The 56,015-nt window shown below is 71.3% G+C and carries 57 protein-coding genes (1 of these 57 cut by a window edge); 36 read left to right on the forward strand and 21 right to left on the reverse strand.

Annotation, left to right across the window (positions count from 1 at the left end):
* The first annotated feature begins 141 nt into the window (after positions 1-141).
* The 5 genes from ACFWPA_RS04330 (at position 142) to ACFWPA_RS04350 (ending at position 4,954) form a co-directional block, all read left to right on the forward strand.
* Entirely contained in the window at positions 142-1,956 is a 1,815-nt protein-coding gene (locus ACFWPA_RS04330) for an ABC transporter family substrate-binding protein (RefSeq protein WP_378569687.1), read from the forward strand.
* Between the two features lie 4 nt (positions 1,957-1,960).
* Complete coding sequence (gene mshB, locus ACFWPA_RS04335) at positions 1,961-2,845, forward strand: N-acetyl-1-D-myo-inositol-2-amino-2-deoxy-alpha-D-glucopyranoside deacetylase (RefSeq protein ID WP_378569688.1); 885 nt, start codon at positions 1,961-1,963, stop codon at positions 2,843-2,845.
* 72 nt (positions 2,846-2,917) lie between these two features.
* Positions 2,918-4,282, forward strand: a complete 1,365-nt coding sequence (locus ACFWPA_RS04340) for a glutamate decarboxylase (RefSeq protein WP_378505815.1) — start codon at positions 2,918-2,920, stop codon at positions 4,280-4,282.
* Positions 4,283-4,343: 61 nt separating this feature from the next.
* Positions 4,344-4,499 carry a hypothetical protein gene (locus tag ACFWPA_RS04345; protein WP_378505816.1) on the forward strand — a complete coding sequence of 52 codons (156 nt, stop codon included), beginning with the start codon at positions 4,344-4,346 and terminating at the stop codon, positions 4,497-4,499.
* Positions 4,500-4,531: 32 nt separating this feature from the next.
* The gene (locus ACFWPA_RS04350; protein ID WP_378569689.1) at positions 4,532-4,954 is read left to right on the forward strand and encodes a hypothetical protein; all 423 of its coding nucleotides are present in this window, start codon (positions 4,532-4,534) and stop codon (positions 4,952-4,954) included.
* A 16-nt stretch (positions 4,955-4,970) separates the two neighbouring features.
* Here the strand turns inward: ACFWPA_RS04350 and ACFWPA_RS04355 are convergent, their stop codons facing one another.
* The 3 genes from ACFWPA_RS04355 to ACFWPA_RS04365 form a co-directional block, all read right to left on the reverse strand.
* Positions 4,971-5,651, reverse strand: a complete 681-nt coding sequence (locus tag ACFWPA_RS04355) for a uracil-DNA glycosylase (RefSeq protein ID WP_378569774.1) — start codon at positions 5,649-5,651, stop codon at positions 4,971-4,973.
* Positions 5,652-5,671: 20 nt separating this feature from the next.
* Entirely contained in the window at positions 5,672-7,111 is a 1,440-nt protein-coding gene (locus ACFWPA_RS04360) for a PH domain-containing protein (protein ID WP_378569775.1), read from the reverse strand.
* A gap of 101 nt (positions 7,112-7,212) precedes the next feature.
* Positions 7,213-7,722, reverse strand: a complete 510-nt coding sequence (locus ACFWPA_RS04365) for a PH domain-containing protein (RefSeq protein WP_378505818.1) — start codon at positions 7,720-7,722, stop codon at positions 7,213-7,215.
* Between the two features lie 83 nt (positions 7,723-7,805).
* Between ACFWPA_RS04365 and ACFWPA_RS04370 the strand changes: the two genes are divergently transcribed.
* From ACFWPA_RS04370 to ACFWPA_RS04420, 11 genes are all read left to right on the forward strand, one after another.
* Entirely contained in the window at positions 7,806-7,988 is a 183-nt protein-coding gene (locus ACFWPA_RS04370; protein WP_378505819.1) for a hypothetical protein, read from the forward strand.
* An 81-nt stretch (positions 7,989-8,069) separates the two neighbouring features.
* Positions 8,070-10,619 (forward strand): bifunctional FO biosynthesis protein CofGH, encoded by a 2,550-nt coding sequence (locus tag ACFWPA_RS04375; protein WP_378506043.1) that lies wholly within the window; start codon positions 8,070-8,072, stop codon positions 10,617-10,619.
* Positions 10,616-11,398 carry a hypothetical protein gene (locus ACFWPA_RS04380; RefSeq protein ID WP_378505820.1) on the forward strand — a complete coding sequence of 261 codons (783 nt, stop codon included), beginning with the start codon at positions 10,616-10,618 and terminating at the stop codon, positions 11,396-11,398. Before ACFWPA_RS04375 ends, ACFWPA_RS04380 begins: the two co-directional genes overlap by 4 nt.
* Before the next feature lie 101 nt (positions 11,399-11,499).
* Positions 11,500-11,823 (forward strand): ferredoxin, encoded by a 324-nt coding sequence (gene fdxA / locus ACFWPA_RS04385; RefSeq protein WP_027502985.1) that lies wholly within the window; start codon positions 11,500-11,502, stop codon positions 11,821-11,823.
* 25 nt (positions 11,824-11,848) lie between these two features.
* The gene (dapC, locus tag ACFWPA_RS04390; RefSeq protein ID WP_378506044.1) at positions 11,849-12,937 is read left to right on the forward strand and encodes a succinyldiaminopimelate transaminase; all 1,089 of its coding nucleotides are present in this window, start codon (positions 11,849-11,851) and stop codon (positions 12,935-12,937) included.
* On the forward strand, positions 12,934-13,887 hold the full coding sequence (locus tag ACFWPA_RS04395) for an alpha/beta hydrolase (protein WP_378569690.1): 954 nt from the start codon (positions 12,934-12,936) through the stop codon (positions 13,885-13,887). The genes dapC and ACFWPA_RS04395 overlap by 4 nt, the downstream gene beginning before the upstream one ends.
* Positions 13,888-14,109: 222 nt before the next feature.
* Positions 14,110-15,753 (forward strand): L-glutamate gamma-semialdehyde dehydrogenase, encoded by a 1,644-nt coding sequence (gene pruA / locus ACFWPA_RS04400; RefSeq protein WP_378505822.1) that lies wholly within the window; start codon positions 14,110-14,112, stop codon positions 15,751-15,753.
* A gap of 1 nt (position 15,754) precedes the next feature.
* The gene (locus ACFWPA_RS04405; protein ID WP_378505823.1) at positions 15,755-16,708 is read left to right on the forward strand and encodes a proline dehydrogenase family protein; all 954 of its coding nucleotides are present in this window, start codon (positions 15,755-15,757) and stop codon (positions 16,706-16,708) included.
* Positions 16,709-16,729: 21 nt separating this feature from the next.
* Positions 16,730-18,127, forward strand: coding sequence for an acyl-CoA synthetase (locus ACFWPA_RS04410; protein ID WP_378505824.1), 1,398 nt, complete (start codon positions 16,730-16,732; stop codon positions 18,125-18,127).
* Between the two features lie 45 nt (positions 18,128-18,172).
* Positions 18,173-19,198 carry an NADP-dependent oxidoreductase gene (locus ACFWPA_RS04415; protein WP_378505825.1) on the forward strand — a complete coding sequence of 342 codons (1,026 nt, stop codon included), beginning with the start codon at positions 18,173-18,175 and terminating at the stop codon, positions 19,196-19,198.
* Entirely contained in the window at positions 19,195-19,566 is a 372-nt protein-coding gene (locus ACFWPA_RS04420) for a YrdB family protein (protein ID WP_378505826.1), read from the forward strand. The genes ACFWPA_RS04415 and ACFWPA_RS04420 overlap by 4 nt, the downstream gene beginning before the upstream one ends.
* A 4-nt stretch (positions 19,567-19,570) precedes the next feature.
* Here the strand turns inward: ACFWPA_RS04420 and kynU are convergent, their stop codons facing one another.
* The 5 genes from kynU to ACFWPA_RS04445 form a co-directional block, all read right to left on the reverse strand.
* Positions 19,571-20,755 (reverse strand): kynureninase, encoded by a 1,185-nt coding sequence (kynU, locus tag ACFWPA_RS04425; protein ID WP_378569776.1) that lies wholly within the window; start codon positions 20,753-20,755, stop codon positions 19,571-19,573.
* A 32-nt stretch (positions 20,756-20,787) separates the two neighbouring features.
* Positions 20,788-21,807 (reverse strand): hypothetical protein, encoded by a 1,020-nt coding sequence (locus ACFWPA_RS04430; RefSeq protein ID WP_378569691.1) that lies wholly within the window; start codon positions 21,805-21,807, stop codon positions 20,788-20,790.
* A 21-nt stretch (positions 21,808-21,828) separates the two neighbouring features.
* The gene (locus ACFWPA_RS04435; RefSeq protein WP_378505828.1) at positions 21,829-22,695 is read right to left on the reverse strand and encodes a tryptophan 2,3-dioxygenase; all 867 of its coding nucleotides are present in this window, start codon (positions 22,693-22,695) and stop codon (positions 21,829-21,831) included.
* A gap of 43 nt (positions 22,696-22,738) precedes the next feature.
* Positions 22,739-23,548 (reverse strand): enoyl-CoA hydratase, encoded by an 810-nt coding sequence (locus ACFWPA_RS04440; RefSeq protein ID WP_378569692.1) that lies wholly within the window; start codon positions 23,546-23,548, stop codon positions 22,739-22,741.
* Positions 23,549-23,756: 208 nt separating this feature from the next.
* On the reverse strand, positions 23,757-24,377 hold the full coding sequence (locus ACFWPA_RS04445) for a sugar O-acetyltransferase (protein ID WP_378569693.1): 621 nt from the start codon (positions 24,375-24,377) through the stop codon (positions 23,757-23,759).
* Positions 24,378-24,507: 130 nt separating this feature from the next.
* Between ACFWPA_RS04445 and ACFWPA_RS04450 the strand changes: the two genes are divergently transcribed.
* The 3 genes from ACFWPA_RS04450 (at position 24,508) to ACFWPA_RS04460 (ending at position 27,642) form a co-directional block, all read left to right on the forward strand.
* Entirely contained in the window at positions 24,508-25,002 is a 495-nt protein-coding gene (locus ACFWPA_RS04450) for an OsmC family protein (RefSeq protein ID WP_378569694.1), read from the forward strand.
* 223 nt (positions 25,003-25,225) lie between these two features.
* Entirely contained in the window at positions 25,226-25,942 is a 717-nt protein-coding gene (locus ACFWPA_RS04455) for a methyltransferase domain-containing protein (protein ID WP_378569695.1), read from the forward strand.
* Positions 25,943-26,088: 146 nt separating this feature from the next.
* On the forward strand, positions 26,089-27,642 hold the full coding sequence (locus ACFWPA_RS04460; RefSeq protein ID WP_378569696.1) for a DUF222 domain-containing protein: 1,554 nt from the start codon (positions 26,089-26,091) through the stop codon (positions 27,640-27,642).
* Between the two features lie 29 nt (positions 27,643-27,671).
* On the opposite strand, the gene ACFWPA_RS04465 is transcribed toward ACFWPA_RS04460, so the two are convergent.
* Genes ACFWPA_RS04465 through dapD form a run of 3 tightly spaced genes read right to left on the reverse strand, consistent with a single transcriptional unit; the run spans position 27,672 to position 31,003 of the window.
* Positions 27,672-28,610, reverse strand: coding sequence for a barstar family protein (locus tag ACFWPA_RS04465; RefSeq protein WP_378569697.1), 939 nt, complete (start codon positions 28,608-28,610; stop codon positions 27,672-27,674).
* A 19-nt stretch (positions 28,611-28,629) separates the two neighbouring features.
* Positions 28,630-30,039: an amino acid permease gene (locus ACFWPA_RS04470; RefSeq protein WP_378569698.1), complete on the reverse strand. Its 1,410-nt coding sequence runs from the start codon at positions 30,037-30,039 to the stop codon at positions 28,630-28,632.
* Between the two features lie 10 nt (positions 30,040-30,049).
* Entirely contained in the window at positions 30,050-31,003 is a 954-nt protein-coding gene (dapD, locus tag ACFWPA_RS04475; protein WP_378505835.1) for a 2,3,4,5-tetrahydropyridine-2,6-dicarboxylate N-succinyltransferase, read from the reverse strand.
* An 88-nt stretch (positions 31,004-31,091) separates the two neighbouring features.
* Between dapD and ACFWPA_RS04480 the strand changes: the two genes are divergently transcribed.
* A complete protein-coding gene (locus ACFWPA_RS04480; protein WP_378569699.1) occupies positions 31,092-32,009 on the forward strand; it encodes an SMP-30/gluconolactonase/LRE family protein in 918 nt (305 codons plus the stop codon).
* A 7-nt stretch (positions 32,010-32,016) separates the two neighbouring features.
* Here ACFWPA_RS04480 and ACFWPA_RS04485 read toward each other — a convergent pair whose 3' ends face one another.
* On the reverse strand, positions 32,017-32,598 hold the full coding sequence (locus ACFWPA_RS04485; protein WP_378569700.1) for a carboxymuconolactone decarboxylase family protein: 582 nt from the start codon (positions 32,596-32,598) through the stop codon (positions 32,017-32,019).
* The gene (locus tag ACFWPA_RS04490) at positions 32,598-32,921 is read right to left on the reverse strand and encodes a hypothetical protein (RefSeq protein WP_378569701.1); all 324 of its coding nucleotides are present in this window, start codon (positions 32,919-32,921) and stop codon (positions 32,598-32,600) included. The genes ACFWPA_RS04485 and ACFWPA_RS04490 overlap by 1 nt, the downstream gene beginning before the upstream one ends.
* 115 nt (positions 32,922-33,036) lie before the next feature.
* On the opposite strand from ACFWPA_RS04490, the gene dapE reads away from it, so the two are divergent.
* From dapE to ACFWPA_RS04535, 9 genes are all read left to right on the forward strand, one after another.
* Positions 33,037-34,122 carry a succinyl-diaminopimelate desuccinylase gene (dapE, locus tag ACFWPA_RS04495; protein ID WP_378569777.1) on the forward strand — a complete coding sequence of 362 codons (1,086 nt, stop codon included), beginning with the start codon at positions 33,037-33,039 and terminating at the stop codon, positions 34,120-34,122.
* Positions 34,123-34,196: 74 nt separating this feature from the next.
* Positions 34,197-35,021 carry a TIGR00730 family Rossman fold protein gene (locus ACFWPA_RS04500; RefSeq protein WP_378505839.1) on the forward strand — a complete coding sequence of 275 codons (825 nt, stop codon included), beginning with the start codon at positions 34,197-34,199 and terminating at the stop codon, positions 35,019-35,021.
* Entirely contained in the window at positions 35,015-35,566 is a 552-nt protein-coding gene (locus ACFWPA_RS04505; RefSeq protein WP_378505840.1) for a TIGR00730 family Rossman fold protein, read from the forward strand. The genes ACFWPA_RS04500 and ACFWPA_RS04505 overlap by 7 nt, the downstream gene beginning before the upstream one ends.
* Positions 35,567-35,570: 4 nt before the next feature.
* The gene (folP, locus tag ACFWPA_RS04510) at positions 35,571-36,485 is read left to right on the forward strand and encodes a dihydropteroate synthase (RefSeq protein WP_378505841.1); all 915 of its coding nucleotides are present in this window, start codon (positions 35,571-35,573) and stop codon (positions 36,483-36,485) included.
* Positions 36,482-37,432 carry a glucosyl-3-phosphoglycerate synthase gene (locus tag ACFWPA_RS04515; RefSeq protein WP_378505842.1) on the forward strand — a complete coding sequence of 317 codons (951 nt, stop codon included), beginning with the start codon at positions 36,482-36,484 and terminating at the stop codon, positions 37,430-37,432. The genes folP and ACFWPA_RS04515 overlap by 4 nt, the downstream gene beginning before the upstream one ends.
* A 51-nt stretch (positions 37,433-37,483) precedes the next feature.
* Positions 37,484-37,825: a DivIVA domain-containing protein gene (locus ACFWPA_RS04520; RefSeq protein ID WP_378505843.1), complete on the forward strand. Its 342-nt coding sequence runs from the start codon at positions 37,484-37,486 to the stop codon at positions 37,823-37,825.
* Positions 37,822-38,391 carry a DNA-3-methyladenine glycosylase I gene (locus ACFWPA_RS04525; protein ID WP_378505844.1) on the forward strand — a complete coding sequence of 190 codons (570 nt, stop codon included), beginning with the start codon at positions 37,822-37,824 and terminating at the stop codon, positions 38,389-38,391. Before ACFWPA_RS04520 ends, ACFWPA_RS04525 begins: the two co-directional genes overlap by 4 nt.
* Positions 38,392-38,528: 137 nt before the next feature.
* The gene (locus ACFWPA_RS04530) at positions 38,529-38,696 is read left to right on the forward strand and encodes a DUF3117 domain-containing protein (RefSeq protein WP_003931055.1); all 168 of its coding nucleotides are present in this window, start codon (positions 38,529-38,531) and stop codon (positions 38,694-38,696) included.
* Between the two features lie 106 nt (positions 38,697-38,802).
* Positions 38,803-39,639, forward strand: coding sequence for a putative RNA methyltransferase (locus ACFWPA_RS04535; protein WP_378569702.1), 837 nt, complete (start codon positions 38,803-38,805; stop codon positions 39,637-39,639).
* A gap of 10 nt (positions 39,640-39,649) precedes the next feature.
* Here ACFWPA_RS04535 and glgA read toward each other — a convergent pair whose 3' ends face one another.
* Complete coding sequence (glgA, locus tag ACFWPA_RS04540) at positions 39,650-40,828, reverse strand: glycogen synthase (protein ID WP_378569703.1); 1,179 nt, start codon at positions 40,826-40,828, stop codon at positions 39,650-39,652.
* A 120-nt stretch (positions 40,829-40,948) separates the two neighbouring features.
* On the opposite strand from glgA, the gene glgC reads away from it, so the two are divergent.
* The 3 genes from glgC (at position 40,949) to ACFWPA_RS04555 (ending at position 46,585) form a co-directional block, all read left to right on the forward strand.
* Entirely contained in the window at positions 40,949-42,163 is a 1,215-nt protein-coding gene (glgC, locus tag ACFWPA_RS04545; RefSeq protein WP_378505847.1) for a glucose-1-phosphate adenylyltransferase, read from the forward strand.
* 218 nt (positions 42,164-42,381) lie between these two features.
* Positions 42,382-43,767, forward strand: a complete 1,386-nt coding sequence (locus ACFWPA_RS04550; RefSeq protein ID WP_378569704.1) for a hypothetical protein — start codon at positions 42,382-42,384, stop codon at positions 43,765-43,767.
* Positions 43,754-46,585, forward strand: coding sequence for an FtsW/RodA/SpoVE family cell cycle protein (locus ACFWPA_RS04555; protein WP_378569705.1), 2,832 nt, complete (start codon positions 43,754-43,756; stop codon positions 46,583-46,585). Before ACFWPA_RS04550 ends, ACFWPA_RS04555 begins: the two co-directional genes overlap by 14 nt.
* Before the next feature lie 21 nt (positions 46,586-46,606).
* On the opposite strand, the gene ACFWPA_RS04560 is transcribed toward ACFWPA_RS04555, so the two are convergent.
* The 5 genes from ACFWPA_RS04560 to ACFWPA_RS04580 form a co-directional block, all read right to left on the reverse strand.
* The gene (locus ACFWPA_RS04560) at positions 46,607-47,590 is read right to left on the reverse strand and encodes a rod shape-determining protein (RefSeq protein WP_378569706.1); all 984 of its coding nucleotides are present in this window, start codon (positions 47,588-47,590) and stop codon (positions 46,607-46,609) included.
* 98 nt (positions 47,591-47,688) lie between these two features.
* On the reverse strand, positions 47,689-49,329 hold the full coding sequence (locus tag ACFWPA_RS04565) for an ABC transporter permease (protein ID WP_378505851.1): 1,641 nt from the start codon (positions 49,327-49,329) through the stop codon (positions 47,689-47,691).
* Positions 49,326-50,237, reverse strand: a complete 912-nt coding sequence (locus ACFWPA_RS04570) for an ATP-binding cassette domain-containing protein (protein ID WP_378505852.1) — start codon at positions 50,235-50,237, stop codon at positions 49,326-49,328. The genes ACFWPA_RS04565 and ACFWPA_RS04570 overlap by 4 nt, the downstream gene beginning before the upstream one ends.
* A complete protein-coding gene (locus ACFWPA_RS04575) occupies positions 50,234-50,959 on the reverse strand; it encodes a TetR family transcriptional regulator (protein ID WP_378505853.1) in 726 nt (241 codons plus the stop codon). Before ACFWPA_RS04575 ends, ACFWPA_RS04570 begins: the two co-directional genes overlap by 4 nt.
* A 90-nt stretch (positions 50,960-51,049) precedes the next feature.
* Entirely contained in the window at positions 51,050-51,661 is a 612-nt protein-coding gene (locus tag ACFWPA_RS04580) for an O-methyltransferase (RefSeq protein WP_378506047.1), read from the reverse strand.
* Positions 51,662-51,979: 318 nt separating this feature from the next.
* On the opposite strand from ACFWPA_RS04580, the gene sigE reads away from it, so the two are divergent.
* The 4 genes from sigE (at position 51,980) to tatB (ending at position 54,976) form a co-directional block, all read left to right on the forward strand.
* A complete protein-coding gene (sigE, locus tag ACFWPA_RS04585; protein WP_378505854.1) occupies positions 51,980-52,612 on the forward strand; it encodes an RNA polymerase sigma factor SigE in 633 nt (210 codons plus the stop codon).
* Between the two features lie 17 nt (positions 52,613-52,629).
* On the forward strand, positions 52,630-53,004 hold the full coding sequence (locus ACFWPA_RS04590; protein WP_378506048.1) for an RNA polymerase subunit sigma-70: 375 nt from the start codon (positions 52,630-52,632) through the stop codon (positions 53,002-53,004).
* 34 nt (positions 53,005-53,038) lie between these two features.
* Entirely contained in the window at positions 53,039-54,496 is a 1,458-nt protein-coding gene (locus ACFWPA_RS04595; RefSeq protein WP_378505855.1) for a S1C family serine protease, read from the forward strand.
* A gap of 90 nt (positions 54,497-54,586) precedes the next feature.
* On the forward strand, positions 54,587-54,976 hold the full coding sequence (gene tatB / locus ACFWPA_RS04600) for a Sec-independent protein translocase protein TatB (protein ID WP_378505856.1): 390 nt from the start codon (positions 54,587-54,589) through the stop codon (positions 54,974-54,976).
* Positions 54,977-55,057: 81 nt separating this feature from the next.
* Here tatB and ACFWPA_RS04605 read toward each other — a convergent pair whose 3' ends face one another.
* Both ACFWPA_RS04605 and ACFWPA_RS04610 read right to left on the reverse strand, forming a co-directional pair.
* On the reverse strand, positions 55,058-55,501 hold the full coding sequence (locus tag ACFWPA_RS04605; RefSeq protein WP_378505857.1) for a hypothetical protein: 444 nt from the start codon (positions 55,499-55,501) through the stop codon (positions 55,058-55,060).
* A gap of 119 nt (positions 55,502-55,620) precedes the next feature.
* A protein-coding gene (locus ACFWPA_RS04610; protein ID WP_378505858.1) for an Mrp/NBP35 family ATP-binding protein crosses the window boundary here: on the reverse strand, positions 55,621-56,015 show its final stretch. It continues 742 nt past the right edge of the window; the window shows 395 of its 1,137 coding nt (coding positions 743-1,137); its start codon lies off the right edge, out of view; the stop codon is at positions 55,621-55,623.

Genomic DNA, 56,015 nt, shown 5'->3' on the forward strand with positions numbered 1-56,015 from the left:
TGGTTCTGTTGTTATATCGTCACTGGGGGCGTTACTTGGCCGCGGTGTTCGGGGGGGTGCCGCGCCGGTGGGTTTTGTCCACCCCGAACGGGGTGCACATCACGCACGGTCGGCGTAGCCGCAGACCGAAGGGACGGGTGAGTGCGAGGGATTCTGCCGATCGCGACCGTGCTGGCCGCGGGGCTCGTGCTCGCCGGCTGCACCGCGAATCCGCCGCCGCCGGTGGAGAGCACGGACAGCCCGAAACCCACCACGACGGTCCCGACGAAGAACACCGTCGTTGTCGCGATCGACGAGATCGGTCAGGGCTTCAACCCGCACCTGCTCTCCGACCAGTCCCCGGTGAACGCCGCGGTCACGTCGATGGTGCTGCCGAGCCCGTTCCGGCCGGTCCCGAGCGCCACCGTGCCGGGGGGCACCGACTGGGTGCCGGACGAGTCGCTGCTGGTGTCGGCGGACGTCACCGCGCAGGCCCCGTTCACGGTCACCTACCAGCTCCGCAACGAGGCGCAGTGGTCGGACAGCGCGCCGATCGCGGCCGAGGACTTCCGCTACCTGTGGCAGCAGATGATCAGCGAGCCGGGCGTCGTTGACCCCGCGGGCTACGCGCTGATCGACGACGTCGCGTCGTCGGCGGGCGGCAAGACGGTCACGGTCACGATGCGCGCCCCCTATCCGGCGTGGCGTGAGCTGTTCACCGACCTGCTGCCGTCGCATCTGGTCAAGGACACCCCCGGCGGCTTCGCGCGCGGGCTGGCCGAGAACATCCCGGTGTCCGGCGCACAGTTCCACATCAAGAGCGTTGACCGGGGTCGCGACGAGATTCTCCTCGAACGCAACGACCGGTTCTGGGGTCGCCCGGCCGTCGCCGACCAGGTCCTGCTGCGGCGGGGTGGGTCCAACGCGCAGCTCACCGACTCGATCCGCTCCGGTGACGCGCAGGTCGTCCAGGTTCGGGGCGCGGGCACGCTGCAGGCGCAGCTCGGTGCGGTCCCCGGCGTCCGGTCCGGCACGACGCCGCAGCCGCGGGTGCTGGACGTGACCCTCAACGGCCGCACCCCGACGGTGTCCGACCAGCGGGTGCGGCGCGGGCTCTTCGGCCTGGTCGACCCCGACCTGCTCGCCGCCGTCGGCACCCCGACGGGCGCGAACGCGAGCGTGGCGCGGGCCCAGGTGCTTGCGCCGTCCGCGCCCGGCTACGCCCCGACGGCGCCGCCGCCGCTGGGACGCGAGCAGGCGCTCGGTTTGCTCGCGGAATCCGGGTGGCTGCACGAGCCGGTGGATCCGACGGACCCGGACGGGGCGTGGCAGCTCGTGCGCGACGGCGCCCCGATGACCCTGACGATCGGGGCCACGGCGGGTGACGACACCGCGATCGCGGTCGCGAACACGGCGGCCGATCAGTGGCGCGGTGCCGGAGCCACGGTGACCGTGACGACGATGCGTGCGGAGGAGCTGTACGGTCGGGCGCTGATCGACGGCCGGGTGGACGCGGTGGTCGGCTGGACCAGGGCCGGGTCGGACCCGGCGACGGCGCTGGCCTCCCGGTACGGCTGCCCGCTGCCCGCCGGTCCGGTGCCGGAGCCGCTGGCGGAAACCGACGACGTACCCGCACCGACAGCGACGGGTCACCCCGACCCCGACGGATCGGCGACCGACGAGGACGCCGAGCCGACGGACGAGAACACCGAGCCGAATCCCGCTGCACCGAGCAACGTCTCGGGACTGTGTGACCCGACCCTGCAGCAGGGGATCGACGACGCGCTGCGCGGGATCGGCGATGTCGGGCAGCTGATCGCGCAGGCCGAACCCCGACTGTGGGAGTTGGCGACGGTGCTTCCGGTCCTGCAGGACACCACCGTCGTCGCCGCGGGTCCGGACGTGGATGGTGTGTCGCTGAGCGGGGCGACGGGAGTTGGCATCTTCAGTGATGTCGCGGAGTGGTCGAGGAACTGAACTGATGACGACGAACGCTGGGGACGCGCGACTGCTCGTCGTGCACGCCCATCCCGACGACGAAACCCTCACCATGGGCGGAACCATCGCCCGCTACGCCGCAGCGGGTGCCGAGGTCACGGTCGTGACCTGCACGCTCGGGGAGGAGGGCGAGGTGATCGGCGACACCTGGGCCGGGCTGGTCGCGGACCGCGCCGATCAGCTGGGGGGTTACCGCATCCTCGAACTGTCCTCGGCGCTGGGCAGGCTCGGGGTCGCGGCGCCCCGGTTCCTCGGCGGGGCCGGGCGGTGGCGGGATTCCGGCATGGCCGGGACCCCGGCGGCGGCGAATCCGCGCGCCTTTGTGAACGCGGACCGGGACGAGGTCGTCGGCGCGCTGGTCGAGGTGATCCGGGAGCGGCGCCCCCAGGTCGTGGTCTGCTACGACCCGAACGGCGGCTACGGTCACCCCGACCACATTCGGGTGCACGAGGTGGTCACGGCGGCGGTCGAAGCCGCCGCCGCGCCGGAGCATTCCGCGGGCGGGCAGCCGTGGGACGTCGCCAAGCTGTACTGGACGGTAACCGAGGAGTCGTCGTTGGCCGCGGGACTCGGCTGCATCACCGAGGTCCCGGCGACGTGGCGGCTGCCGGAGCCCGGCGAACTGCCGTGCGTGCCGGACGAGTCGGTGACCACCACCATCGACGTCCGCGCGCACCTGCCCGCGAAGGTCGCCGCGTTCGAGGCGCACGCCACCCAGGTCACGGTGGCGCCGAGTCGCACCGAATACGCGTTGTCCAACAGCATCGTCCAGCCGATCCTGGTGGACGAGCACTACGTGTTGGTCCGTGGCGAGCGCGGCGAGACCGGCCCGGACGGGCGCGAGCGGGATCTGTTCTCCGGCGTGTGAGGCCGTCCCTCCCGGGTTAGGCTGTGGTCGGTTTCCACAGTGTGTGTTTCACCCACGGAGGGACACGGACCGATGGCGCTGCACCGGGTCGGGGATCACGTCGACATCTATGCGACACCGCTCAGCGAGGCGGTCCTCCCCAAATATCAAATGCCGCAAGGTGCGTCGGATCCGCGGATCGCCTTTGCGCTGATCCGCGGCGAGCTGGCGCTGGACGGGAACTCCTCGCAGAACCTCGCGACCTTCTGCTCGACCTGGTCCGAGGACGAGGTGCACCGGCTGATGAACGACTGCCTCGACAAGAACATGATCGACAAGGACGAGTACCCGCAGACCGCGGAGATCGAGTCCCGCTGCGTCCACATGCTCGCGGATCTGTGGAACTCGCCGGACGGCCGGACCACGGTCGGCTGCTCGACGACCGGGTCGAGCGAGGCCGCGATGCTCGGCGGGCTGGCGCTGAAGTGGCGCTGGCGGGAACGGCGCCGCGACGAGGGCAGGCCGACGGATCGGCCGAACCTGGTCTGCGGCCCGGTCCAGGTGTGCTGGGAGAAGTTCGCCCGCTACTTCGACGTGGAGCTGCGCCAGGTCCCGCTCGAGGAGGGGGCGACCGGCCTGCTGCCGCACCAACTGCGTGAGTACGTGGACGAGAACACGATCGGGGTCATCGCGATTCTCGGGGTCACCTACACGTGCAACTACGAGCCGGTCGCGGAGATCGCGGCGGAACTCGATGCGATCGAGCAGGAACACGGCTGGGACGTCCCGATTCACGTCGACGCGGCAAGCGGTGGATTCATCGCCCCGTTCGTACAGCCGGAACTGGTGTGGGACTTCAGGATTGCCCGGGTGGCATCGATCAACGCGTCCGGGCACAAGTACGGTCTCGCGCCGCTCGGTGTCGGCTGGGCGGTCTGGCGCAGCGCCGACCGGTTGCCCGAGGACCTGGTGTTCCGGGTCAGCTATCTCGGCGGTGACATGCCGACCTTCGCGTTGAATTTCTCCCGGCCCGGCGGCGAGATCGTCGCCCAGTACTACCTGCTGTTGCGCCTCGGCCGTGAGGGGTACCGGCAGATCCAGCAGAACTGCGCGGACACCGCCCAGTACTTCGCCGAGCGGATCCGGGAGATGGGTCCGTTCACGATCCTCTACGACGGGACCGGGGGCCTGCCCGCGGTGTCGTACACCCTCACCGATCCCGCGACGGCCGGCTTCTCGCTATACGACCTCAGCGACGCGCTGCGGGCCCGGGGATGGCAGGTGCCGTCCTACCCGTTGCCGCCGCACCGGGAGGCCACCGTCGTGCAACGGGTGCTGGTGCGGCACGGCATCTCCCGGGACGCGATCGCGCTGCTCGCTGCCGACATCGAGACGGCGCTGCAGCGGCTGCGGCACGGCACCCCGGACGACAGCGAACGGACGGCGTTCCACCACTGAGCACCCCGAGCGCCTATGCTGTGATGCACGTCATACCGCTAGGGGTGGGGGAGGTGCCCGGGTGAACTGGAGCGTCCAGAACCAGATCGTCGCGTTCGTGGACTCGCTGCGGCCGAACGCGCAGGTGCATCACGAGATGTACATGAACGCGCTGTACGGGTTCGTTGACATGCAGTCGCATCTGCTGACGATGCTCGGGTATCCGCCGGTGCCCTGACGGGACCGGCGAGCCGCCTACGATTGTCGGTCATGACCGTCGGATCCGCCCCAACCCAGCGCGCCGCAGGCACCGGCGTCCTTGATCGAGTCGTTCTCGTCCTGCTGGTCTTCGACGGGTTCCTCACCGCGATCCTCGCGGTGCTCTTCCTGCCAGCCCGGTTGGGGTCGGTCCCGTTCCCGATCAGCGCGCTGGCCGCCGCGGTCGTCAACATCGCGCTGCTGGTCGGGGCCCGCACGGTGACCGACCGCCCCGCGCGGTACGCGCTCCCGCTCGCGGGCTGGTTCCTCGGGTTCCTGATCTGCATGGTTGGCGGCCCCGGCGGTGATTCGCTGCTGATCGCCGACTGGCGCACGATGCTCCTGCTCGTCGCCGGCGTGGTCCCCGCGGTCGCGTTGCTGCTCACCTGGGGCGCCGCCGCGGCGGTCGAACGCGGGCAGGCTGCACGCCGCTGACCCGCGGGGGTGCAGCTCAGTGGAGTAGCCCCGCGGCGCGTCCGGCGTCGGCGAGAACGGTCTCGAGCATCGTCGGGGTGAGCCGGCCGGTGAAGGTGTTCTGCTGGCTGACGTGATAGCTGCCGAACAGGTGCAGCGGCCGTGTGCCTGCCAACTCGACGTGCGCGCCGTGGCCGAACGTCGGGCGCGGGCGCGGCACCGTCCAGCCCGCGTCGGCCAGGACCGGCAGCAACGCCCGCCACCCGAATCCGCCGAGCACCACCACCGCCCGCAGCGTCGGCGTCAGCAGGCGCAGCTCCTCGTCGAGCCAGCGGCGGCAGGTGTCCCGCTCGCCGGGGGTGGGCTTGTTGTCCGGCGGCGCGCAATGCACGGGCGCGGTGATCCTGGTGCCGCGCAACGCGAGCCCGTCGTCGAGGGACACGGCGGTCGGCTGGTTCGCCAGGCCGACGGCGTGCAGCGCAGCGTACAGGACGTCGCCGCTGCGGTCGCCGGTGAACATCCGCCCGGTGCGGTTCCCGCCGTGCGCGGCGGGCGCCAGCCCGACGATCAGCAGCGCCGCGTCGGGTGGCCCGAACCCGGGAACCGGACGTCCCCAATAGGTTTCGTCACGGAACGCGGCCCGCTTCTCCCGCGCCACCCGCTCCCGCCACTCGACGAGACGCGGGCAGCGCCGGCAGGCGATCAGGTCGGCGTCCATGTCCGCCAGCGTCGGGTACCTCACCGGCGCGCCCAGACGTCGCAGCCGCCGGGCGTCACCGTCTCCACCAGTGGCCATGCCCGCTCGGCTGGCAGGTCCAGGACCTGGTAGCCGCCGATGCCCGCCGGGGTCGCGGCGATCACCGTGGCGACACCGGCGCGACGCTGGAAGTAGGTCTGCCGTACGGTCCATCCGACAATCCCGTTCGCGTCAAGGGTGTGCGTGCTGCGATCGAGGGAACCGCTGCGGGTCACCAGCCGCCCCGGCGGGGTCGCGTGCCCGAGCCCGCGGTAGCGGTCGTACGCCAGTGCCGCAGCGGCGACCGCGAGCAGTGCGATCCCCGCCCACACCGGCCACCGGATCGGGGCGCCGACCGCCCCGGCCACCGCGGCCCCGGCGGCGACCACCGCCAGCGGGACCAACGCCCGGGTGTACCGCCTGCGCCGTGCTGCGCCGCCGTGCCGCGCGAGGGTCACGCCGTCGAGCCCCCGACCCAGCACGAGGTGCCGCATGCGCAGCGCGTCGCCGCGCGGGGCCTGCGGAAGCAGCATCGACGAATGTCGCCGCTCGGTGGACACCCCGGTCATCACCGCGTCGAGGCGCGCGCCCCCCGCGAGCCGGAGCAGCAGGGGCTCGCGGAGGCTGGTGCCGCGCAGCCGTGCCCGGTCCAGGGTGGTCTGCCGGGTGCGGAGCAGGCCGTGGCTCACGTGCAGCACGTGCCCGTCGTCGGTGACCCGCAGGTCGCCGAACGCCAGCAGGTAGCGAATGCAGGCGAGGCCACTCGCGATCACCAGCAGCGCGACCACCCCGACGCCGACCATGACCACGACCCCGAGACCGCGCAGCCACTGCAGGCCAGCGGCGACCGCGTCGGCGTTCGCGAGCCGCTCACCGATCCCGTACTGGAACGCCAACCCGACCGCGGCGGCGACCGTGAGCACCCCGGTCATCGACAGCGGGGCGTACCGCACCCAGGTCGGGGACCAGTGCGCGATCTCGACCGCGGGCGGCGGCGCGACCTCCGCCGGTCCGTCGGGGAGTGCCGGATCGGGGTGCCGGGTCAGCAGCGCCTCCCGCAGTGCCGGGACCACCCGGGCATCGAGGGCGTTGAGCTCGAATCGCGCGGTCCGACCTGCCTTCTCGGCGCGCTGCCCGGTCCCGATCCGCACCACCGCCAGGCCGAGGATCCGATGCAGCGGGCCTGCCTCTACGTCGACCGACCGGATCCGGTTGCGCGGGATGGAGAGCAGCTTCCGCTCGACCACCCCGGTCCGCAGCTGCACGTGCACCGGGCCGATCCGGTAGCTGGTGGTCAGCCACCGTGCGATCGCGACCCCGACCAGGGCCGCCACCGCAGCAAGCCCCCACAGGTGGTTGCCGCTCTGACTGCCGAGAATCAACGAGACCAGCAGCACCGGAAGGAACTTGACCGCCTCGGTCACCGGATGCACCAGCAGCATCCGGGTGTCGAGCCGCAGCCACGGCTGCTCCTCCTCGGCGGCGAGGGCGGCGGGTCCCGAGTCCTCCGGCGGCGCGGCCCCGTGCGCCGGGTGCGGCCCGGTCACGTCGCGTCACCGACATTGCGGCCCGCGATCTCGGTCAGGCGGGTGACGGCGGCGTCGGCGACCCCGGAGTCGAGGGCCTCGATCCGCACCGCGCCAGCCGACGACGCGGTGGTGACGGTGACGGTCGCGAGGCCGAGCATCCGTTCCAGGGGGCCGCGTTCGGTGTCGACGGTCTGGATCCGGGAGATCGGCGCGATCCGGCGTTCCTGGGTGAACCAGCCGGTCCGGGTGTACACGGCCGTGTCACTGATCTCCCACCGGTGTACCCGGTACCGCCACCGCGGGACGACGAACACGTGGGCCACCGCCGCCAGCGCGGTCGCCGCGAACACCGCGACATGCGGCCACGTCGTCCACGCCCGGTCCACGAACCCCCACACCATCTGGGCGACGAACACCGCCGCCCACCCCAGGGCGGCGCCGAGCGCCCACAGCAGCGGTGCCCGGCGCGACGGCCGCCACCGCGGATCGGCCATCGTGACGACGGCGGTCGGGGGAGTGCTCACCCCTCCACCCTGCCGCATCGGGCGGTGCACCGCCCGCACGCCACGATGTGGCCTAGCCTGGGAGGGAGCGGAAGGAGCGTCCGGTGGATCGACTCGACAACGAGATGGCGGAAGCGGATCGGGCTGCTCAACAGGACCCGGCGCTGCCCGACGAGGAGCGCGAACAGTCCGCGACGCTCGAGACCGTCGGCACCAGGGAGGTCGACGAGGCCGATGCGGTCGAGCAGTCGCGGGACGTGCCCGACGACGAGGAGTACCCGCGCTAGCGCGGCACCTGCTCTGGCGTAGGTCTCCGACGATGGCGCATGATCGACGGCGTGACTGCTGACGACCACGCCCCCGCTTCGATGCTGCCCGCTCCGACGATGCCGACTGCGGCGCCTGCGGCATCTGCCATGCGGCGCGCGTTGCGTCGGGCCAGGGACGGGGCGACCCTCAACGTCGACGAGGCGACCGTGCTGCTGCACGCGCGCGGCGCCGACCTGCAGGATCTATGCAACTCGGCGGCGCGGGTGCGGGACGCCGGGCTGGAGGCCGCAGGCAGGCCGCGGACGGTCAGCTACTCGCGGAAGGTGTTCATTCCGCTGACCCGGCTGTGCCGCGACCGGTGCCACTACTGCACGTTCGTCACCGTCCCGGGCAAGCTGCGCGCCGACGGGCACGGCATGTACCTGGACCCGGACGAGGTCCTCGACATCGCGCGGCGCGGCGTCGAACTCGGCTGCAAGGAGGCCCTGTTCACGCTCGGGGACCGGCCGGAGGACCGGTGGCCGGAGGCGAAGGAGTGGCTGGAGTCCCGCGGCTACGACTCCACCCTGGACTACGTGCGGGCGATGGCGATCCGGGTGCTCGAGGAGACCGGGTTGCTGCCGCACCTGAACCCCGGCGTGCTGAGCTGGGAGGAGATCTCCCGGCTCAAGCCCGTCGCCCCGTCGATGGGGATGATGCTGGAGACCACCGCGACCCGGCTGTTCACCGAGAAGGGGCAGTGCCACCACGGCAGCCCCGACAAGGATCCGGCGGTGCGGCTGCGCACCCTCACCGACGCGGGCAGGCTGTCGGTGCCGTTCACCACCGGGCTGCTGGTCGGGATCGGCGAGACGATGACCGAACGAGCCGAGACGATCATGGCGATCCGCAAGTCGCACAAGGCGTTCGGGCACGTCCAGGAGGTGATCGTGCAGAACTTCCTCGCCAAGGATGACACCGCGATGCGCGAGCGTCCGGATGCCGGGATCGACGAGTACCGCGCCGCGATCGCGGTCACCCGGCTCGTGCTCGGCCCGGCGATGCGGATCCAGTCCCCGCCGAACCTGGTCTCCGGCGACGAGTGCCTTGCGCTGATCGCGGCGGGCGTCGACGACTGGGGCGGGGTGTCGCCGCTGACCCCGGACCACGTCAACCCGGAGCGGCCGTGGCCGAACCTCGACACCCTCGCCGCGATCACCGCCGAGGCCGGATACACCCTCGTCGAACGGACCGCCGCGCAACCGCAGTACGTGCTCGCGGGTTCCCCGTGGATCGACCCGCGGATCGCCGGGCACGTGCAGGCCCTCGCCGACCCCGGCACCGGCCTGGCCCGCCCCGACGCGATCCCGTCCGGGCTGCCGTGGCAGGAACCGGACGAGACCTGGTCCTCCAGCGGCCGCATCGACCTGAACACCGAGATCGACACCGACGGCCGCAACACCGAGACCCGCTCCGACCTGGGCAGCGCGTTCGGCGACTGGGAGACGGTCCGTGAGCAGGTGCTCTCGCTCAGTGCCCCGCAGCGGGTGGACTCCGACGTGCTGACCGCGCTGCGCAACGCCGAGGCCGATCCGGCGGGATGCTCGGACGACGACTACCGGGCGCTCGCGACCGCGGAGGGTGCCGGGCTCGAGGCCCTCGTCGCCCTCGCCGACACCCTGCGCCGCGACGCCGTCGGCGACGACGTCACCTACGTGGTGAACCGGAACATCAACTTCACCAACATCTGCTACACCGGCTGCCGGTTCTGCGCGTTCGCGCAGCGCAAGGGTGATGCGGACGCGTTCACGCTGTCCGCAGCCGAGGTCGCGGACCGGGCGTGGGAGGCGCACGTCGCTGGCGCGACCGAGGTGTGCATGCAGGGCGGCATCGACCCCGAACTTCCGGTCACCGGGTACGCCGACCTGGTTCGCGCGGTCAAGCAGCGGGTTCCGTCGATGCACGTGCACGCGTTCTCGCCGATGGAGATCGTCAACGGCGCCTCCCGCAGCGGGCAGTCCGTCCGGGACTGGCTGACCGAACTGCGCGCCGCCGGCCTCGACACCATTCCCGGCACGGCCGCGGAAATCCTCGACGACGAGGTCCGCTGGGTGCTGACGAAGGGGAAGCTGCCGACCAGCACCTGGATCGAGGTGGTCAGCACCGCGCACGAGGTGGGTCTGCGGTCGAGTTCGACGATGATGTACGGGCACGTCGATCAGCCGCACCACTGGGTCGGGCACCTGAACGTGCTGCGCGGAATCCAGGACCGCACGGGCGGTTTCACCGAGTTCGTGCTGCTGCCGTTCGTGCACCAGTCGTCGCCGCTCTACCTCGCTGGCGCGTCCCGTCCCGGCCCGACGATGCGCGACAACCGGGCCGCCCACGCGCTGGCCCGGGTGATGCTGCACGGTCGGATCCACAACATCCAGACCAGCTGGGTGAAGCTGGGCATCGACGGCACCCGGGCGATGCTGCAGGGCGGCGCCAACGATCTCGGCGGGACCCTGATGGAGGAGACGATCTCAAGGATGGCCGGCTCCCAGCACGGCTCGGAAAAGACCGTCGCGGAACTGCGGGCGATCGCCGAGGGCATCGGCAGACCGGCCAGGGAACGCACGACCGGGTACGCGGAGCGGACCGACGAGGCGAGGGTGGTGGTGTCATGAGCGAGCGTGATCCGATCGGGGACGCGCGGGTCGTCGCGGTGCTGGACCGGGCGGCGTGGGGCGTCAACCCGGTCCTGGACCTGGCGTCGGCGGACCCGTTCGGGATCAAGGCCCGCACCTTCGTGCCACCAACCCAGGGCGCTGGCCCGCTGGACCGGGTGCTCGACGGCGCCGCCTGGCTGCTCGACGTCGCGGAGCTGCCGGGCACCGCGGCGTGGGAGCAGGCGAGCGACGAGCGGCGCGCCCGCTGGTGGCTGACCCGGCTGGGGCTGCTCAACACGATCGTGGTCGCGTTCCCCGGCGTGCTCGGCCCGGTCGCGAAGCGGCTGCCGCTGCAGGACCTGCTCGGGTTCGCGAACCAGACCCTGGTGCTGATTGCGGTGGCCAGGGAACTGGGCGTGACGGATCGGACCGCGCAGGTGGAGCTGCTTGCGTCGGTGCTGTGCCGCAGGGAGATCGACGCGCGCACCCTGCTCACCGCGGACCAGCGGGAGCGGGACGAGGAGCCGCGCGGATGGCGGCCGCTCGCCGCGCTCGGTGGCATGTGGCAGACCGCTCGGGTGCTGCGGGCGATTCCCGGTGAACTGCAGCGGCGGCCGCAACCGTCCCGACCGTGGCGGGCCCTCGGGCACCTGCCGCTCGTCGGCGCGATCGCCGACTACCTCGGGGAGCGGGGGGCCCTGTTCGACGCGGCGGTACAGGGGAAACGATGGGTCGACGGGCACACCGTGCGCACCGCCGTCGCGGGCAGCGGGGCCAGGGGCGCCACCACCGTCTGAGGGCACCCTAAGCCGGTCTTCCTCTCGGGCAGGGGTGATACTGGTAACCCTGGTGCGCGACGTGCGCCCGATCAGAGGTCCGTGTCAGAAAGGCAGCGGCAGTGCCCTACACGATTGCAGAACCGTGCGTGGATGTGCTCGACAAGGCATGCATCGAGGAGTGCCCCGTCGACTGTATTTACGAGGGTGGCCGGATGCTGTACATCCACCCCGACGAGTGCGTGGACTGCGGTGCCTGCGAGCCGGTCTGCCCGGTCGAGGCGATCTTCTACGAGGACGACGTCCCGGACCAGTGGAACGCGTACGTCTCCGCGAACGTCGACTTCTTCGTCGACCTCGGCTCGCCCGGCGGCGCCGCCAAGCTCGGCAAGGTCGACTACGACCCGCCGTTCATCAAGGCGCTGCCCCCCATGGGCGAGCACTGAGGCGCTGACCGTGCCCCGCAATGCCGTGTCGCGCGGTCTGCCGGACTTCCCCTGGGATTCGCTCGCCGACGCGAAGGCGACGGCGCAGGCGCATCCCGACGGGATCGTCAACCTGTCCGTCGGCACCCCCGTCGACCCGGTCGCCCCGCTGATCCGGGAGGCCCTCGCCTCGGTGTCCGCGATTCCCGGATACCCGACGACGCACGGCACCGCCGCGCTGCGGGAGGCCGCGAGCGCGGCCCTCGCGCGGCGCTACGGCGTCACCGGGATCGACCCGGCCGCGGTGCTGCCCGCGCTCGGCACCAAGGAGATGATCGCCTGGATGCCGACCCTGCTCGGCCTCGGCGCGGGCGACCTGGTGGTCATTCCCGAGGTCGCGTACCCGACATACGAGGTGGGCGCGCTGCTCGCCGGGTGCCGGGTGTTGCGGGCGGACGGGCTGACCCGGCTCGGCCCGGAGAGGCCCGAACTGATCTTCATCAACTCCCCGTCGAATCCGACCGGCAAGGTGCTCGGCATCGACCACCTGCGCAAGGTCGTCGAGTTCGCCCGCAGCCGGGACGCGATCGTCGTGTCGGACGAGTGCTACCTGGGCCTCACCTGGGACGCCGACGCCTACTCGGTGCTCGACCCGCGGGTCTGCGACGGCGACCACACGAACCTGCTTGCCGTGCACTCGCTGTCCAAGACGTCGAACCTGGCCAGCTATCGCGCCGGCTTCGTCACCGGCGATCCGGCGCTCGTCGCGGAACTGCTCGAGGTCCGCAAGCACGCGGGCATGATCGTGCCGCTGCCGGTGCAGGCCGCGATGACCGCCGCGCTCGGCGACGACGACCACGAGAACGAGCAGCGGGAGCGGTACCGCAGGCGCCGCGAGACCCTGCTCGCCGCCGTCCGGAAAGCCGGGTTCACCGTCGACAACTCCGAGGCCGGGCTGTACCTGTGGCTGACCAGGGAGGAGGCGTGCCGCGACACCGTCGACTGGTTCGCCGAGCGCGGCATCCTGGTCGCCCCCGGCGACTTCTACGGCCCCGGTAGCAGGCGCCACGTACGGATGGCGCTGACCGAGACCGACGAGCGCATCGCCGCCGCTGCCGCTCGACTCGCCGGATGACCCGAGGCCCATTCCTGCTCCGCGCCGCGGTGCTCGCGGCGGCCGTCGCCGTCGCCGCGGTCCCGCTCGCTGCCGCGGGCGTTCCCGCGGCATCACCAGCGGCGGTGCCGGTGTCCGCGCGCTATGCCGAACCCGGTCCGTGGCAGGTGGCCGCCGCTGCGGCACCGGGCGCGGCGCCCGGCTGCCGCGACATCTGGCCGAGCGGCGACGACCCGGCACCGTCCGACGGGCCGCCCCCCGGCACCCGGTACGAGGTGTTCCACCCGGTCCGCGACAACGACGGCGACAGCGACGGCGATGGCGTCCGGCACCCGGTCGTCACGTTCGGCAACGGCAGTCACGCCACCTCACGCCAGTACGAGACGCTGCTGCGGCACCTGGCGTCCTGGGGTTTCGTCGTGGTCGTCGCCAACAGCTGCGACACCGGTGACGGGGCCGAGATGCTCGACGCCCTCGACGAGGTGCTCGCGCTGGACACCGACCCGGACAGTGCGCTGCACGATCGGCTCGACGTCACCCGCATCGCGGCCCTCGGCCACTCCCAGGGGGCGGGTGGGGCGGTCAACGCCACCACCCGGTCGAACGGCCGGATCACCGCAACCGCGCTGCTGAACCTGCCCGACCCGATGTGGGTCACCGAGCCGACCGACGCCATCGACACCGCCGCGCTCACCGGCCCGGTCCTCCTGCTCACCGGCGCGGCCGATCCCGTGTCCACCGCGGCCGCGCAACAGGGCTACTTCGACGCCGTCCCCGGCCCGGCGACGCGGGGCAGACTGCTCGGCACCGCACACACCTGGCCCCGCGACGGGGGCGGGTTCCGCGGCTACCTCACCGCCTGGCTCGACCACACCCTGCGCGGCGACGACGAGGCGGCCCGCGCGTTCACCGGGCCCGCGCCGCAGTTCCTGGCAGACCCGGCCTGGGACCATCGCGAGATCAAGAACTGAGTCGCTCCGCAGGCTCCGCTCCTGCTGCCTCGGGTCGCTCCGCAGGCTCCGCTCCTGCTTTCCGGTCGCTCCGCAGGCTCCGCTCCTGCTTTCCGGTCGCTCCGCAGGCTCCGCTCCTGCTTTCCGGTCGCTCCGCAGGCTCCGCTCCTGCGCTAGCCTGGGGGCGGAGTTCCTCGTTGCCGGGGTACCGCCCCTGCAGCGTCACCGCGGGCAGGAGGCAGCATGGATGCCGTCACGTCGGTTCCCTCGCCGGTCAACGAGCCGGTCCACTCCTACGCGCCGGGCAGCCGTGAGCGCACGATCCTCGCCTCCGAGCTCGCCGAACTGGCCGGGGCGCCCGCGGACCTGCCGCACGTGATCGGCGGCGTGCACCGGTTCGGGCGGGGCGAGCGGGTCAACGTCGTCCAGCCGCACCGGCATGCCGCCGTGCTCGGCACCCTGACCGGCGCCACCCACGAGGACGCCGACGCGGCCGTGACCGCGGCGGTCGCCGCTGCCCCCGAATGGCGGTCGCTGCCGTTCGATGAGCGGGCCGCGATCCTGCTGCGCGCTGCGGACCTGATGTCCGGGCCGTGGCGTGAAACCCTCGTTGCCGCAACGATGCTCGGGCAGTCCAAGTCGGTCCAGCAGGCCGAGATCGACTCCCCGTGCGAACTCGTCGACTTCTGGCGGTTCAATGTGCACTTCGCGCGGCAGATCCTCGCCGAGCAGCCCGCCTCGAGTCCGGGGGTGTGGAATCGGATGGAGTACCGCCCGCTCGAGGGATTCGTCTACGCCGTTACCCCGTTCAACTTCACCGCGATCGCGGGCAACCTGCCCACCGCACCCGCGCTGATGGGCAACACGGTGGTGTGGAAGCCGGCGTCCACCCAGACGCTGGCGGCCTACTGGACGATGAAGGTGCTGGAGGAGGCGGGCCTGCCGCCGGGGGTGATCAACCTGGTCACCGGGTCCGGTGTCGCGGTGTCCGAGGTGGTGCTGGGTGATCCGAGGCTGGCGGGCATCCACTTCACCGGTTCGACCGCGACGTTCCAACACCTGTGGCGGGAGGTCGGTGCGAACATCGGCCGCTACCGCGGATATCCGCGGCTGGTGGGGGAGACCGGCGGCAAGGACTTCATCGTCGCGCACCCGTCCGCGAACCCGGATGTGCTGCGCACGGCCCTGATCCGCGGGGCGTTCGAGTACCAGGGGCAGAAGTGCTCCGCCGCGTCCCGCGCCTACATCCCGCGCTCGGTGTGGGACGAGATGGGCGCGGACTTCCTCGCCGAGGTCGACGAACTCGCCTATGGTGACGTCACCGACCTCGCGAACTTCGGTGGGGCGCTGATCGATCGGGCCGCCTACGACAAGAGTGTCGCGGCCATTGAGCGGGCCCGTGGCGCGGCGGGGGTGAAGGTCGCGGTCGGCGGCACCCACGACGACGCGGTCGGCTGGTTCGTCCGGCCGACGGTGCTGCTCGCCGACGATCCGGGCGACGAGTCCTTCGCCACCGAGTACTTCGGGCCGATCCTGTCGGTGCACGTCTACGACGACGCCGGGCCCGCCGCGTTCGACGACCTGCTCGGTGTCGTGGACCGGACCGCGCCGTACGCCCTCACCGGGTCGGTGATCGCCGATGATCGGGCGGCCGTCGAACGGGCCTCGGCGGCACTGCGATTCACCGCGGGGAACTTCTACGTCAACGACAAGCCCACCGGTGCGGTGGTCGGCCAGCAGCCGTTCGGCGGTGCGCGGGCGTCCGGCACCAACGACAAGGCGGGGTCGCCGCTGAACCTGCTGCGCTGGACGTCGGCACGCACGATCAAGGAGACGTTCGTGCCGCCGACGGACCACCGCTACCCGCACATGGGCCCGGAGGCATGAGGTGGCCAACCCGCTGCGCCCGGCGATCCTGGCCGCGGCACGCTCACCCCGGGTGCGGTCGGCGATCACCCACGCCCCCGGCACCCGGTCGCTGGTCACCCGGTTCGTTGCGGGCGAGAGCAGGGCGGAGGCGTCGGACGTCGTGCGCGCACTGCTGGACTCGGGCCTGTCGGTCAGCGTCGACCACCTGGGGGAGGACACCGTCGACCGCGCGCAGGCTCGCGCGGCCGTCGACGAATACCGAGCGCTGCTAGGCGAACTCGGTGATCTGCCGCAGGCGGGCGGGTCGGAGCCGCGCCGGCTGGAGGTGTCGGTGAAGCTGTCCGCGCTAGGTCGGGCGCTGCCCGGGGACGGGGACCGGATCGCCCTCGACCATGCGCGCGCCCTGTGTGAGGCCGCGCAGGCGGCGGGGGTGTGGGTGACCGTCGACGCGGAGGATCACACCACCACCGACTCGACCCTCGCGATCGTCGCCGAGGTGCGCCGCGACTTCCCCTCGCTGGGGACGGTGCTGCAGGCCTACCTGCGGCGGACCTCGGGGGACTGCCGCGACCTGGCAGGTCCGCAGTCCCGAATCCGATTGTGCAAGGGCGCATATCGGGAGCCGTCGTCGGTGGCGTACCAGACCGTGGCGGAGGTGGATGCGTCGTACCTGCGGTGCCTGGCGACGCTGATGGACGGAGCGGGATACCCGATGGTCGCCACCCACGACCCGGCGATGATCGAGGCCGCCCGGGCCGCGGCGGCGCGCGCGGGTCGCGGAGCTGACCGGTTCGAGCATCAGATGCTTTACGGCATCCGCGACGTCGAGCAGCGGCGGCTGGCGGGCACCGGTGCGCGGGTGCGGGTGTACGTCCCGTACGGCGGCCAGTGGTACGGCTACTTCATGCGCAGGCTGGCGGAGCGGCCCGCGAACCTCACCTTCTTCATGCGTCAGCTGGTGAGCCGGGCGTAGGAGTGTGACAGGCTGGCGGGCGTGCTGCTGCGTTCGCTGAACCCCCTTGCCGTCGCCCGAGGCGACGATGTCCCCGACGCCGTCACGATCGACGGCCAGGTCCTCTCCCGCAGTGACCTCGTCGGTGGTGCGGGCGCGCTGGCCCGCAGGCTGGCCGGGGCGCGGCGGGTCGCGGTGCTCGCCGAACCGACCGCGTCCACCGTTGTGGCGATCGTGGCCTGCCTGTTCGCCGGTGTCACCGTGGTGCCGGTGCCGCCGGACTCGGGGCAGGCCGAACGCGACCACATCCTCACCGACTCCGGTGCGCAGGCGTGGCTCGGGGCTGCCCCCGAGGGGACGACGCTGCCCGTCGTCCCGGTGCGGCTGCACGCCAGGGATTGGCACACCCACCCCGAACCCGACCCGGCGTCGATCGCGTTCATCCTCTACACCTCGGGCACCACCGGCGCACCGAAGGGCGTGCTGCTGTCCCGCCGGGCGATCGCGGCCGGGCTCGACGGGCTCGCGCAGGCGTGGCAGTGGACCGAGCGGGACGTCCTCGTGCACGGGCTGCCGCTGTTCCACGTCCACGGCCTGGTCCTCGGTGTGCTCGGGGCGCTGCGGGTCGGCAGCAGGCTCGTGCACACCGGAACCCCGACCCCCGCCGCGTACGCCGCAGCAGGCGGCACCCTGTACTTCGGGGTGCCGACGGTGTGGTCGCGAATCGCCGGCGACGCGGAGTCGGCGCGGGCCCTTGCCGGGGCGCGGCTGCTGGTCTCCGGCAGCGCGCCGCTGCCGGTACCGGTCTTCGAGCGGATCACGGCGCTGACCGGGCTGACCCCGATCGAGCGGTACGGGATGAGCGAAACGATGATCACCCTGTCCACCCGCGTCGACGGCGAACGGCGGCCCGGCTGGGTGGGGGTGCCCGTCGAGGGCGTGACGACCCGCATCGTGGGGGAGGACGGGCTGCCGGCCGCGCACGACGGCGAGTCGATCGGAGGCCTGCAGGTGCGCGGGCCGATGCTGTTCGACGGCTACCTGAATCGGCCCGACGCCACCGCGGCCTCCTGGACGGAGGACGGCTGGTTCATCACTGGTGACGTCGCCGCCATCGACGCGGGCGGAGTCCACCGCATCGTCGGTCGCGAGTCCACCGACCTGATCAAGTCCGGCGGCTACCGGATCGGTGCCGGGGAGGTCGAGGCCAGTCTGCTCGGGCATCCGAGCGTCACCGAGGTCGCCGTGATCGGGCTGCCCGACGACGATCTCGGGCAGCGGATCGTCGCGTTCGTCGTCGGCGACGGCGTCGACCCCGACGCGCTGATCGCGCACGTCGCAGGCGACCTGTCCGCGCACAAACGGCCCCGCGAGATCCGCGTCGTCGACGCGTTGCCGCGCAACGCGATGGGGAAGGTGCAGAAGACGCTGCTCGGCTGAGCGCGTCCCGTGCGGGGCGAGGGGCGGCGGACTAGCCTCGGCAGGATGAGCCTGCCTGCCGAGAACACTCGAATCGTGCTCGCGTCCCGTCCCGTTGGCGAGCCGAAGCCCACCGATTTCCGAGTCGAATCGGGGCCGGTCCCGACGCCGGGCGACGGCCAGCTGCTGCTCGAGACGCTGTACCTGTCCCTCGATCCGTACATGCGGGGCCGGATGAGCGAGGCGGAGTCCTATGCGGAGCCGGTGCCGCTGGGCGCGGTCATGGTCGGCGGCACCGTGTGCCGGGTGCTGGAGTCGCGCGCACCCGGCTTCGCGGCCGGTGACGTGGTGCTGTCGTTCTCGGGGTGGCAGACCCATTCGGTTGCCGACGCCGCGCACGTGCGCAGGCTCGACCCCGCCGCGGCGCCGGTGGAGACGGCGCTCGGTGTGCTCGGCATGCCGGGGTTCACCGCGTACGCGGGGCTGCTGCAGATCGGGAAGCCGCGGCCCGGGGAGACCGTCGTTGTCGCGGCCGCCACCGGGCCGGTCGGGTCCGCGGTCGGTCAGATCGCGAGGATCAAGGGTGCCAGGGCGGTGGGTATCGCGGGCGGGCCGGAGAAGGTCGCCCACCTGAGGGAGCTGGGCTTCGACGCCGCCGTCGACCACCGCGCCCCCGACTTCGCTGCCCAGCTCGCCGCGGCCTGCCCCGACGGCATCGACGTCTACTTCGAGAACGTGGGCGGCGCGGTGTGGGATGCGGTACTGCCGCTGCTCAACACCTACGCGCGGGTTCCGGTGTGCGGCTTGGTCGCTCAGTACAACGCGACCGAGACACCGCCGGGGCCGGACCACGCGCCGGCGCTGATGAGCCGGATCCTGACCAAGAGCCTGACGGTGCGCGGGTTCATCCAGTCGGAGTTCGTCAAGGACCACTACGTGCACTTCCTCGCGGAGATGGCGGCGTGGCTGCGGGACGGGCAGGTCCGGTACCGGGAGGACGTCGTCGACGGCATCGAGAACGCGCCGACGGCGTTCGCCGGGCTGCTGCGCGGCGCGAACTTCGGGAAGCTGCTGATCCGGGTCGCGTCGTGACCGACACCGCGAGCGGACGCCCGGACGTCGCGGTCGGGCCGCTGGCTGCGGCGTCGTTCCTGCTGGAGTTGACGATGCTGACCGTGCTTGCGCTCACCGGCGCCGCGATCGGCGACTCCACCCCGGTGCGCATGCTGGCCGCGGTCGCGCTGCCCGTCGTCGCGGCCGGAATCTGGGCGGTGTGGATGGCGCCGACCTCGACCCGGCGACTGCCCAACCCGCGCCGCCTCGTCGTGCAGGTTGCGCTGTTCGCGGTCACCGGGGTGCTCGCGTCGGCCGTCCTCGCGCCGTGGGTCGGGGCGGTGTTCTTCGCGGCCGCGGCCGGGGTGTTCGGGGCGCTGGCGCGGCGCGAGTCGCGGGGGCACTGACCGGTCACGGGTCGGCGAGCACCTCGGCGATCGTGCGGACCCCGGTGAGCACCTCGGTGTACGAGGTGCTCAGCGGGCTCGGTCCCAGCCGCAGTCCCTCGGGGGCCCGGAAGTCGGGGAGCACCCCGCGATCCCAGAGGCGGGGAAGCGCCTCGCGGAAGCGGGGATGGTCGAGGGTGACGTGCCCGCCGCGGCGGGCCGGGTCCAGCGGTGAGCCGACGCGGGCCCCGGGAACGAGGTCGCGGCACAGGTCGAGCGCGTGCTCGGTCAGCCGAATCGACTTCGCCCGCACCGCATCGATGCCGACCCGGTCGATCAGGTCGATCGTCGACCGCATCGCGATCATCCCGAGCACCGCGGGGGTGCCGCTGATCAGGCGCCGAATCCCTTCGGCGGGAACGTAACCGGCGGCCATCTCGAATGGATCTCGGCGTCCCATCCAGCCCCAGATCGGCTGCCGGAACGCCTCCTGGTGCGCGGCGTGCACGTACCCGAAGGCGGGCGAGCCGGGACCGCCGTTGAGGTACTTGTAGGTACAGCCGACCGCGAAGTCGACACCCCAGGCGTCGAGTTCGATGGGCACACTGCCCACCGAATGGCACAGGTCCCACAGCACCAGAGCACCCGCGGCGTGCGCGGCCAGGGTGATCGACTCGGCGTCGGCGAGGAACCCCGACCGGTACGCGACATGGCTGAGCACCACGAGGGCGGTCCGGTCGGAGACCGCGTCGCGGACCGCGTCCGCCTCCACTCCTGCGGCGGGATCGACGGTGATCCATCGCAACTCGAGGCCCACCTCGGCTGCGATCCCCTCGAGGACGTATCGGTCGGTGGGGAAGTTGTCGGTGTCGAGCACGATCTCGGTGCGGCCGGGCCGCAGCGCCAGGGCGCCGCGCGCCAGCTTGTACAGCAGCACGGTGGTCGAGTCGCCGATCGTGGTCTGGCCCGGCGCCGCACCGAGCAGGACCCGGCCGAGCCGATCGCCGATCGTGACCGGTAGGTCGAACCACTGCTCGTCCCAGCCGCGGATCAACCGCTCCGACCACTGCGTGACGGCAGCGGTGATCGCCTCGGTCGCCTCGATCGTCGGCCTGCCGAGCGAGTTGCCGTCCAGGTAGGCCACCACGTCGGACTCGTCGATGCCGTGGAACAGCGCGCGGCAGTCGCGCAGCGGGTCGGCGGCGTCCATGGCGTGTGCTGCGGCGGCGAGGTCGTCGATGGTCACTGCGCTTCCTCCAGGTCGGTGCCGGTGGCCACCCGGGAGCCGGTCAGCCAGGTGGCGAAGTCGCGGTCGTCGGGTGGCGGGACACCGGGCACCCAGCAGATCCGTCGCGGCCCGGCGGCGAACCGTGCGGCCGCGTCGCCGTCGATCAACGCGGCGAGGACCTCGGCTCGGGTCAGCCCGGCGTCGAACAGCCCCGCGATCTCGGCCGCATTGACGCCGAGCGGCAGGTCGCCGTTGCCGAGGTCGGTGCCGTAGCGCACGCGTCCGCCCGCCGCGTGGAAGCGGCGCAGGTTGTCGACCGCGCACAGCCGGTCGGCGCCGTCGTGGATCGCGAGGGTGCTGATCCAGCGCATCGAGGCGGCGGCCGCGCGGATCAGATCGTCGCCGAGCCGTTCGGTCCACGGCGTGTGCGCGAGGACGTCGACGCCCGCGGCGACCGCCCGGGCCGCCTGACCGTCGCCCTCGGCGTGCGCGACGACGCTGCGACTGAGCCGGTGCGCGGCCGCAACCACCGCGGCAAGGGTGTCGTCGTCGAACACCGGACCGGCCGCCGAATTCACCGTGACCTTGATGAAATCCGCCCCGACACAGACCTGCTCGGTGACCGCCGCGTCCGCATCGTCCGGCCCGGTGACCTCCCGGACCGATCCGGCTGCGGCCCAGGCCCGGTCGCTCGGATAGCCGCCGGGTGCGGTGAGGAACTGCCCGGCGAACCTGATCCGCGGCAGCCCGGGCGGCGGATCCCCGCGCCGCCACCCGGCGGCCGCGTCGAGCCGGGCGCCGAGGTCGTGCACCTCGTCGAGACCGCCGGCGAACAGGGCACGGGCGTCGACGAGGTTGAGGTGCACGTGCGCGTCGCGGAACCCGGGGAAGAGGGTGCCGTCGAGGGGGAGATCGGTCGCCGGGTCGGCGGGCCGCTCGGGTGCGTCGGATCCGATCCGGCCGCCGCGCAGCGTGAACCGGGTCGGGCCGGTCCACCGGCCGATCCAGGCCTCCCGCACCGCGATGGTCGTCATCGTCCGATCCCGGTCACCGGTTCACCGTCCCACTTCGGTGCGGACCGCGAACAGTTCCGGGAAGAACGTGAGATCCAGGGCGCGCTGCAGGAATCCCACCCCGCTCGACCCGCCGGTGCCGGGCTTGGTGCCGATGATGCGCAGCACGGTCCGCAGGTGCCGGAACCGCCACAGCTGGAAGTTCTCCTCCAGGTCGACCAGTTCCTCGAACGACTCGTACGCCGACCAGTGGTCGTGGGGATGCTCGTAGACGCCCCGGATCAGCGGTAGCAGATCCGGGTTGGCGGCGTAGGGCGCCCGGACGTCCCGGTGCAGTGCCGACTCCGGGACCGGCAGCCCGGCGCGGTGCAGGTGCCGCCAGAATTCGTCGTACAGGCTCGGTTCGTCGAGCAGCCGGGACAGCAGGGCGTGCGCGGCCGGGGCGGACTCGAACACCGGCAGCATGCCCGCGTTCTTGTTCCCCAGGATGAACTCCACGGCCCGGTACTGGAACGATTGGAAACCCGATGCGTTGCCGAGGAACCCGCGGAACTGTGAGTACTCGGTCGGGGTCAGCGTCGCGAGCACCGACCACTGCTCGGTCAGCGACCGCTGGATGTGCTTGACCCGCGCGATGCACTTCAACGCCACCGCGATGTCGTCGCGGGCGAGCGCCGACTTCGCGCCAGCGAGTTCGTGCAGCGTCAGCTTCAGCCACAGCTCGCTCGTCTGGTGGGCGACGATGAACAGCAGCTCGTCGTGGTGCTCGGGGACGCTGACCGGATGCTGCGCCCCGAGCAGGGTGCCCAGGTCGAGGTACGAGCCGTAACTCATCCGGTCGGTGAAGTCGGTGACGATGCCCGACTCGATGGGTCGGATGTTGCCGGTGTCGACGTCTCGGTCGCCCATGCCCCGACCCTGCCGCACTCGGCCCGGCGCGTCCAGACGGGAGCTATGTGCGGTCGCGGAACACCGGCTCCCGCTTCTCCCTGCGGGCGACGGTCGCCTCCTCGAAGTTGTCGGTCAGCAGCCGGATCATCAGCTGACCGAGGCCCTCCTGGTTCATGTGCTGGGCCATCGAGGACGCGTCCAGGCTCGACCACAGGGTCCGTTTCGTCAGCTCGACGCCGGGGCGGGAGAACGACGCGATCCGCTGCGCGAGGTCGAAGCACTCGTCGAGCAGATCCTCCGGCCCGGTCAGCCGGGTGACGAGGCCGATCCGGTCGGCCTCGGCGGCGTCGACGTCCCGCCCGGACAGCATGATCTCGAAGGCGCGGGACGAGCCGATGGCCCGCGGCAGCAGGTAGCTCAGGCCCAGTTCGCTTGCCGTCAGGCCGTTGTTGATGCCCGCCGCGCGAAAGTACGCCTCGGAGGACGCGATGCGGATGTCCGCGGCCAGCGACAGGCACAGGCCGCCGCCGATCGCCGCGCCGTTGACGGCCGCGATCACCGGCTGGTGCATCCGCCGCAGCGTCAGCACCACCTCGTCGAGCAGTTCCATCGACCGCAGCGCGATCGTCGGCCGGGTCAGGCCGTCGGTGTGCGGGATCGGGCCCGCCGAGGTCTGGTCGGCGCCGGAGCAGAAGCCGCGGCCCGCGCCGGTGAGCACCACCGCGCGCACCGAACTGTCGTTGCTGATCGCCTCGAGGGATTCCTTCAGCGGGATCATCACGTCGAACGCCATCGCGTTCATCCGCTCGGGCCGGTTCAGGGTGACCAGCGCGACGTGCTCACGGGGCCGCTCGACGAGAACGAAACTCACGGGAACTCCTGTTCGGGAACGGGTTATCGATGTCGCCGACCCTACGTCGGGGAACCGGCGTGGCGGGGTTGATGCGGCGGATCCGTCGATTCGGTGGCAGGGGCGTTCCGTCGGTCGTCCGTGTCCGGTGGGGACGCGGCACGCTCCAGTCTGAGTAGGCGCCGACAGGGGGCATGAATGGTGTTCTCCGGGATCCCTTGTGCTTCCCTCAGAGCGAGGTATCTGGATTCTGGGATCGATTGGGCGCACCTGGCGTCTCGAGATCACCCTCAGTAGGGGTCTTTCGGATCACCACTGCCGGTGAACCTGCGGCGACGACGTGATCAGGTATGTCGTGTAGCACCACACTCCCGGCGCCGATGACGGTGTTGCGGCCGATGGAAACCCCTGCACCGACAGTCACCGAGGCCCCGAGCCAGGTGTTTTCGCCGATGACAATCGGTGCGGCGCGCTCCCACCCCTCACGGCGACGGCGATGATCGTCGACAGGGTGCAGAGCTGTCATCAACTGCGCACCCGGACCGATTCTGACGTTCGCGCCGATGGTGATCGTCGCGTCATCCATGAAAAATGCGTTCGCGTTGACGAAGGAGTTCGCACCGAGCCGGATGTTGTATCCGTAGCTGCACTGAAACCGCGGCACGACGACGGCTTCATCGGCGACCTCACCGAGAAGACTGGCGAGAACCTCGACACGTCTGGACTCGTCCCCTGCGGCTGCGCCGTTGAAGGAGTCGAGCTGACGCCAGCAGTCCATGCGCCGCTCACTCAGCTCCGCGTCATCGAGGTACCACTCGCCACGTGCAAGCCGATCAGCCTGTTCCCCCATGAACCGATTGTGCAGCAGTCCCGCGGCAGGAGAACGACAACTACCGATCCAGGCAACGCTGAAAGCTGCAATTGGACACGTACTCCCGGACAGTGGCCAGCAGTTCGCACTGATCTGCGAGGATCGGCGCGTGCGCGAACACCACTACGCCCTTACCGTCGCCTGGACCGGGAATCGGGGCGTCGGCACGGCCAATCACCGCGCCTATGGCCGCGAGCACCGAGTATCGGCCCCGGCGAAACCCGATCTGCCCGGCAGCTCGGATCCCGCCTTCCGGGGTGACCCCGAGCGGTGGAACCCTGAGGAACTGCTGGTCGCCTCGCTGGCTCAGTGCCATATGCTCTGGTTCCTCAGCCTGGCCGCGTCCGCCGGGGTCGTGGTCACCGGGTACACCGACCGTCCCACCGGGACGATGGCCGAGGAACCCAGCGGCGCAGGACAGTTCACCGAGGTCACGCTCAACCCCGAGGTCACGGTGCGCGACCTGGACCCACGCGGCGCCCTCGACGCGGACCTGCTGGCCCAGATCGAGTCGCTGCACCAGAAGGCGAACGAGATGTGCTTCATCGCCCGGTCGGTGAACTTCGCGGTCCGGCACCGGTCCACCACACAGATTGAGCGCTGACGCGGGCGCCGCTCCGATGAACCTGGGCATGTCCGGGTTCAGCTTCTCGGCCGTGTTTAATGAGGTGGTGATTATCCGCACACAGTCCTGGTGGCCGCGCTCCGTAGCGGCCTGATCGACTGTGATCCTTCGGCCGCCTCTCTGGTGGCCGATTGCACTCGCTTCCCGCGGTGATACCGGCTGGCGCGATGGGGTGGCCTCAATTCGAGAGGAAACCACCCAGATGACCCGCGACGGCGACCAGTCCCCCACGGTTGGGATCGGCGAGATGCTGATCAGTTCCCGTTCACTCGACGAGTACAAGGCCATGTTCAATCTCACCGAGCGTGACCTGTCTCGGAAGATCCTGGACTGCCCCGGCGGTGCAGCAGGTCTCACCAGTGCTGTGAACCGCCTTGGCGGTGACGCGACGGCATGTGACATGGCCTATTTCGATCGGAAGGCCGAGCAGTTGGCCGGCATTGTGGCAGCCGAAACCTGCCGTGGGAACCGCTACATCCGTGCCAACTTGGAGCACTACGACTGGACATTCTTCGCGGACCCCGATGAGCATCTTCGCCTGCGCCAGCACGCGGTCGAGGAGTTCGCCGCAGACATCACTCGGAACCCGCACCACTACGTGGCAGGGCGGCTACCTGCCTTGCCGTTCCCCGATGCCAGCTTCGACCTCGTAGTCAGCTCCCACCTGCTGTTCAGCTATTCCGATCGTCTCGATCTGACCTTCCACCTCGAAGCGCTCACCGAACTAATGCGCGTCTCTCGCAGCGAGGTGCGGATCTTCCCTCTGGTGGCTTCCGGATCCGCGGCACTTTACCCACACCTAGACACACTGCTCACCGATCTTCGGGGCCGTGGTGTCGAGGGTGAAGTCGTTGAGGTCGAGTATCGCTTTCAAAGGGGCGCCCACCACATGCTGGTCTGCCGCCACATCACCCAGTAGGCACCACGAACCCCAGTCGGGGGAACCGCCTATCGGCGGATCAACGCACTCTGATTCGGGAAGTGCCTGCCCCTACTGAGTGCGCCGCGGTGGGTGAGCTGTTCAGTTCCGGGAAACATGTCGTACCCCCGCAGTAAACTTCGAACATGAGTTCGGGGGCTGCGGGGTCGGTGGAGCGGGTGGACGAGCACCTGTCCGCCCTCGACGCCGCCGTCGACCGTCTCCTCGGAGACGGGCTGACCGGCCTGTCCAACGACGACATCGTTCATGTGCTGCAGCGCCTCGAGCGGTCGATGCGGAAGCTGGTGGCCGCCGATCAGCAGGTTCTCGTCGAATCCGCCGAACGGTCGCTGCACGCGGTGTTCGACGTCAGGTCGCCGGTCGAGTTTCTGGTCAAGACCGTCCGGATCAGCGAGTCGCAGGCGCAGTCGCGGCTGCGGTCCGCGAAGGACACCGGCACCTGGCACGACTGCCGTGGTGAGGGCCTGCGGGCGGTGTACCCGGACACCGCGAAAGCGTTGCGCGAGGGCGAGATCGGGCTCAAGCATGTCGAGGCGGTCCGGGAGATCATGCGACAGATCCCGGCGTCCGTCGACGACGCGAAGCGCGAGGCGGCGGAGGCGGTCCTGGCGATGGTCGCGCGGCAGGCCGACCCGAAGTACGTCCTGCGGGCGGGTCTTGACCTGCTCGCGTACCTGAATCCGGACGGGAACTTCTCCGATGCCGACCGGGCCAGGCAACGCGGGTTGCGGGTCGGGAGGCAACGGGCCGACCTCATGACCCCGATCTCCGGGTTGCTCGACCCGCAGACGCGGGCGCTGCTCGAGCCGCTGCTGGCGAAGATGGCCCGGCCGGGAATGAACAACCCCGACGACCCGGACTCCCCGTCCGGGGATTGCGAGGCCGAGCATCTCGATCACGATGCGATGGTGCGGGCGGCGGCCCGCGATACCCGCACGACCAGTCAGCGCAATCATGATGCGTTGCAGGTCGGGTTGCGGCACCTGCTCGGGTCGGGGGCGTTGGGTCGGCATCGGGGGCTGCCCGCGACGGCGATCATCACGATGACCCTGCGGCAGTTGGAGGAGGCGTCGGGGGTGGTCACCACCGCTTCCGGGGGGATCGTCCCGATCACCGATGCGCTGCGGCTTGCGGAGCGGGCGCATCCGGTGCTGGTGCTTTTTGATCACGCGGGTCGGCCGCTGCACCTTGGTCGGGCGAAACGGTTGGCTTCGGCGGATCAGCGTTTGGCGTTGATTGCGGCGTCGAGGGGGTGCACCCGGCCCGGCTGCGATGCGCCCGCGACGATGACCGCCGTCCATCATCTCGTCGAGTGGGATCGTAACGGCCGCACCGACATCGATTCCCTCGATCTCGTGTGCGATGGCTGTCACGCGCTGGTGAAGGACGGTCCCGGTGGCTGGGGGACCGCGGTCGCGGGTCCCGGCTCGGGTCATCCCGGTCGAACCGAGTGGACGCCGCCCGCGCATATCGACCCGACTCGAACGCCGCGGGTCAACCATCGGCACCATCTCGACGAGTTGTTCGGGATCCTGCATGGCGTGATCACCGCCCGCAATGCGGCCGATCTGCAGGCGTGGCGGGCGGAGTGGGATCCGAATTGTGAGGGGTATCGGCATCGCCGCACCGGTGGCGGTGGCGAGGGTGGCGGGGCGGCGACGGGCGGGGAGGTGCCGTGACATCCTGACGAGATCACCGCACTGCTATGTCAGCGCAGCTCGGGGAACCGGGTCAGCGCCGCCTCTCGTGCCTCGCTGCCCGCCGGGTGGAACCCCGAGATCACCTCGTCGAACTGCAACCCCGCGTCATGCACGACGCGGACGAGCTTGTCGGCGAGTGCCGTGTGGTCGCCCTCGCCTCGAATGCCGATCGACACCTCCATCAGACGAGTTCCCACGGGCGGCGGCTCGGAGCGGTATCGCTCATGAAATCGGGCGGTGGATTCGGGCACCGGTGCCGGACCGACCACCTGCCACCGGCCGATCCCGGCGAGTGCATCCGTGAGAACCTCCCGGAGCGCGGCAACGTACTCGGCTCCCGCGGGCTCGGTGAGGTAGGCGTGCACGAGGTGCTCGACGATGTCGGTGTCATGGAACGGCCACGGCGGATCCGGCTCGGCGTCCCACACGCTCCCGCGGTGCACGTCAACACCGCCAACCGGGCCGAGGTCCCGAGCGGCCGACTCGACCAGGCACAGCATCGGGTGTCCGTACAACCCGGCCAACCGTGCCTCCCTGGCGAAATGGTCCAGCACCAGGTGTGCGGTGCGCCGGTCTGTGCCTGCGACGGTATCGAATCCGGCGATCGCGAGGACGGTGCCCGTCGTCGCCGGGTCACTGCCGAAATCGAACGCGCCGACATCGGCGAACACGTCGGCCAGCGCCGATGTCGACCCACCGTAGGACCGGCGATACGACATCGCGTCGGCGAGCGCGTCGAACATATCGCTCGCCGAGGTCCAGCGGCTCCCGTCGATCCGATGCACCAGGTAGCCGAGGCCAGCGAGCCGATCGCAGGCAGCGCGCAGGTGGAACGCCGTGTCGTAGCGGTGCACCGACCCGTTCTGCAGCAGGCTCCAGTCGAAACGCTGTCGCTCCGCGTTGAACCGGTCCCGGTCGCTGGGGTCGAACAGTGCTCGGCGCGGCATTCGTCGACCCTACGGTCGGTCAGGGCTGCAGCTGCGCCTTGGCCTTCCTGCGCCGCGCGTTGAGCACCGACAGTCCGGCGATGATCAGGGTCAGGATCGCCGTGGAGATCAACTGCTTGCGGGCGTCGGTGTCGGTGAGCATCAACAGGATCAGGCCGCCGAGGGCGGTCAGGGTCAGCCAGCTCAGGTACGGGAATCCCCACATCTTCACCGTCAACCGGCCCTCGGCCTCGATGCGCCTGCGCAGTCGCAGCTGGGCGACGACGATGAAGATCCACACCACCAGCAGCGCGGCACCGACGGCATTGAGCAGGATCGAGAGCAGCGAATCGGGCAGCAACCAGTTCAGCAGCACCGACACGAACCCGAAGAACACCGACACCAGCACCGCGTTCGTCGGCACCCCGGTCGGGGAGAGTTTGGTGAGCGCGGCCGGTCCGTCCCCGTCGCGGGCGAGGGAGAACGCCATCCGGGACGTGCCGTACACGTTCGCGTTGAACGCCGACAGCAACGCCACCACCACGACCAGCTCCATGAACCCGGAGACGTACGGCAGGTTCGCCTCGTTCAGGACGGCGACGAACGGGCCGCTCTGCAGCTGCTCGGAGTTCCACGGCAGCACCAACACCATGATCGCGATCGACCCGAGGTAGAAGACGCTGATCCGCCACACCACGCTGCGGACCGCCGTCGCGATGGACCGTTCCGGATCCTTCGACTCGGCGGCGGCGATGGTGACGATCTCGATGCCGCCGAACGCGAACGCGACGACCAACAGTCCCGCGGAGATGCCCGCGATGCCGTTCGGCATGAACCCGCCCTCGCCGAACAGGTTCGTTGCACCGACCGGGTCGGTGTCCGGCAGCAGGCCGAACACCAGCAGCACCCCGATCACCAGGAAGGCGATGATCACGGTGACCTTCATCGCCGCGAACCAGAACTCGAACTCGCCGAAGTTGCGGACCTTCGACAGGTTCACCACCGCGAAGAAGGTCACGAACACCAGCGCAACCACCCACTGCGGGACGCCGGGCAGCCAGCCGTGCACGATCGCGGACGCACCGGTGATCTCGGCGCCGAGGACCATGATCAGCATGAACCAGTACAGCCACCCCAAGGTGAAGCCGGCCCATTCGCCGATGCCGATCCGGGCGTAGTGGCTGAACGATCCGGACGCGGGGATCGCGGCGCCCATCTCGCCGAGCATCCGCATCACCGCGATCACGATGATGCCCGCGATCACGTACGAGACGAGGACCGCTGGCCCCGCCTTCGCGATGCCGACGCCGGTGCCGAGGAACAGCCCGGCCCCGATCGCCGACCCGAGGCCCATCATCGTCAGATGACGGACCTTCAGGCCGTGACCGAGGTGGGAGGTGTCGCCCTCCGTGGTCGTGGTCGGGGTGGGCTGTTCCTCGGGGCGGGTCATCGCGGCGGTGTCAGTCGTTCGCGTGCAGGGCGGCGTTCAACTCAACACCGGTGCCGGTCTTCGCGACCACCTCGACGCCGCCGGTGACGGAGTTGCGTCGGAACAGGATGTTGGACTGCCCGCTGAGGTCCTTCGCCTTGACGACGGTGCCGTCCGGGCCGGTGACCTTGGTACCCGCGGTGACGTACAGGCCGGCCTCGACGACGCAGTCGTCGCCGAGGGAGATGCCCAGGCCGGAGTTCGCGCCGAGCAGGCAGCGCTTGCCGACCGAGATGACCTCCTTGCCGCCGCCGGAGAGGGTGCCCATGATCGAGGCGCCGCCGCCGACGTCGGAGCCGTCGTCGACGACGACGCCGCCGGAGATTCGGCCCTCGACCATCGAGTTGCCGAGGGTGCCCGCGTTGAAGTTGACGAAGCCCTCATGCATGACGGTGGTGCCGGACGCCAGGTGCGCGCCGAGCCGGACCCGGTCCGCGTCGCCGATCCGGACGCCGGACGGGACCACGTAGTCGACCATCCGCGGGAACTTGTCGACGCCGTACACGGTGACCGGGCCGCGGACCCGCAGCTTCGCGCGGACCAGTTCGAAGCCGTCGACCGCGCAGGGACCGAAGTTGGTCCACACCACGTTCGCGAGCAGACCGAACACGCCGTCGAGGTTCACCCCGTGCGGCCGCACCAGGCGGTGCGAGATCAGGTGCAGGCGCAGGTAGGCGTCGTGCGCGTCGACGGGCGCGGCCGACAGATCGGCGATCGAGGTGCGCACCGCGACCCGGGTGACGCCGCGGTCGGTGTCCTCGCCGGTCAGCGCGGCCAGCTCGGCCGGGATGTCGGCGCCGTCGAGGACGGCGGTGCCGGTCTCGGCGGCCTCGCCGAGCGCGGGCTCCGGGTACCAGGTGTCGAGGACGACCCCACCCGTGGTCACGTTGGCAATACCGACTGCGGTAGCTCCCTGAATGCTCACGGGTGTCCAGGTTACCGCCCTGCGACGCGTGCACCGCCGCCTACCTCGTGCAACGCTGGTAGCGGACCCACCCGAGGGAGGTGCCGTCATGCGACGGACCAGGATCGGATATCTCGCCGCGGCCGCGGCGATCAGCGTCGGCACGCTGGCCGCGCAGGCGCTCGTCGCGCCCGCCGCGGTGGCCGCGCCCGGCTGCCCCGACGCGCGTTCGCCGGTGGTCGTGGGCAGCGTGCCCGGTGCGGTGCTTGAGGGCGCGACCGTCGACGCTGCGGGCCGACTGTACGTCACCGACCTGGCCAGCGGGCGGGTCCTGCGGCTGGATCGGCCGGGGGCACCGGCGGTGCCGATCGCGACCGTCCCCAGCGGCGGCGCGGGGGGCCTCGCATGGACACCGGACGGGTCGTTGCTCGTCGGATACGGCGCCGACGCCCGCGTCCTCACCGGCGATGTCACCCGGTCCGCCGGGATCGTCGCCGTCGACGTCACCTCCGGCGCGGTGCGGCCGTTCGCGTCCGGACTCAGCGCGGCGAACGGGTTGGCCGTCGCCGGGGACGGCACGGTGTACGCCACCAACGACTTCGGCTCACTGGTCGGCCGGGTGCTGCCGAACGGGGTCGTGCAGCCGGACTGGGCGGTGCTTCCCAGCGCCAATGGCGCAGCCCTCAGCGCCGACGACCGGTACCTCTACGTGTCGCGGACCTTCGCCGACCCCGGCGTCAGCCGGATTCCCACCGCGAACCCCGGCGCACCGGAGTCGGTGGTCACCTTCACCGGCGGGGACGTGATCGCCGCACCGGACGGCCTGGTGCTCGACCCGCAGGGCAGGCCGGTGGTCCCCACCGATGTGTCCGGGCAGATCCTCCGCGTCGACGGCCCCGGCCGGTATTGCGTCCTCGCATCCGGGCTGCCGATGTCCAGCGTCCTCACCTACGGCGACGGCGACGCCGGCTTCTCCGCGGGGCGGCTGTTCCGGGCCGGGTTCGACGGCGCGATCTACGAGGTGTGACGCGCGGTCATCGGTAGCCCCGCCGGAGCAGGTACTTCGCCCCGGCGTCGAAGTCCCCGGGACGGAGCAGCGCGAAGCCGAAGGCGTCGGCGAGCCGGTTGGTGGTGTCGAAGGCGACACAGACGGCCAGCGCATCCTCGATCTGCTGGCGTGGCACCCCGGCGTCCACCACCGCCCGCAGGTCCGCGACACCCACCGTCCCGGTCCGCGTGAGGATGCCGAGCATCCGCAGCGTCGCCCGAAGACCCTCGTCGACGGGGGCCGACTCCAGGTCCGTGAGAACCGCGCGCACCCGCCCCGGATCCCCGGAGGCGCGCGCCGCGGTCGCGGTGTGCGCGCCGACGCAGAACGCGGACTCGTTTACCCGCGAGACGTAGGCCGCCATGAGTTCCCGGTCGGCGACCGACCATGCGGACGGCCCCCGCATCGCCTCGTGGGTGAACTCCTTGGCGCGGGTCCCGTAGAAGTCGGGCCGGTACGCGACGATCTTGGCTGCATCCGGCACCGGATGCCGGGAGAGCGTCCGGATCAGGGCGAACAGCACCCTGGTCCTCGTGTCGTGGCCGGAGTCGAGGATGCGCAGGCGCATCAGTCGACCCGCCGGTCGGTGGCGGCGTCCAGCGCAGCCAGGCCCGCGTGGTAGAGGCGCGACGACCGACCGACCGCGGCGCACACGACCAGTTCGAAGAGCTGATCCTCGTTGTATCCGGCGGCTTCGGCCGCGGCGACGTCGGCGTCGGTGACCCGCGTCGGACCGTCCACCACCTTGTCGATCAGCGGCTGCACGGCAGGGGGAAGACCGGTGCCTGCGAAGGCGCTGGCCCGGTCCGCCGATGCGGCCTCACCCGCCCCGGTCAAGATCCGCTCCACCAGGGAACGGTGCAGCTTCCGATGCTTGTTCTCGTCCGGCACGATGCCCTCCGCTTCCGCTCGGAACCAGGCCCTCGTGTAGTGACACCCTAGTCCCGTGAACGGGCGCTGGGCACCCGCGCGGGTGCGCCGGAATAGGCTGGGCTGCGTGACTGCGCTGCCAAATCTGGACCTGCACGCCGACCCGATCGACCTGACCGCCGCGCTCGTGGACATTCCGAGCGTCTCGCGCGACGAGGCGCTGATCGCGGACGCCGTCGAGTTGGCGCTGCGCGAGCAGACTATCGGTTTCGAGGTGATCCGCAGCGGCAACGCGGTGCTCGCCCGCACCGGTCTCGGGCTGCCGAGCCGGGTGCTGCTCGCCGGGCACCTCGACACCGTCCCGATCGCCGACAACGTGCCGAGCAGGCGGGAGCGGGACTCGGCGGAGGGGGACGTGCTGCACGGCTGCGGCACCGTCGACATGAAGTCCGGGGACGCGGTCTTCCTGCACCTCGCGGCGACCGTGCAGGACCTCGCCCACGACCTGACGCTGGTCTTCTACGACTGCGAGGAGATCGCGGCCACCTACAACGGCCTCGGCCGGATCGAGCGCGAGCTGCCGGAGTGGCTGCGTGCCGACGTCGCGGTGCTCGGGGAGCCGACCGGCGGGTTCATCGAGGCCGGCTGCCAGGGCACGCTGCGGGTGCGCCTGACCGCCACCGGCACCCGCGCGCATTCGGCGCGGTCGTGGCTGGGGGACAACGCGATCCACAAGTTCGGCCCGCTGCTGCAGCGGCTGTCCGAGTACCAGCCCAGGTCGGTGGACATCGACGGCTGCGGGTACCGGGAGGGCCTGTCCGCGGTGCGCATCGAGGGCGGGATTGCGGGCAACGTGGTGCCGGACGCCGCCGAGATCGACGTGAACTTCCGCTTCGCGCCCGACCGCACCGTGGAGCAGGCCGTCGAGCACGTGCGGGAGGTGGTCGACGGTCTCGGTCTCGGGTTCGAGGTGACCGACAGCTCACCCGGCGCCCTGCCTGGCCTGACGGCGCCGCCGGCGGCGGACCTGATCGCCGCGGCGGGGGGACGGGTCCGCGCCAAGTACGGCTGGACCGACGTGTCCCGGTTCGCGGCGCTCGGCATCCCCGCGGTGAACTACGGCCCCGGCGACCCGAACCTCGCGCACAAGCGCGACGAACGGGTGCCGACCGCGCAGATCACCGACGTGACCGCGGTGCTGCGGGGTTACCTCAGCAACTGAGCGACCCATGCCCGGCGCCGCCGTCGCGCTCGACCCCGATCAGCCGCGGCGGCGGGCCCTATAGCCTGAGCCGCATGGCTCCAGACAAGACCCCAGGACGTCCCGCGAAGCGCAGCACCGGCAAGCGCGCCAGCGCCACGGTCAAAAATCGTGGCCCGGTCCAGCTGCGGCGCGACCGCAAGGCGGGTCGTTCCACCGCCGACCAGCGGCTGCTCGACCGGCGGGGGCCCGCCGAGTGGGTGCACACCGACCCGTGGCGGGCGCTGCGCATCCAAAGCGAGTTCGTCGAGGGATTCGACGCGCTTGCCGAGGTGCCGCGCGCGGTCAGCGTGTTCGGGTCCGCCCGCACCGCCGAGGAGCACGCCGACTACGCGCTCGGCCGGGAACTGGGCGCCGCGCTCGCGCACGCCGGCTATGCGGTCATCACCGGCGGTGGGCCCGGTGTCATGGAAGCCGCGAATCGGGGCGCCAGCGAATCCGGCGGCTTCTCCATCGGTCTCGGCATCGAGCTGCCGTTCGAGCAGGGGCTCAACGAGTGGGTGGACCTCGGCATGAACTTCCGCTACTTCTTCGCGCGGAAGACGATGTTCGTCAAGTATTCGCAGGCGTTCGTCTGCCTGCCCGGCGGGTTCGGCACCCTCGACGAGCTGTTTGAGGCGCTCACGCTGGTGCAGACGAACAAGATCACCCGGTTCCCGATCGTGCTCATCGGCTCGCACTTCTGGGGCGGGCTCGTCGACTGGATCCGCACCACCCTCGTCGCGGAGGGAAAGATCTCCGCGGGCGACGTCGACCTCATCCACGTCACCGACAGCGTTGCCGAGGCCGTGGCCATCGTGGTCGCGTCCCAGGACGGGGAGGAGCTGGCCGAGGCACGCGAGGAGGTGGACGAGTGGTGACCGGCCGCCCGATCGCGGTCTGCGTGTACTGCGCGTCCGGTCCCGTCGACCCCTCGTTCCTTGCGCTCGCGTCCCGGCTCGGCGCCGAGATCGGGCGCCGCGGAATGCAGCTGGTGTCCGGCGGCGGCAACGTGTCGATGATGGGTGCGGTCGCCGAGTCGGCCCGCGCCAACGGCGCCAACACCATCGGTGTCATCCCGAAAGCCTTGGTGCACAGGGAGGTTGCCGACGTCGATGCGGACGAGCTGATCGTCACCGACACGATGCGTGAGCGCAAGCAGATCATGGAGGACCGCGCCGACGCCTTCATCACCCTGCCCGGCGGGATCGGCACCCTCGAGGAACTGTTCGAGACGTGGACGGCGGGCTACCTCGGCATGCACGACAAGCCGATGGTGCTGCTCGACCCGGTCGGGCACTACACCGGACTGCTGACCTGGCTTGACGGCCTCCGTGCCGGTGGCTTCGTCCAGCAGCTCGCCCTGGACGCACTGACGGTCACCGCGGACGTCGATCGGGCGCTCGACGCCTGCATGACACCATGAAGTCATGACCCACGTCACCCGAGCGGACACCGCGCCGCGCCGAGATTCGCCGTCGCAGGCGTCGACGCTCTGTGGCAGGCCCGTCGCGACGGACCGCGCCCTGGTGATGGCCATCGTCAACCGCACCCCGGACTCCTTCTACGACCGGGGCGCCACCTTCACCGACGAGGCGGCGATGACCGCCGTCCGGCGGGCGGTGGACGAGGGTGCCGACCTCGTCGATATCGGTGGCGTCAAGGCCGGTCCGGGTGCGGAGGTGGACGCCGCGGAGGAGATCCGCCGCGTCGTGCCGTTCGTCGAGGCCATCCGGGGCCGGTACCCGGACCTGATCATCTCCGTCGACACGTGGCGGGCGGAGGTCGCCCGGCTGGCGTGCGGCGCAGGCGCCGACCTGATCAACGACACCTGGGCGGGTGCCGACCCCGAACTGGTCGCGGTCGCCGCGGAACTGGGCGCCGGGTATGTGTGCTCGCACACCGGTGGCGCCGTGCCCCGGACCCGGCCGCACCGCGTCCGATACGCCGATGTGGTCACCGATGTCATCGACGAGGTGGTGCCCGCTGCCGAGCGGGCGCTGGCGTTGGGGGTCCCGCGGGACTCGATCCTGATCGATCCGACCCACGATTTCGGGAAGAACACCTTCCACGGGCTCGAGTTGTTACGACGGGTGGACGATCTCGTCAAAACCGGATGGCCGGTGCTGATGGCGCTGAGCAACAAGGATTTCGTCGGGGAGACTCTCGGAGTGGAACTCGCCGAACGCTTGGAGGGCACCTTGGCAGCGACAGCATGGGCGGCGGCGCACGGCGCACGGGTCTTCCGGGTGCACGAGGTCGCGTCCACCCGCCGCGTCGTCGACATGATCGCCGCGATCGCCGGCACCCGGGCGCCGGTGCGCACCGTGCGGGGACTGGCATGAGGACGGCCGCGCCCGCGTCGCGATCCACCCCGGCCGGGGCACCTCGGGCGTGGTTGGAGGCCAACAGCTGGGACCACCCGGACTGGACCGTCGCCGAGTTGGAGGCGGCGAAGGCGGGCCGCACCGTCTCGGTGGTGCTGCCCGCACTGAACGAGGAGAGGACCGTCGCCGCGGTCGTCGACACGATTCATCCGCTGCTCGGGGGGCTGGTCGACGAGTTGATCGTCCTCGACTCCGGGTCCACCGACGAGACCGCGGACCGCGCCGCCGCCGCAGGCGCCACCGTGGTGTCCCGCGAGGACGCGGTGCCGGAGCTGGCCCCGGTCCCCGGCAAGGGCGAGGTCCTGTGGCGGTCGCTCGCCGCCACGACCGGCGACCTCGTCGCGTTCGTCGACTCCGACCTGATCAACCCGGACCCGGCGTTCGTGCCGAAGCTGCTCGGCCCGCTGCTGACGGTCGACGGCATCCACCTGGTCAAGGGCTATTACCGGCGGCCGCTGCGGGTCGGCGGCACCGAGGACGCCACCGGCGGCGGGCGGGTCACCGAATTGGTGGCGCGGCCGCTGCTCGCGGCGCTGCGGCCCGAGCTGACCTCGGTGCTGCAGCCGCTCGGCGGCGAGTATGCGGGCACACGGGAGTTGCTGTCCGCGGTGCCATTCGCGCCCGGCTATGGCGTCGAGATCGGCCTGCTGCTCGACACCTACGACCGGCTCGGCCTGCGGGCGATCGGCCAGGTCAACCTCGGTGTCCGCAAGCACCGCAACCGGCCGCTGGTTGAGCTCGGCGTGATGAGCAGGCAGATCATCGGGACAATGCTGCGACGCTGCGGGGTGGACGATTCGGAGGCGGGACTGACCCAGTTCCTCGCCGACGGTGACTCGTTCCTGCCGCGCACCACGGAGGTGTCCCTTGTCGACCGGCCGCCGATGAACACGCTGCGCCCCTGACCCTGCCGTCCCTTGCCTCTGCTGTCGGGGAGGCGTGACAGGATCGGGGCCATGTTCACGGTCCTGCTCTACCTGATCATCATGGCCCTCGTCGGTGGGGTGCTGTTCCTGGTGGCGTCCGTGGCGTTCGGTCGTGGCGAGCAGATGGCACCGCTGCCGCCCGCGACCACCGTCACCGCGCTGCCCACCCGGGAGGTGACCGGCGCCGACGTCCAGGATCTGCGGTTCCAGCAGGTGCTGCGCGGATACAAGGCCAGCGAGGTGGACTGGGCGCTGGACCGGCTCGGCGCCGAGATCGATTCGCTGCGGGCACAACTGGCAGACGCCCGAACCGGGATGCAGGCGGCGGCCCCGCACACGGCGGCGACGGACAGCGACGGGGAGCCGTCGTGACCGAGGACGGGCGGGTCCGCTGCCCGTGGGCGGTGGATGCCCCCGGGGCAACGCTCTACCGCGACTACCACGACCACGAGTGGGGTGCGCCGCTGCACGGACGGGACGCCCTGTTCGAACGGATCTGCCTCGAGGCCTTTCAGTCCGGGCTGGCCTGGATCACCATCCTGCGCAAGCGGACCGCCTTCCGGGACGCCTTCGCCGGGTTCGACGTCGACGCGGTCGCGGCATTCGGGCCCGCCGAGGTGGAGCGGTTGCTCGGGGACGCCGGGATCGTCCGCAACCGGGCGAAGATCGAGGCCGCGATCGGCAATGCCCGTGCGGTGCTCGCACTGACCGACACCGACCTGGACACGCTGGTGTGGTCGTTCGCGCCGCCGCCACGCCCGGCTCGGGTGCGGTCGGTCGACGAGGTGCCCGCGGTCACCGCGGAATCGACAGCGCTTGCGCGGGAACTGAAACGTCGAGGGTTCCGTTTTGTGGGCCCTACCACGGCATATGCGCTGATGCAGGCGGTCGGGATGGTGGACGACCACCTCGCGGGCTGTTGGGTTCCCCGCCGCTGACCGGGCACCTCCGGACACCCGCCGGAGGGGGCCAAACCCGACGCAGCTTTCCGGCCATTGTTGCGATAGGGAAGAATGGGCCCGTGGACCCGGCAAAAGTCCGGGTCACGACGGCAGAAGATCTGGAGGGAGCAGGAATGGCGGCCATGAAGCCCCGGACCGGGGACGGTCCCCTCGAAGCAACCAAAGAGGGACGGGGCATTGTCATGCGCGTCCCGCTCGAGGGCGGAGGTCGGCTCGTCGTAGAACTGACCCCGGAGGAAGCCGCCGCGCTCGGCGACGAGCTCAAGGGCGTCACCAGCTAATCCTCGTGCAGTACACGGATGCACCCGGGCCCCGCATCGCCACCCGGCGGGCGGGGCCCCGTGCTGGGTGCGACCGGTCCCGGACGGGAACCGAGAGAGGAGCCGAATGGCGCTCGCCGACGTCCTGACCCTGCTGTGCTGCCCGCACTGCGGTGGCGATCTCGACCAGTCCGATCGCACCCTGCTGTGCGACCGGGGGCACAGCTTCGACATCGCCAGACAGGGCTACGTGAGCCTGCTCGCAGGCGCGTCGAAGATCAGCGGCGACAGTGCCGACATGATCGCTGCCCGCGCAGGCTTCCTCGACGGAGGTCATTTCGACCCGCTCCGCGAGGCGGTCGCCACCGCGACGGCCGCCGCCGGGATCTCGGATCCCGCGATCCTCGAGGTTGGGGCGGGAACCGGCCACTACCTCGCAACGGTGCTCGACGCGTTGCCCGGCGCCCCCGGCGTCGGTGTCGACGTGTCCAAGGCCGCGGCCCGCAGGCTGGCCCGCTGCCACCCGCGTGCGTCCGCGGTCGTCGCCGACGTGTGGACGCAGCTGCCGGTGCGCGATCACGCGGTCAGCCACGCGCTGTCGATCTTCGCGCCCCGCAACGCCGCCGAACTGCACCGGGTGCTGCGCGCGGACGGCGAACTCGTGGTGTTGACACCGACGGAGCGGCACCTGCAGGAACTGGTGGCGTTGCTGTCGCTGGTGCGGGTCGACGAGAACAAGACCGAACGGCTCGGTGCCGCGATGGCCGGGCACTTCGACCGGCTGTCGCTGACCTCGGTGGAGTACCCGATGCGGTTGACCCACGCGGAGTCGTTGCTGCTGGTCGGGATGGGTCCCTCCGCGCGGCATCCCGGTGCGCTCTCGCGCGCCGATGCGATCGCGGCACTGCCCGAACCGGTGGCGGTGACGGCATCGGTGACGGTCGGCCGCTACCGGCCGCGATAGACGGGGCCAGCTACCGGCCGTGGTAGCCCGCGATGGCGGCCGCGTAGACGTCCAGGGTCTGCCTGGCAATCTCGGCCCAGGCGAACTCCGCGACCGCGCGCCGCCGCCCCGCGGATCCCATCGCTGCCGCGGCCGCGCGGTCGGCGCATACCTCGTTCACCGCGGCGGCCAGCGCCGACTCGAATGCCTCGGGTTCGTAGCCGTTGTAGTGCACCAGCCGACCCGTCACCCCGTCCTGCACCACCTCCGGGATGCCGCCGACGTCGGACGCGACCACCGCGGTCCCGGCGGCCATCGCCTCGAGGTTGACGATCCCCAACGGCTCGTAGACCGACGGACACACGAAAACTGTTGCCGCGGACAGGATGTTCCGCAGGTCCGCGGTGGGAAGCATTTCCCGCACCCAGTGCACGTCGCGGCGCACGGCGGACAGGTCGGCAACGGACCGGCCCGTGTCCGCCCCGATTTCGGGGGTGTCCGGTGCGCCTGCGCAGAGCAGGAGCTGGATGTCGGGGTCGATGCGGTGGGCGGCGGCGACGAGGTGACCGAGCCCCTTCTGTCGGGTGATCCGACCGACGAACACGGCGAGCGGACGCGTCGGGTCGATACCGAGGTCGCGCAGCACCGGGGACGACCACGGATCGTCCTCCGGATACCAGACGTCGGCGTCGATCCCGTTGCGCACCACGTGCACTCGGTCCGGGTCGACAAACGGGTACGCGTCGAGCAGATCCGAGCGCATGCCCGCGCTGACCGCGATGATCGCGTCCGCGTGCTGCACGGCAGTGTGTTCGGACCACGAGGAGACGCGGTAGCCGCCGCCGAGTTGCTCTGCCTTCCATGGTCGCCGCGGCTCCAGGGAATGCGCGGTGAGCACGTGCGGCACCGCGTGCAGGGCGCCCGCGAGATGCCCGGCGAGCCCGGTGTACCAGGTGTGCGAGTGGACGACGTCGGCCGCGGCCGCGTCGGCCGCCATCCGCAGCTCCGCGGACAGCACCGCGAGTGCCGGATTCGCCGATGCCAGCGCGGGATCGGGCTGGTGTACCCGCGCGCCGTCGCGGGCTGCTCCCATGCAGTGGACGTCCACCGCGCACAGCCGGGTCAGCTGCGCGACGAGTTCGGTGACGTGGACACCCGCCCCACCGTAGATCTCCGGGGGGTACTCCCTGGTCATCATCGCCACGCGCACCGGCTCAACGTAACCGGCGGGCCGGGTTCGGGCCACCTGACCGCCCGGTCGCGGCGCGTGTCCCGCCGCCCGGGTGGGCCACCGCTGGCGACCACCCGGTGCGGCCGATAGGTTGGCAGGGTGAGGAGCCAGCCGCATGTGCTTGGAATCGTGCTCGCCGGCGGCGAGGGGAAGCGTCTGTACCCGCTGACCGCGGACCGGGCCAAGCCTGCCGTCCCGTTCGGCGGCGCCTACCGGCTCATCGATTTCGTGCTCAGCAACCTGGTCAATGCCGGCTACCTCCGGATCTGCGTGCTCACCCAGTACAAGTCGCATTCGCTGGACCGGCACATCTCGCAGACGTGGCGGTTGTCCGGCTTCGCAGGCGAGTACATCACCCCGGTGCCTGCGCAGCAGCGGCTCGGTCCGCGCTGGTACACCGGCAGCGCCGACGCGATCCTGCAGTCCCTCAACCTCGTCTACGACGAGGATCCGGAGTACATCGTCGTGTTCGGTGCCGACCACGTCTACCGGATGGATCCGGAGCAGATGGTCCGGCACCACATCGAGTCCGGTGCCGGGGTCACGGTCGCCGGGATTCGGGTGCCGCGCAGCGAGGCGTTCGCGTTCGGCTGCATCGACTCCGACGAGGCGGGGAAGATCACCCAGTTCCTGGAGAAGCCCGCGCACCCGCCCGGTACCCCGGACGATCCGAACGTGACGTTCGCGTCGATGGGCAACTACGTGTTCACGACGAAGGTCCTCGTCGACGCGATCCGCGCCGACTCGGAGGATTCGAACTCCGACCACGACATGGGCGGCGACATCATCCCGAAGCTCGTCAGGGAGGGCGCCGCGCACGTCTACGACTTCAAGGACAACGTGGTGCCCGGCGCCACCGACCGGGACCGCGGCTACTGGCGTGACGTCGGCACCATCGACGCCTTCTACGACGCGCACATGGACCTGGTGTCGGTACACCCGGTGTTCAACCTGTACAACCGGCGCTGGCCGATCCGGGGCGCCGCCGAGAATCTGGCGCCGGCGAAGTTCGTGCAGGGCGGGTTGGCGCAGGAGTCGATCGTCGGGTCGGGATGCATCCTGTCGGCGGCGACGGTCCGCAATTCGGTGCTCAGTTCCAACGTGATGGTCGACGACGGCGCAACGGTCGAGGGCAGCGTCCTGATGCCGGGTGTTCGGATCGGCAAGGGCGCGGTGGTGCGCCGGGCCATCCTCGACAAGAACGTGGTCGTCGGGGAGGGCGAGATCATCGGGGTCGATGTGGACCGGGACCGGCAGCGGTTCGCGGTCAGCGGTGGCGGCGTCGTCACCGTCGGCAAGGGTGTCTGGATCTGATACCGATCCCGCTTCGGGCATCTCGGATCAGTAACGTCCGTTCCCCGCCGACGGCGGCCTTGGTTTAATGGGTGAAACCTTCGTTCGGGTGGAAAACACAGAGGCGTAAAGGGTTTCAGGGGCGTCACGGACTTCGGGGAGACGCGGTTTCGCCGGGCTCGCGGCTGCCGAGGGTAACGGTGTTCATGGCGTGCAGGCTGCAGAGTTCGGGGTACCCGATGATCGAAGCAGTGCCGGAGCTGTCGGTGCCGAAGGGGCCGGTGCCGAAGGGGCGTGTGCCACAGGGGTCGCCGCCCCGACCCGAACCGGCGGCCGAGCCCGCCGCCTGCCGTGCCGTCGACCTCCACTCGCTCCTCGCGGCCGTGCTGTTGACGCGTGCGCAGGCCGCGACGCTCGTCACCGACGCGGCCGACCAGCTCGAACTGGGGCGCGGGCGTTTCGCCCGCGGGGCGTCGGCAACCGTGTCGGGGGACGGGCACCTGATCCTTGCTGCCGTCGCGGGGGAGGACGGGCCCGCCCGCGGCGAGCGGGCCGCCGTCGATGCGGTGGTGCCGCTGCTGCGGGCCGTCGCCCGCGCCTGTCACGATCGGGCGTACTCGGCGCGGCTCGACGAATCGATGTCCGAAGCAACGGATTCGGCCGAGCTGGGCCGACGGGTGCGGGCGGCCGTCGCCCCCGACCTCGCCCCCACCGCTGAGGACCGGGTGCGTCGACAGCTCGGGCTGCTGGTCGCCGCGACCCGCGCCCCCGACACCCACCACCACGGCGGCGACGGCGGGCCGTCACATGATTCAGTCGGGCCGTCACATGATTCAGTCGGGCCGTCACATGATTCTGTCGGGCCGTCACGTGGTTCTGTCGGGCCGTCACGTGGTTCTGTCGGGCCGTCACGTGGTTCTGTCGGGCCGTCACGTGGTTCTGTCGGGCCGTCACGTGGTTCCGGCGGGTCGTCGCTCGCGCCCGACGGGTGGCTGGCCCCGGTCGCGAATCCGTGGCATCGCCGGACGCGGCGACCCTCGAAGCGGCAGGGCGCGCTCGCGGTGATCGCGGTCCTTTTGCTCGCCGGCGCGGCCTGGAAGGCGCCTGCGGCGTTGACGCAGCTGCGGCTGGGGTGGGACACCCTGCTCGCGTCCGAGGAGCAGCCGGAGCAGGACCGGATCCGGCCCGTCTCGCCGCCTGCCGCACCCGACCCGGCGCCCGGCGCGGTGCCCGCGCCGCCGGTGGACACCGGACTGCCGGGGAGCGCGGGACCGGTCACGGAGGTGACCGCCACCCTGGCCAACGGGAATTGTGTTGCCGGCCAAGCGTGTGTCCTTCGCGTCGACGTCCATGTCGACGCACGGGCAAACGTCGACGCGGTGACCTGGAAGCTGGTCGCCTACGACCGCTGCACGGGTGCGGCCGCGCCGGGCCCGGAGATCACGATGCCCGTCCCGGCGGGGGCACAGGAGGTCTACGGCATCGGCAGCGTCGCGGTGCCCGCGGGCACGGCGACGGGGGTCGCCGCGGTCACCGGCAGCCCCGCCGCCGCGGCATCGGACCCGGTGTACGTGCCCGCGGACAACGCGACCTGCCCCGGCGAGGGCCGCGATGCGGGCCGGTAGGCGCGAATCCGATCCGTGGCTCGTCGGGTCGGCGCTCGTCCTCGTCGTTCTCGGCCTACTCAACCTGCTGTCGATGGGGATGACCTCCGCTGCGGTGCGGCACGCGGCGCTCGCCGTGCTCGGGCTCGGTGCAATGTGGGTGACCTCGCGGATGCGGGTGGAACGGATCCATCGACTCGGCTGGCTGCTGTACGCCGCCACCGTCGTCCTGCTGTTGGCGGTCCCGCTCGTCGGGGTCGCGACCAAGGGCGCGCAGCGGTGGCTGAACCTGGGCGTGTTCACGCTGCAGCCGTCCGAACTGGCGAAGGCGGCGCTGGTGCTGGTGCCCGCCGCGATCCTGGCCGGGGGCTACACCCTCGGCCGGTTCGCCGGGGTGCTCCTCGCGGCGGCGGTGCCGATCGGCCTTGTCGCGCTGCAACCGGACCTGTCGACCGCCATCGTGCTCGTCGCGATCGTCCTGTTGATGCTGATCCTCGCCAGGGTGCCGCTGCTGCCGATGGCCCCGCTGTTCGCGCTCGGGGTCGCGTCGCTGCCGCTTGCCGTGCTGTTTCTGCGTCCCTACCAGCTCGAGCGGATCCACGTGTTCCTGTCGGACAGCGCCGACCCGCAGGGGTCCGGGTGGGCGGCGTGGCAGGCGGACATCGCGATCGGCAGTGGTGGACTGTGGGGCCTGTGGCGGCAGCCGCAGTACACCCTGCGCTCGGAGTTTCTTCCCGAGGCGGAGCACGACCTGGCCTTCGCGAGCCTCGTGTACGGCTGGGGGCTGGTGGCGGGTCTGGTGGTCGCGGTCGCGTCGTCGGTCATCGTCTGGCGCGCCACGGTCGCGGCGCGGGCGGCGCGGACGCGCGAGGGTGCGCTCGTCGCGGCCGGGGTCGGCGGGTTGTTCGGCGTGCATGCCGTCGTCTCGATCGCGCAGAGCCTGTCGCTGCTGCCCCACACCGGCATGCCCATTCCCCTGTTCAGCTACGGCGGCACGGCCGCGATTGTTGGCTTCGTGGAGATCGGATTGGTGCTCGCGGTCCGCCGCGACGGTGTCGCACGGCCGCTGTGGGCCACCGAACCGCGGCGGCGCAGGCTGCCCCGCGGCGTCTCGGCGGGGGCGGTTGCGGTGACGGTGTCACTGGTCGCGATGACGGGGATCGCGTGGAACATGCAGACCGACCGGGGCGCGGAGTTCCGTGCGGTGAGTGACGGACAGCTGATGCGGTGCATCCGGCTGCCCGCCGAGCGCGGCCGGATCCTTGACCGGGCCGGTGTTCCGTTGGCCGAGAACGCCCCCGAGTACACCGTCTCGGTCGTCGCCCGCATGTTCGCCGACAACCGGGCCGACATTCGGGACGAGCTCGCCGCCCTGCTCGCGATCACGCCGGATCGGCTCGCGGCGACGCTGCACGACTCGGGCACCGAGGTGGAGGCGGTGCTGGCGCGAGTCGGGCCGGACCAGGCCGCCGCGATTGTGGACGCCGACCTGCCGTGGGTGCTGGTTTACCCGACCGGCCGCAGGCACTACCCGCAGGGGGCGACCCTGGCGACCGTGCTCGGCTATGTCGGCGTAGCGGACGCCGCCGACATGCAGACCTGGCCGCAGCTCGCGCTCGGGTCCCGGGTCGGGAAGGCCGGTGTCGAGCGGCGATACGACGCGGCGCTCCGCGGCATCGACGGCAGCCAGTGCGTGTACGTCGACCCGTCCGGTAACCCGGTGGCCACCGCGGAGCGGGTCGACCCGGTCCGCGGGCACGACCTGCGCCTGCACCTGGACGCCGGACTGCAGCGGGTCGCGACGGATGCGCTGACCGCAGCGGTGCAGTCCAGCGGGGGCGACCTCGGTGCCGCGATCGTGATGGATGCGCGTACCGGCGCGGTGCTGACGATGGCCAGCGTGCCCGGCTACGACAACAACGTCTACGGGCCCCCGGTGGACGCGGCCGCGTTGGCGGCCAGTACCGGGGCCCCCGGCCCGGGGCGCATGCTCAACCACGTCTTCCAGTCGGCGGCGCCGCCGGGGTCGACGTTCAAGATCGTCGTCGCGTCCGCGAACGCCAAGTATGGCGTGGTGCCGCCGGACCAGAAGCTGGCGGGTGGTGCGTCGTACACGTACGGCGGGCACACCTTCGCCAACTGGCAGCCGATGGGCGCGAACAGTTTGGTCGGCGCGATCCAGTGGTCGGACAACGTGTACTTCTATCAGCTGGGTGAACGTCTCGGTCCGGAGCGGATGGCCGCGGCCGCCGACGAGTTGGGGGTGGGCAGGCCGTCGGGGATCGACCTCCCCGGCGAGATCGACGGGTTCCTCGGCACCCCGGAATCGGTCGCGGCCATCGGCGGGACCTGGTACCCGGGGTCGACGCTGCTGATGGGGATCGGGCAGGGCACCGTCACGGCGACCCCGGTGCAGGTGGCGCGCTGGACCTCGGGGATCGCCACCGGCTCGACCGTGACGCCGCAGCTGGCCGCGTCGTACGGCCCCGGCGAGGGATGGGTCGTTCCGACCGCGCCGCCGCACCCGCTGTCGTTCGCGGATCGGCTCGGGCCGGTGCGCGCGGGGATGCGGGCCTCCGCCGCGGCAGGCACGGCGGGGCAGCTGGCGAGCCTGCCGGTGACCGCGGGGGCGAAGACCGGGACCGCCGAGGACCCGTCGGCGCCCGGTGAGGGCCTCAACGCCTGGTTCTCCGCGGTCGTCCCCTTCGAGACACCGGAGGTGGTGGTGACGGTGCTGGTGCGTGGCGGCGGATTCGGTTCGGCGACAGCGGGTCCGGTGGTCAAGCGCCTTCTTGAGGAGTATCTCGCGCAGACCAGGGGCGCGGCGCCGGGCCGCTGACGACGCGGCGCCGGTTGCCGCTCACGAGCTGTATGCGGCGACCACTTCGGGATGGTCGAGGCAGGCGGTGGCGCCCTCGGCGACGCAGGTGAGCGGGTTCTCGGCCACCTTGACCCCGACCCCGAAATGCTCCTCGAGCAGCTGCGGCAGGCCGCGCAGCATCGCCCCGCCGCCGGTCGCCAGCAGCCCCTCGGACATCACATCGCCGACCGCCTGGGCGGGAAGGTCCTCCAGGCAGGTGGCCAGGGTCTGCACGATCTCGGTGATCGCGGGCCGCAACACGTCCGCGATCTCCTCGCCGTCGAGGGTGACCAGCCGTGCGTGGCCCGTCACCGGGTCGATGCCCTCGACGACGAGCGAGTCGCCGTCGTCGGGGCCGCCAATCTTCGCGTGCTCGGCGGTGAGGTCGCCGACGACGATCTTGTGCTCGGTCCGCAGGTACTGCCGCAGCACGTCGGTCAGGTGGTCGCCTGCGAGTCGGCAGCTGCGGTTCGTCAGGATGCCGCCGAAGCAGAATGCGGTGACTTCCGAAGTGCCGCCACCGATGTCGACGACGAGGTGGGCGCGCGGCTCCATCGGGTTGACGCCGCATCCGAGCGCCCCGGCGATCGGTTCCGGCACCAGCCCCACCTTCCGCAGCCCCGCCTCGTGGCCGACCTCGAGCAGCGCCCGGCGTTCGAGCGGGGTCGCGCCTGCGGGCACCGCCATCACGGCGTTGGCCCGGGGGCTGAACCTCCGGTGCGGGGCGGCCTGGTCGAGGACCGCGGCGACGAAGGTTCGCGCCGACTCGAGGTCCACGATCACCCCGTCGTGCACCGGGCGGACGGAGGAGACACCGACCGGCGTGCGGCCGAGCAGGTTCCGTGCGTCCGCGCCGATCGCCAGGGCATGGCGGGCATCCTTCGTCTTCACCAGCATGAAGGACGGCTCATTCAGGACGACACCGCTGTCGGGTGTGCCGACAACGGTGTTCGCGGTTCCGAGATCGATCCCTAGTCCGCGCACGTCGACCTCCGAGGGGGAGTGGAGTGAGACGCATCACATCGTACGCATCCGGTCGGGGTTCGGTCGACCGGGCGGCGCCCCGATCGGTCGCCTCGGGGTCATCTCAGGTCCCGCCGCCGGAATGCGATTACCCCCGCGACGGTCAGGGCGATGTCGATCAGCAGCAACCAGGCGGCCGGTGCCGCCGGGAAGGCGGTCCCCGGCACCTGCTGCGCATGGGTGAACGGCTGCAGGTCCAGCACCCACTGCGGGACACCGGAGACCGAGCCGAGCAGGAACAGCGCGACGAACCCGACCAGCACCCCCCACGCGGCGGGCGTGTAACGCGGCAGCAACCCGAACAGCGCGATCGTCGCCGCGGCGAGCATCCAGACCGCGGGTAGCTGGGCGACCGCCGCCGCAAGCACGCCGGGCAGTCGCCCCCCGACGTCGCCCGCGGCCGCGCCGTAGGCGAGGCCGGCCACCAGCCCCGCCGCGAGCATCGCGACCGCGGGTCCGGTGACCGCGAGGGCGAGATGGCTGGCGATCCAGCGGCCGCGGCCGACCGACCCGGCGAGAACGGCCTCGGCGCGACCAGAGCCCTCCTCGCCGTGCAGGCGCAGCGTCGACGAGACCGCGAGGGCGGCGGCACCGACCGCGAGCATCGTGAAGGCGATCGCGATGAACGAGCCCTCCAGGGCGTCGGTTCCGCCGAGCCGGGTGACGATCTCACGCACGCCGTCGTTGTCGCCGATCTCGTCACCGATTCCGTGCGCCACGCTGCCGATCAGCAACGCGTACAGGCAGATTCCGAGTGTCCACGCGGTGAGGCTGCCGCGCTGCAGCCGCCAGGCGAGGCCGAACGGTCCGGCCAGCGTCGGTGCGGCCGCCCGCCGGCCGGGGCGCTCCGCGATCAGTCCCGCGCCGACGTCGCGGCGCCGCAGCAGGGCATATGCCGCCGCGGTGAGCAGGGCCGCCGCCGTCAGGTGCAGCAGCAGCACCCACCACCGGTCGCCCGCGTACGGGCGCACCAGCAGCGACCATCCCAGCGGCGAGAACCACGACAGTGCTGCCGCGCCCGCGTCACCGACCGCGCGCAGGGCGAACGCGGCGCCGAGCACGCCGAACGCGATCCCGCGTGCCGTGCGGGCGCTGGCGCTGAGTTGGGCGGCCACGGCGGCCACCGCGGTGAACACGACGCCCGACGCCGCGAGCGCGGCACCGAACGCCAGCGACCCGGACCGCGGAACGTCGGCGCCGAACAGTCCCGCCGCGCCGATCGCGCCGGTCAGGACGGAGGCGCCGAACCCGACGATCAGCGCAGCCGTGAGCCCCGCGTACCGGCCGACCATCGTGGAGTCGAGGAGTTCGGTGCGACCCGTCTCCTCCTCGCCCCGGGTGTGCCGGATGACGGTGAGGATCACCGCGATCGCGATCAGCGCGTGAAAGACCCCGGCCTTCCAGATGCCGACGGCCCCGACCCCGTCGTCGAGGAGGGTGCCGTACATCGCGCGCTGCGCTGGGCTGCCCATGACCGAGGCCACGAACTCGGCGCGCTGCGCCTGGTCGGGGTAGATGCTCGCGATGGATCCGACATAGACCGTTGACAGGGGGAGCGAGAGCAGCAGCACCCACAGGGGCAGCACGATCCGGTCCCGCCGCAGGTACAGCCGGAGCAGCCCGACCGTTCCGGTGAGGTCCGTCGACGCGCGGGCGGCGCCTGCCTCGCGTCGCCGACCGGTCAGCGTTGCGGTGGTCATGCCCGCACCTTCTCCTGCTGCGGTCCGTCCGCCTCGTAGTGGCGGAGGAAGAGGTCCTCGAGGGTCGGGGGAGTGCTGACCAGGCTGCGCACCCCGGTGTCGCCGAGCAGTCGGACCAGGTCGCCGAGATGGTCGTTGTCGACCTGACAGTGCAGCACCCGATCGTCGATCGAGACATCCGCGAGACCGGCGATGCGACCCAGATCGCCGGGGTCGCCGAGGAGTTCGGCGCGGATCGTGGTCCGGCTCAGGTGCCGCATGCCGGCCACCGAACCGCACTCGACGGTGCGGCCTGCCCGGATGATGGTGACCTTCTCGCACAGGGCCTCGACCTCGGACAGGATGTGGCTCGACAGCAGGACGGTGACACCGCGGGCGGCCGCCTCGGCGACGCACTCGCGGAACACCTGCTCCATCAACGGGTCCAGGCCCGAGGTCGGCTCGTCGAGCAGCAGCAGTCGGGCGTTCGACGACAGCGCCGACACCAGTGACACCTTCTGCCGGTTGCCCTTCGAGTAGGTGCGGGCCTTCTTCCGCGGGTCGAGGTCGAAGCGGTCGATCAACTCGGTTCGCCGCGCCGCGTCGATGCCGCCGCGCATGCGGGCGAGCAGGTCGATGGTCTCGCCCCCGGACAGGGACGGCCACAGCGTCACGTCGCCGGGGACGTAGGCGATGTCACGGTGCAGGTCCACCGCGTCCGCGAGGGGGTCTCGTCCGAGGACCCGGGCCCGCCCGGACGTCGCACGCAGCAGGCCGAGCAGGATCCGGATAGTGGTGGACTTCCCGGCACCGTTCGGTCCGAGGAACCCGTGCACCTCGCCCTCCCCGACGCTGAGGTCGAGTCCGTCGAGCGCGTTGGTTCGTCCGAAGCTTTTGTGCAGGTTGGTGACGTCGATGATCTCGGTCATGGGTGCTCCTGGTCTGGGTGCGCAGGGTCTGGGTGTTCCGGGGTTGGGCTTCCCGGGTCGGTGCGCTGGCCAGCGACGGCGTCAAGAAAGGTGGAGTCGGTCAACAGGCCCTCGGTGTAGATCTCGAGGGCGGGGAACATGACCACGTCGGTGAGTTCGCGGATCGCGCGCGGCCAGTCGGCGGGCCCACCCTCCTCGGTCCGGATCTGCAGGAACAGGAGGGTGCTGCCCAGCGATTGCAGGGCGAGATAGGTGGCGCGGGCCGCCGGGTCGCGGCTCGGTCGAATGGTGCCTGCGGCAACGCCGTCCGCGAGGTACTGCTCGACATCGGCGACCAGGTGGGCGAACAGCGATCGTGCCATCGCCCCGCCGGTCTGCCAGCTGCGGACGAGGTAGGCGATCAGCGGCGCATACTCCTCGACGTCCGCCAGTTGATGGAGCAGGGTCGCGGCACTGGGGCGGGTCAGCGATTCGGTCTTGGCGGCCCGGATGGTGGCGAGGACCTGCTCGTCACAGGCCTCCCGCAGTCCGTCCTTTGAGCCGAAGTGGTGAATGACCAGTCCGGGGGAGACGCCTGCCGCGGCGGCGATGGTGCGCACCCCGGTCCGGAAGCCGTGCTCGCCGAACACCACGATCGCGGCATCCCGGATCCGGGCCCGGGTGGTCAGGTCAGGGGCGTTGGCGGGGTCGGGCGAGCTGGCGCCGGTGGGGGTTGAACGCATGTTCACTACGTTAAACGCGCGTTCAACCGGGTGGCAATGGGTGGGCGCGTCAAGACTCCGTCAAAAGCGTGCGCCGCGGGCGAGCCGGGATCAGGCGCGGGACGCGCAGAGCAGTCCGTCGCCCACCGGCAGCAGGACCTTCGTCAGCCGGTCGTCCTCCGCGATGGCCCGGGCCGCGGCCCGGACGGCGAGGGTCGGCGCATCCCGCGCTGCCGGGTCGGCGACGCGGCCGCCGAGCAGTGCGTTGTGGAACACGATCACCCCGCCCGGCCGCAGCAGCCGCACCCCCTGCTCGACGTAGTGCGGGTGGTCGGCGGGTTCGGTGTCGACGAACACCAGGTCGTAGGAGCTGTCCGCGAGCCGCGGAAGGACGTCCAGCCCCCAGCCGTTGATCAGCCGGGTGCGCCCCGGGGCGATGGTCGCGGCCCGGAAGGCCTCCTTCGCCGCCCGCTGATGTTCGGGCTCGGGATCGATCGTGGTGAGCACGCCGTCCGGTCGCATGCCGTCGAGCAGCCACAGTCCGCTGATCCCCGCGCCGGTGCCGATCTCGACGACGGTCCGGGCGCCGAGCATCTGAGCGAACAGGCTGAGCAGCGCGCCGACGGACGGCGGCACCGGGTCGGCCCCGAGGTCCTCGGCCCGCTCACGTGCGAAAACAAGGACATCGTCTTCCATGACGGAGTCCTCGGTGTGGGCCAGCATCTGGTCGCCGTTGGTGTGCACGCCCACGAGGCTATCGTTGTCGCGTCCCGGGCGTGTCGAGGCGCGCATGCCTGCCCGGGTCGGTCCGCTTCGCGGTGCCGACATTCTCAGGCGCCGCTCAGGTTGCTCACACGTCGCACACACGCGGATCCGCGACAGTGAGCTGGTCAGAGATCAGCAGACGATCCAACGGTCGTCCGACTGCACGGAATCGGACCGCCGGGAACAATCCGGACACCCCGGAAGTTGTTCCCTGTGACACCGCGCGGACCCGCGCACCGCTTCCAGCTGTCCCGAGCAGGAGGTTCCATCATCTCGATGGTCAACACCCCGTCCGATCACGACACCGAGGTCGCAGGCCAGGGCGTCGCCGCCAGCGGCACGGCGGCATTCGACGCCAGCGGCGACCAGTCAACGATGCCGTCCTGGGACGAACTTGTTCGCGAGCACGGCGACCGCGTCTATCGGCTGGCCTACCGGCTGTCCGGCAACGCGCAGGACGCCGAGGACCTCACCCAGGACACCTTCATCCGGGTGTTCCGTTCGCTGTCGAGCTACCAGGCGGGCACGTTCGAGGGCTGGCTGCACCGGATCACCACCAACCTGTTCCTGGACCTGGTGCGGCGCCGCAATCGGATCCGGATGGAGGCCCTGCCGGAGGACTACGAGCGGGTGCCGTCGTCGACCCCGAATCCCGAGCAGATCTATCACGATGCCCGGCTGGACCCCGACCTGCAGGCCGCGTTGGACTCCCTCGCGCCCGAGTTCCGCGCCGCGGTCGTACTGTGTGATGTCGAGGGCCTGTCCTACGAGGAGATCGGTGCCACACTGGGCGTCAAGCTCGGGACCGTGCGCAGCCGAATCCACCGTGGGCGGCAGGCGCTGCGCGACCACCTGTCCGCGGCGCAGGCCGCGCGGGACCTTGAGATCGGGAAGCTGACAGTCGCGTGAGCGTGCAGGAGGAGCGGATGACGCAGGGCCACCCTCGCTCTGGAGGACCCGGACCTCGCCGGTTCGGTTCGACGGAACATCTCGCCAGCGAGGCGGTGGCCGCGTTCGTCGACGGGGAGCTGCAGATGAACGCGTATCTGCGGGCGGCGGACCACGTCTCGCAGTGCCTGGAGTGCGCGGCAGCGGTGGACGCGCAGCAGCATGCCCGGATCGCATTGCGGCAGTCCGGGGAGATCAGCATGCCGAGTTCGCTGCTCGGTGCGCTCAGCCAGATCCCGACCTGTCAGCCCGCCGACGAGCCGGGCCAGGAGCATCCGTTGGGTCGACGGCGCACGCTGTTCTCGTCGAGGACCGCCTCCTACTCGCTGACCACGTGGCGTCGTCGTCGCTGACCGTCGCGCGGGAGCCGTCGGTGATACTGGTGCCGTGACTGACGCCAACGAGGGGGCCGGGTCCCCGCCGCGCCTGACCCCGCGACCGCTGTACCGGCCGGATGTCGACCCGGCGGCGGCCGCAGCGTTCGCCCGGCCCGACGGCGTCGACGACTCGGGCGACCCGGCCGGGACCGCGGCCCGGCCCGCGCTGGCCGTGCGCCCGCCGGACCCGGTGCTCGCCGAGGCCTTCGGGCGGCCGGAGGGCGAAACACAGACCATCCAGCGCGGACCCGACCGCCCCTCGGACGGGTCGACCGACACCGCCGTCCCGGCCGACCCGTGGCGGGACCCCGATGCGGCGGCGCGGCTCGGCGGCGCGGCCGTCGACACGCCGCAGGCGGCGGCGCTGCCACCGGGGGACCGGCTCGGGATCCGTGACGTCCTGCTCGGGGACCGGGTCGCGCCCCGCGCGCTCGCGGCGCTCGCCGGGGTCGCCCTGGCGATCGGGCTCGTCGGCGGCGTGGTCGGCCGGATGACCGCGGAGAGCGTCGGCGCGCTGACCAGTCAGAAGGTCGAGCTGACCCAGGACGGCCGCGGCGACCGGGAGGTCGGTCAGGCCGCGCAGGTCGCGGAGGCCGTGCTGCCGTCGGTGGTGTCGATCCAGGTGGCGCTCGGCGAACAGTCCGGCACCGGGTCCGGTGTCGTGATCGACGGCGCCGGGTACATCGTGACGAACAATCACGTGATCTCGATGGCCGCGACCGACCCCGACAACGCGACGCTGCGCGTGGTGTTCTCCGACGGCACCCGCGCCCCGGCCCGGATCGTCGGCCGCGACACGAAGACCGACCTCGCGGTGCTCAAGGTGGACGTCGGCAACCTGACCGTCGCGAGGCTGGGGAAGTCCGACGACGTGCAGGTCGGGGACGAGGTCGTGGCGGTGGGGTCGCCGCTCGGGTTGAGCAGGACCGTCACCAGCGGGATCGTCAGCGCGCTGCACCGGCCGGTGCGCCTCGGCGGTGAGGGCACCGACACCGACGCCGTGATCGACGCCGTCCAGACCGACGCGGCGATCAACCCGGGCAATTCGGGGGGGCCGCTCGTCGACGACGAGGGCCGGGTCATCGGCATCAACTCGGCGATCCGCAGCGAGAGCGGCGGGTCGGTGGGGCTCGGGTTCGCGATCGGGGTCGACGACGTGACCCGCGTCGCGCAGGAGCTGATCCGGACCGGGTCGATGCGGCACGCCGAGATCGGTGTCAACGCCCGGTCGGTCACCAACGAGCAGACGACCGGCGCGCAGGTCGCGAACGTGCAGGCGGGCAGCCCCGCGGAGGCGGCGGGGATCGTCGAGGGGGACGTGATCGTCAAGGTCGGGGACCGGGATGTCGGGAACGCCGACGAACTGGTGGTCGCCGTGCACGACACCGAACCGGGGCAGCAGGTGCCGGTGAAGCTGATCCGGTCCGGCCGCGAGGTCGAGGTCCAGGTCGTGCCGGTGTCCGACTGATGCCGGTCCGGCCGGAGTCCGCCGCGTGATGTTCCGATGAATTTCGCACCGCACGCCCCGCGACGCGAGGTCGGCACGTAGTCTGGTCGGGTGTTTGGCAACATCGGCTGGGGCGAGTTCATGATCCTGCTCGTCGCGGCGCTCGTGATCCTGGGACCCGAGCGCCTACCCAGTGCCGTCTCCTGGGTCGCGAAGAGCCTGCGGCAGGTCAAGGACTACGCGGGCGGCGCTACGCAGCAACTCAAGGATGACCTCGGGCCCGAGTTCGAGGATCTGCGCAAACCGCTGGCCGACCTGAACAGTCTGCGGGGGATGACCCCGCGCGCCGCGATCACCAAGCACCTCCTCGACGGCGACGACTCGATCCTCACCGGCAACTTCGACGAGAAGCGGCCGTCCGGGCCAGCGGCAGGCACCGCACCGAGATCGGCGCCGCTCGCCGACGGCGAGAAGCCGCCCATCGACGTCGACGCCACCTGACGGCTGCCCCACCATGTGATCGAGCCCCGCCCCGGAATCACCGGGGCGGGGCTCGATCCGTTGGTACGCGGTGGTGCGGGGCTACGAACCGAATAGGTTCTCGATCAGCCCGGGCTCGCCGACCCAGCCGCTGCCGGTGCCGAGCGAACCGAAGATGGGACGGATCGGGTTCGGGGCGACGAGGTCGCTGTGGGTGACCGTGTAGACGACCGCGTCGTCCACCGTGCACACGTGGCGCACCTGGTAGACGCCGTCGGCGACGCCGCCCCACGAGTAGCCCTGCCAGCCGTCCTCACCCGGCGAGGCGGGGGCGACGTCCTCGACCACGGTTCCGGTGGCCTGATCGATCAGCGTCGCCCCACACAGCGTGCCGACCGGGACGCCGTCCACCGAGGCGGTGACATCGCTTTCGGTGACGTCCGCGGTGGACACGATCGACGCGGCGGAGGCCGCCGTCGCGGAGAGCAGGAGCAGCGGCGCCGTCGCCGCTGCCGCGATCGCCGAGCGGAGGAGCATTGTCGTCATACCCGATTCCCGTCGTCGGATGCCGCGGTCGCCGCGGCATCGTGGGTGGTTCGGCTGCGAAGGTAACAACGCCGTGCCCACCCCGACGGTGAATCGGGCGAAATGTCGGGTGCCGCGGGCTACAGGTGGCGGGTGGTGTCGATGCCGAGGGACATGCCGGCGAGGCCGCGGGCCCGCACCGACAGCTTGTCGGCGATCTCCCGCAGCGCGACACCGGCGGGGGAGTCGGGGGCGCCGAGGACGATCGGGACGCCCGCGTCGCCGCCCTCACGGACCGCCTGCTCGAGCGGAATCTGGCCAAGGAGGGGGACCTTCGCGCCGACGGCTCGGGTCAGCCGGTCGGCAACGACCTGCCCGCCGCCGGAGCCGAACACGTCCATGCGGGTGCCGTCCGGCAGTTCCATCCACGACATGTTCTCCACGACGCCGACGATCCGCTGCCGGGTCTGCAGTGCGATCGACCCGGCCCGCTCGGCGACCTCGGCCGCCGCCTGCTGCGGCGTGGTCACAACGA

Source organism: Rhodococcus sp. NPDC058505, from assembly GCF_042720095.1.
In the GTDB taxonomy this organism is placed as follows: Bacteria; Actinomycetota; Actinomycetes; order Mycobacteriales; family Mycobacteriaceae; genus Rhodococcus_G.

Coding starts and splice junctions, on each gene's coding strand:
- mshB (WP_378569688.1), top strand. CDS start 1,961: ATGACGACGAACGCTGGGGACGCGCGACTGCTCGTCGTGCACGCCCAT.
- ACFWPA_RS04340 (WP_378505815.1), top strand. CDS start 2,918: ATGGCGCTGCACCGGGTCGGGGATCACGTCGACATCTATGCGACACCG.
- ACFWPA_RS04350 (WP_378569689.1), top strand. CDS start 4,532: ATGACCGTCGGATCCGCCCCAACCCAGCGCGCCGCAGGCACCGGCGTC.
- ACFWPA_RS04355 (WP_378569774.1), bottom strand. CDS start 5,651: ATGGACGCCGACCTGATCGCCTGCCGGCGCTGCCCGCGTCTCGTCGAG.
- ACFWPA_RS04360 (WP_378569775.1), bottom strand. CDS start 7,111: ATGCTGCTGGTGCATCCGGTGACCGAGGCGGTCAAGTTCCTTCCGGTG.
- ACFWPA_RS04375 (WP_378506043.1), top strand. CDS start 8,070: ATGCTGCCCGCTCCGACGATGCCGACTGCGGCGCCTGCGGCATCTGCC.
- ACFWPA_RS04380 (WP_378505820.1), top strand. CDS start 10,616: ATGAGCGAGCGTGATCCGATCGGGGACGCGCGGGTCGTCGCGGTGCTG.
- ACFWPA_RS04395 (WP_378569690.1), top strand. CDS start 12,934: ATGACCCGAGGCCCATTCCTGCTCCGCGCCGCGGTGCTCGCGGCGGCC.
- pruA (WP_378505822.1), top strand. CDS start 14,110: ATGGATGCCGTCACGTCGGTTCCCTCGCCGGTCAACGAGCCGGTCCAC.
- ACFWPA_RS04415 (WP_378505825.1), top strand. CDS start 18,173: ATGAGCCTGCCTGCCGAGAACACTCGAATCGTGCTCGCGTCCCGTCCC.
- kynU (WP_378569776.1), bottom strand. CDS start 20,755: ATGGACGCCGCCGACCCGCTGCGCGACTGCCGCGCGCTGTTCCACGGC.
- ACFWPA_RS04430 (WP_378569691.1), bottom strand. CDS start 21,807: ATGACGACCATCGCGGTGCGGGAGGCCTGGATCGGCCGGTGGACCGGC.
- ACFWPA_RS04435 (WP_378505828.1), bottom strand. CDS start 22,695: ATGGGCGACCGAGACGTCGACACCGGCAACATCCGACCCATCGAGTCG.
- ACFWPA_RS04445 (WP_378569693.1), bottom strand. CDS start 24,377: ATGGGGGAACAGGCTGATCGGCTTGCACGTGGCGAGTGGTACCTCGAT.
- ACFWPA_RS04455 (WP_378569695.1), top strand. CDS start 25,226: ATGACCCGCGACGGCGACCAGTCCCCCACGGTTGGGATCGGCGAGATG.
- ACFWPA_RS04460 (WP_378569696.1), top strand. CDS start 26,089: ATGAGTTCGGGGGCTGCGGGGTCGGTGGAGCGGGTGGACGAGCACCTG.
- ACFWPA_RS04465 (WP_378569697.1), bottom strand. CDS start 28,610: ATGCCGCGCCGAGCACTGTTCGACCCCAGCGACCGGGACCGGTTCAAC.
- ACFWPA_RS04470 (WP_378569698.1), bottom strand. CDS start 30,039: ATGACCCGCCCCGAGGAACAGCCCACCCCGACCACGACCACGGAGGGC.
- ACFWPA_RS04480 (WP_378569699.1), top strand. CDS start 31,092: ATGCGACGGACCAGGATCGGATATCTCGCCGCGGCCGCGGCGATCAGC.
- ACFWPA_RS04485 (WP_378569700.1), bottom strand. CDS start 32,598: ATGCGCCTGCGCATCCTCGACTCCGGCCACGACACGAGGACCAGGGTG.
- ACFWPA_RS04500 (WP_378505839.1), top strand. CDS start 34,197: ATGGCTCCAGACAAGACCCCAGGACGTCCCGCGAAGCGCAGCACCGGC.
- folP (WP_378505841.1), top strand. CDS start 35,571: ATGACCCACGTCACCCGAGCGGACACCGCGCCGCGCCGAGATTCGCCG.
- ACFWPA_RS04515 (WP_378505842.1), top strand. CDS start 36,482: ATGAGGACGGCCGCGCCCGCGTCGCGATCCACCCCGGCCGGGGCACCT.
- ACFWPA_RS04520 (WP_378505843.1), top strand. CDS start 37,484: ATGTTCACGGTCCTGCTCTACCTGATCATCATGGCCCTCGTCGGTGGG.
- ACFWPA_RS04530 (WP_003931055.1), top strand. CDS start 38,529: ATGGCGGCCATGAAGCCCCGGACCGGGGACGGTCCCCTCGAAGCAACC.
- ACFWPA_RS04535 (WP_378569702.1), top strand. CDS start 38,803: ATGGCGCTCGCCGACGTCCTGACCCTGCTGTGCTGCCCGCACTGCGGT.
- ACFWPA_RS04550 (WP_378569704.1), top strand. CDS start 42,382: ATGATCGAAGCAGTGCCGGAGCTGTCGGTGCCGAAGGGGCCGGTGCCG.
- ACFWPA_RS04555 (WP_378569705.1), top strand. CDS start 43,754: ATGCGGGCCGGTAGGCGCGAATCCGATCCGTGGCTCGTCGGGTCGGCG.
- ACFWPA_RS04565 (WP_378505851.1), bottom strand. CDS start 49,329: ATGACCACCGCAACGCTGACCGGTCGGCGACGCGAGGCAGGCGCCGCC.
- ACFWPA_RS04570 (WP_378505852.1), bottom strand. CDS start 50,237: ATGACCGAGATCATCGACGTCACCAACCTGCACAAAAGCTTCGGACGA.
- ACFWPA_RS04575 (WP_378505853.1), bottom strand. CDS start 50,959: ATGCGTTCAACCCCCACCGGCGCCAGCTCGCCCGACCCCGCCAACGCC.
- ACFWPA_RS04580 (WP_378506047.1), bottom strand. CDS start 51,661: ATGCTGGCCCACACCGAGGACTCCGTCATGGAAGACGATGTCCTTGTT.
- sigE (WP_378505854.1), top strand. CDS start 51,980: ATGGTCAACACCCCGTCCGATCACGACACCGAGGTCGCAGGCCAGGGC.
- ACFWPA_RS04590 (WP_378506048.1), top strand. CDS start 52,630: ATGACGCAGGGCCACCCTCGCTCTGGAGGACCCGGACCTCGCCGGTTC.
- ACFWPA_RS04605 (WP_378505857.1), bottom strand. CDS start 55,501: ATGACGACAATGCTCCTCCGCTCGGCGATCGCGGCAGCGGCGACGGCG.